This is a genomic window from Streptomyces sp. NPDC059718 (genome assembly GCF_042733315.1).
Taxonomy (GTDB): domain Bacteria; phylum Actinomycetota; class Actinomycetes; order Streptomycetales; family Streptomycetaceae; genus Actinacidiphila.
This window is the reverse complement of record NZ_JBHWGA010000002.1, coordinates 415,811-471,698: the sequence shown is the minus strand read 5'-3', so window position 1 is coordinate 471,698 and position 55,888 is coordinate 415,811. Positions and strand designations below refer to the sequence as shown.

51 protein-coding genes, 1 tRNA gene and 1 pseudogene (1 of these 53 only partly in view) are annotated in these 55,888 nt (G+C 71.4%); 19 read left to right on the top strand and 34 right to left on the bottom strand.

Annotation, left to right across the window (positions count from 1 at the left end):
• Positions 1–891 carry the 3' portion of an ABC transporter ATP-binding protein gene (locus ACFV3E_RS04665; protein WP_500533364.1) on the top strand. The gene continues 51 nt to the left of window position 1, outside the view, so the window shows 891 of its 942 coding nt (coding positions 52–942); its start codon lies off the left edge, out of view; its stop codon occupies positions 889–891.
• Positions 888–2,471, top strand: a complete 1,584-nt coding sequence (locus ACFV3E_RS04660) for an ABC transporter permease (RefSeq protein WP_500533363.1) — start codon at positions 888–890, stop codon at positions 2,469–2,471. Before ACFV3E_RS04665 ends, ACFV3E_RS04660 begins: the two co-directional genes overlap by 4 nt.
• 53 nt (positions 2,472–2,524) lie before the next feature.
• On the opposite strand, the gene ACFV3E_RS04655 is transcribed toward ACFV3E_RS04660, so the two are convergent.
• The 13 genes from ACFV3E_RS04655 to ACFV3E_RS04595 form a co-directional block, all read right to left on the bottom strand.
• Positions 2,525–3,742 (bottom strand): cytochrome P450, encoded by a 1,218-nt coding sequence (locus ACFV3E_RS04655; RefSeq protein ID WP_500533362.1) that lies wholly within the window; start codon positions 3,740–3,742, stop codon positions 2,525–2,527.
• 24 nt (positions 3,743–3,766) lie between these two features.
• On the bottom strand, positions 3,767–4,435 hold the full coding sequence (locus ACFV3E_RS04650) for a response regulator (RefSeq protein WP_500322588.1): 669 nt from the start codon (positions 4,433–4,435) through the stop codon (positions 3,767–3,769).
• Positions 4,432–5,724, bottom strand: coding sequence for a sensor histidine kinase (locus ACFV3E_RS04645; RefSeq protein ID WP_500368313.1), 1,293 nt, complete (start codon positions 5,722–5,724; stop codon positions 4,432–4,434). The genes ACFV3E_RS04650 and ACFV3E_RS04645 overlap by 4 nt, the downstream gene beginning before the upstream one ends.
• A 97-nt stretch (positions 5,725–5,821) precedes the next feature.
• Positions 5,822–6,766 carry an alpha/beta hydrolase family protein gene (locus ACFV3E_RS04640; RefSeq protein ID WP_500533361.1) on the bottom strand — a complete coding sequence of 315 codons (945 nt, stop codon included), beginning with the start codon at positions 6,764–6,766 and terminating at the stop codon, positions 5,822–5,824.
• Between the two features lie 3 nt (positions 6,767–6,769).
• A complete protein-coding gene (gene kynU / locus ACFV3E_RS04635) occupies positions 6,770–7,993 on the bottom strand; it encodes a kynureninase (protein ID WP_500533360.1) in 1,224 nt (407 codons plus the stop codon).
• Complete coding sequence (locus ACFV3E_RS04630) at positions 7,986–8,819, bottom strand: tryptophan 2,3-dioxygenase family protein (protein WP_500533359.1); 834 nt, start codon at positions 8,817–8,819, stop codon at positions 7,986–7,988. Before ACFV3E_RS04630 ends, kynU begins: the two co-directional genes overlap by 8 nt.
• Positions 8,820–9,025: 206 nt before the next feature.
• Positions 9,026–9,439: a DUF3151 domain-containing protein gene (locus tag ACFV3E_RS04625; protein WP_499512646.1), complete on the bottom strand. Its 414-nt coding sequence runs from the start codon at positions 9,437–9,439 to the stop codon at positions 9,026–9,028.
• A 74-nt stretch (positions 9,440–9,513) separates the two neighbouring features.
• Positions 9,514–10,536 carry a class II fructose-bisphosphate aldolase gene (fbaA, locus tag ACFV3E_RS04620; protein WP_500368305.1) on the bottom strand — a complete coding sequence of 341 codons (1,023 nt, stop codon included), beginning with the start codon at positions 10,534–10,536 and terminating at the stop codon, positions 9,514–9,516.
• A gap of 190 nt (positions 10,537–10,726) precedes the next feature.
• Positions 10,727–11,266, bottom strand: coding sequence for an orotate phosphoribosyltransferase (gene pyrE / locus ACFV3E_RS04615; RefSeq protein WP_500533358.1), 540 nt, complete (start codon positions 11,264–11,266; stop codon positions 10,727–10,729).
• A 10-nt stretch (positions 11,267–11,276) separates the two neighbouring features.
• Entirely contained in the window at positions 11,277–12,107 is an 831-nt protein-coding gene (locus ACFV3E_RS04610; protein WP_499512649.1) for an aldose epimerase family protein, read from the bottom strand.
• A 10-nt stretch (positions 12,108–12,117) separates the two neighbouring features.
• Positions 12,118–12,999 carry an SRPBCC domain-containing protein gene (locus tag ACFV3E_RS04605; RefSeq protein ID WP_500533357.1) on the bottom strand — a complete coding sequence of 294 codons (882 nt, stop codon included), beginning with the start codon at positions 12,997–12,999 and terminating at the stop codon, positions 12,118–12,120.
• 57 nt (positions 13,000–13,056) lie between these two features.
• Positions 13,057–14,625 (bottom strand): polyamine aminopropyltransferase, encoded by a 1,569-nt coding sequence (locus tag ACFV3E_RS04600; protein ID WP_500533356.1) that lies wholly within the window; start codon positions 14,623–14,625, stop codon positions 13,057–13,059.
• A 109-nt stretch (positions 14,626–14,734) separates the two neighbouring features.
• Positions 14,735–15,271 (bottom strand): DUF2617 family protein, encoded by a 537-nt coding sequence (locus ACFV3E_RS04595; RefSeq protein WP_500533355.1) that lies wholly within the window; start codon positions 15,269–15,271, stop codon positions 14,735–14,737.
• A gap of 675 nt (positions 15,272–15,946) precedes the next feature.
• On the opposite strand from ACFV3E_RS04595, the gene ACFV3E_RS04590 reads away from it, so the two are divergent.
• Positions 15,947–17,119 carry a pyridoxal phosphate-dependent aminotransferase gene (locus ACFV3E_RS04590; RefSeq protein ID WP_500533354.1) on the top strand — a complete coding sequence of 391 codons (1,173 nt, stop codon included), beginning with the start codon at positions 15,947–15,949 and terminating at the stop codon, positions 17,117–17,119.
• A 186-nt stretch (positions 17,120–17,305) separates the two neighbouring features.
• Here the strand turns inward: ACFV3E_RS04590 and ACFV3E_RS04585 are convergent, their stop codons facing one another.
• Both ACFV3E_RS04585 and clpB read right to left on the bottom strand, forming a co-directional pair.
• Positions 17,306–17,836 carry a type III secretion system chaperone family protein gene (locus ACFV3E_RS04585; RefSeq protein WP_499512661.1) on the bottom strand — a complete coding sequence of 177 codons (531 nt, stop codon included), beginning with the start codon at positions 17,834–17,836 and terminating at the stop codon, positions 17,306–17,308.
• A 104-nt stretch (positions 17,837–17,940) separates the two neighbouring features.
• On the bottom strand, positions 17,941–20,538 hold the full coding sequence (gene clpB / locus ACFV3E_RS04580) for an ATP-dependent chaperone ClpB (protein WP_500533353.1): 2,598 nt from the start codon (positions 20,536–20,538) through the stop codon (positions 17,941–17,943).
• 178 nt (positions 20,539–20,716) lie between these two features.
• On the opposite strand from clpB, the gene ACFV3E_RS04575 reads away from it, so the two are divergent.
• From ACFV3E_RS04575 to ACFV3E_RS04550, 6 genes are all read left to right on the top strand, one after another.
• Complete coding sequence (locus ACFV3E_RS04575) at positions 20,717–22,474, top strand: PA14 domain-containing protein (protein ID WP_500533352.1); 1,758 nt, start codon at positions 20,717–20,719, stop codon at positions 22,472–22,474.
• Between the two features lie 13 nt (positions 22,475–22,487).
• Positions 22,488–22,892, top strand: coding sequence for a pyridoxamine 5'-phosphate oxidase family protein (locus ACFV3E_RS04570; RefSeq protein WP_500533351.1), 405 nt, complete (start codon positions 22,488–22,490; stop codon positions 22,890–22,892).
• 115 nt (positions 22,893–23,007) lie between these two features.
• A complete protein-coding gene (locus ACFV3E_RS04565; RefSeq protein WP_500368284.1) occupies positions 23,008–24,603 on the top strand; it encodes an Hsp70 family protein in 1,596 nt (531 codons plus the stop codon).
• 22 nt (positions 24,604–24,625) lie between these two features.
• Complete coding sequence (locus ACFV3E_RS04560) at positions 24,626–25,765, top strand: tetratricopeptide repeat protein (protein ID WP_500533350.1); 1,140 nt, start codon at positions 24,626–24,628, stop codon at positions 25,763–25,765.
• Positions 25,762–26,424, top strand: a complete 663-nt coding sequence (gene grpE, locus ACFV3E_RS04555; protein WP_500533349.1) for a nucleotide exchange factor GrpE — start codon at positions 25,762–25,764, stop codon at positions 26,422–26,424. Before ACFV3E_RS04560 ends, grpE (ACFV3E_RS04555) begins: the two co-directional genes overlap by 4 nt.
• 69 nt (positions 26,425–26,493) lie before the next feature.
• On the top strand, positions 26,494–26,790 hold the full coding sequence (locus ACFV3E_RS04550; RefSeq protein WP_500533348.1) for an NIPSNAP family protein: 297 nt from the start codon (positions 26,494–26,496) through the stop codon (positions 26,788–26,790).
• Here ACFV3E_RS04550 and ACFV3E_RS04545 read toward each other — a convergent pair.
• Positions 26,748–27,215 (bottom strand): hypothetical protein, encoded by a 468-nt coding sequence (locus ACFV3E_RS04545; RefSeq protein ID WP_500533347.1) that lies wholly within the window; start codon positions 27,213–27,215, stop codon positions 26,748–26,750. The genes ACFV3E_RS04550 and ACFV3E_RS04545 overlap by 43 nt on opposite strands.
• 243 nt (positions 27,216–27,458) lie before the next feature.
• Here ACFV3E_RS04545 and ACFV3E_RS04540 point away from each other — a divergent pair, with 243 nt between their 5' ends.
• The 3 genes from ACFV3E_RS04540 to ACFV3E_RS04530 all read left to right on the top strand — a co-directional run bounded on the left by ACFV3E_RS04540 (position 27,459) and on the right by ACFV3E_RS04530 (position 31,247).
• Entirely contained in the window at positions 27,459–29,477 is a 2,019-nt protein-coding gene (locus ACFV3E_RS04540) for a fibronectin type III domain-containing protein (protein WP_500533346.1), read from the top strand.
• 73 nt (positions 29,478–29,550) lie between these two features.
• Positions 29,551–30,708: an ImmA/IrrE family metallo-endopeptidase gene (locus tag ACFV3E_RS04535; RefSeq protein WP_500533345.1), complete on the top strand. Its 1,158-nt coding sequence runs from the start codon at positions 29,551–29,553 to the stop codon at positions 30,706–30,708.
• Complete coding sequence (locus ACFV3E_RS04530) at positions 30,705–31,247, top strand: PIN domain-containing protein (protein WP_500533344.1); 543 nt, start codon at positions 30,705–30,707, stop codon at positions 31,245–31,247. Before ACFV3E_RS04535 ends, ACFV3E_RS04530 begins: the two co-directional genes overlap by 4 nt.
• A 19-nt stretch (positions 31,248–31,266) precedes the next feature.
• On the opposite strand, the gene ACFV3E_RS04525 is transcribed toward ACFV3E_RS04530, so the two are convergent.
• From ACFV3E_RS04525 to dnaK, 4 genes are read right to left on the bottom strand one after another with little or no spacing between them, the layout of a single operon-like run.
• Entirely contained in the window at positions 31,267–31,731 is a 465-nt protein-coding gene (locus ACFV3E_RS04525) for a heat shock protein transcriptional repressor HspR (protein ID WP_361789985.1), read from the bottom strand.
• Positions 31,732–31,735: 4 nt separating this feature from the next.
• Positions 31,736–32,917: a molecular chaperone DnaJ gene (dnaJ, locus tag ACFV3E_RS04520; RefSeq protein ID WP_500533343.1), complete on the bottom strand. Its 1,182-nt coding sequence runs from the start codon at positions 32,915–32,917 to the stop codon at positions 31,736–31,738.
• A gap of 33 nt (positions 32,918–32,950) precedes the next feature.
• Entirely contained in the window at positions 32,951–33,622 is a 672-nt protein-coding gene (gene grpE, locus ACFV3E_RS04515) for a nucleotide exchange factor GrpE (RefSeq protein WP_500533342.1), read from the bottom strand.
• On the bottom strand, positions 33,619–35,469 hold the full coding sequence (gene dnaK, locus ACFV3E_RS04510) for a molecular chaperone DnaK (protein ID WP_500533341.1): 1,851 nt from the start codon (positions 35,467–35,469) through the stop codon (positions 33,619–33,621). The genes grpE (ACFV3E_RS04515) and dnaK overlap by 4 nt, the downstream gene beginning before the upstream one ends.
• A 324-nt stretch (positions 35,470–35,793) precedes the next feature.
• Here dnaK and ACFV3E_RS04505 point away from each other — a divergent pair, with 324 nt between their 5' ends.
• Positions 35,794–38,061 (top strand): (Fe-S)-binding protein, encoded by a 2,268-nt coding sequence (locus ACFV3E_RS04505; protein WP_500533340.1) that lies wholly within the window; start codon positions 35,794–35,796, stop codon positions 38,059–38,061.
• A 100-nt stretch (positions 38,062–38,161) separates the two neighbouring features.
• Here ACFV3E_RS04505 and ACFV3E_RS04500 read toward each other — a convergent pair whose 3' ends face one another.
• Positions 38,162–38,971, bottom strand: coding sequence for a thioredoxin domain-containing protein (locus ACFV3E_RS04500; RefSeq protein ID WP_500533339.1), 810 nt, complete (start codon positions 38,969–38,971; stop codon positions 38,162–38,164).
• Between the two features lie 188 nt (positions 38,972–39,159).
• Between ACFV3E_RS04500 and ACFV3E_RS04495 the strand changes: the two genes are divergently transcribed.
• Together ACFV3E_RS04495 and ACFV3E_RS04490 are read left to right on the top strand one after the other, a co-directional pair.
• Positions 39,160–40,641 carry an FG-GAP-like repeat-containing protein gene (locus tag ACFV3E_RS04495; protein WP_500533338.1) on the top strand — a complete coding sequence of 494 codons (1,482 nt, stop codon included), beginning with the start codon at positions 39,160–39,162 and terminating at the stop codon, positions 40,639–40,641.
• 212 nt (positions 40,642–40,853) lie between these two features.
• Positions 40,854–41,714 (top strand): Yip1 family protein, encoded by an 861-nt coding sequence (locus ACFV3E_RS04490; protein ID WP_500368261.1) that lies wholly within the window; start codon positions 40,854–40,856, stop codon positions 41,712–41,714.
• Positions 41,715–41,843: 129 nt separating this feature from the next.
• On the opposite strand, the gene ACFV3E_RS04485 is transcribed toward ACFV3E_RS04490, so the two are convergent.
• Positions 41,844–42,356, bottom strand: a complete 513-nt coding sequence (locus ACFV3E_RS04485; protein ID WP_500368260.1) for a phosphoribosyltransferase — start codon at positions 42,354–42,356, stop codon at positions 41,844–41,846.
• Positions 42,357–42,360: 4 nt separating this feature from the next.
• Complete coding sequence (dcd, locus tag ACFV3E_RS04480; protein WP_500533337.1) at positions 42,361–42,936, bottom strand: dCTP deaminase; 576 nt, start codon at positions 42,934–42,936, stop codon at positions 42,361–42,363.
• 502 nt (positions 42,937–43,438) lie between these two features.
• Here dcd and ACFV3E_RS04475 point away from each other — a divergent pair.
• Positions 43,439–43,512, top strand: a tRNA-Gly gene (locus ACFV3E_RS04475).
• Positions 43,513–43,575: 63 nt separating this feature from the next.
• Here the strand turns inward: ACFV3E_RS04475 and ACFV3E_RS04470 are convergent.
• The 4 genes from ACFV3E_RS04470 to ACFV3E_RS04455 all read right to left on the bottom strand — a co-directional run bounded on the left by ACFV3E_RS04470 (position 43,576) and on the right by ACFV3E_RS04455 (position 47,480).
• On the bottom strand, positions 43,576–44,751 hold the full coding sequence (locus tag ACFV3E_RS04470) for a tyrosine-type recombinase/integrase (RefSeq protein ID WP_500533397.1): 1,176 nt from the start codon (positions 44,749–44,751) through the stop codon (positions 43,576–43,578).
• Positions 44,752–44,760: 9 nt separating this feature from the next.
• The gene (locus ACFV3E_RS04465) at positions 44,761–44,973 is read right to left on the bottom strand and encodes an excisionase family DNA-binding protein (RefSeq protein ID WP_500533336.1); all 213 of its coding nucleotides are present in this window, start codon (positions 44,971–44,973) and stop codon (positions 44,761–44,763) included.
• A gap of 288 nt (positions 44,974–45,261) precedes the next feature.
• Positions 45,262–46,401, bottom strand: a complete 1,140-nt coding sequence (locus tag ACFV3E_RS04460) for a DUF3631 domain-containing protein (RefSeq protein WP_500533335.1) — start codon at positions 46,399–46,401, stop codon at positions 45,262–45,264.
• 173 nt (positions 46,402–46,574) lie between these two features.
• Positions 46,575–47,480, bottom strand: a complete 906-nt coding sequence (locus ACFV3E_RS04455; RefSeq protein ID WP_500533334.1) for a bifunctional DNA primase/polymerase — start codon at positions 47,478–47,480, stop codon at positions 46,575–46,577.
• 204 nt (positions 47,481–47,684) lie between these two features.
• On the opposite strand from ACFV3E_RS04455, the gene ACFV3E_RS04450 reads away from it, so the two are divergent.
• The gene (locus ACFV3E_RS04450; RefSeq protein ID WP_500533333.1) at positions 47,685–48,605 is read left to right on the top strand and encodes an HNH endonuclease; all 921 of its coding nucleotides are present in this window, start codon (positions 47,685–47,687) and stop codon (positions 48,603–48,605) included.
• A 19-nt stretch (positions 48,606–48,624) separates the two neighbouring features.
• On the opposite strand, the gene ACFV3E_RS04445 is transcribed toward ACFV3E_RS04450, so the two are convergent.
• The 6 genes and pseudogenes from ACFV3E_RS04445 to ACFV3E_RS04420 form a co-directional block, all read right to left on the bottom strand.
• On the bottom strand, positions 48,625–49,089 hold the full coding sequence (locus ACFV3E_RS04445) for a hypothetical protein (RefSeq protein WP_500533332.1): 465 nt from the start codon (positions 49,087–49,089) through the stop codon (positions 48,625–48,627).
• Between the two features lie 204 nt (positions 49,090–49,293).
• A pseudogene (locus tag ACFV3E_RS04440) lies at positions 49,294–51,405 on the bottom strand (ATP-binding protein).
• A 95-nt stretch (positions 51,406–51,500) separates the two neighbouring features.
• The gene (locus ACFV3E_RS04435; RefSeq protein WP_500533331.1) at positions 51,501–51,728 is read right to left on the bottom strand and encodes a hypothetical protein; all 228 of its coding nucleotides are present in this window, start codon (positions 51,726–51,728) and stop codon (positions 51,501–51,503) included.
• Positions 51,729–51,746: 18 nt separating this feature from the next.
• The gene (locus tag ACFV3E_RS04430; protein ID WP_500533330.1) at positions 51,747–52,133 is read right to left on the bottom strand and encodes an RRQRL motif-containing zinc-binding protein; all 387 of its coding nucleotides are present in this window, start codon (positions 52,131–52,133) and stop codon (positions 51,747–51,749) included.
• Complete coding sequence (locus ACFV3E_RS04425; protein ID WP_500533329.1) at positions 52,133–53,029, bottom strand: DUF2637 domain-containing protein; 897 nt, start codon at positions 53,027–53,029, stop codon at positions 52,133–52,135. The genes ACFV3E_RS04430 and ACFV3E_RS04425 overlap by 1 nt, the downstream gene beginning before the upstream one ends.
• On the bottom strand, positions 53,026–53,289 hold the full coding sequence (locus ACFV3E_RS04420; RefSeq protein ID WP_500533328.1) for a DUF6284 family protein: 264 nt from the start codon (positions 53,287–53,289) through the stop codon (positions 53,026–53,028). Before ACFV3E_RS04420 ends, ACFV3E_RS04425 begins: the two co-directional genes overlap by 4 nt.
• A 485-nt stretch (positions 53,290–53,774) precedes the next feature.
• Here ACFV3E_RS04420 and ACFV3E_RS04415 point away from each other — a divergent pair, with 485 nt between their 5' ends.
• Positions 53,775–54,533 carry a GntR family transcriptional regulator gene (locus ACFV3E_RS04415; RefSeq protein WP_500533327.1) on the top strand — a complete coding sequence of 253 codons (759 nt, stop codon included), beginning with the start codon at positions 53,775–53,777 and terminating at the stop codon, positions 54,531–54,533.
• Positions 54,530–55,096: a P-loop nucleotide/nucleoside kinase family protein gene (locus ACFV3E_RS04410; RefSeq protein WP_500533326.1), complete on the top strand. Its 567-nt coding sequence runs from the start codon at positions 54,530–54,532 to the stop codon at positions 55,094–55,096. The genes ACFV3E_RS04415 and ACFV3E_RS04410 overlap by 4 nt, the downstream gene beginning before the upstream one ends.
• A 120-nt stretch (positions 55,097–55,216) precedes the next feature.
• Here ACFV3E_RS04410 and ACFV3E_RS04405 read toward each other — a convergent pair.
• Positions 55,217–55,888, bottom strand: a 672-nt coding sequence (locus ACFV3E_RS04405) for a hypothetical protein (protein ID WP_500533325.1), incomplete at its 5' end; no start/stop codon positions are given.

Below are 55,888 nucleotides of genomic sequence, written 5' to 3'. Positions count from 1 at the left end.
CACGCACTGGACGGCCTCGACCTGACCGTCGAGAAGGGTGAGGTGCACGGCTTCCTGGGGCCCAACGGCGCCGGCAAGTCCACCACCATCCGCATCCTGCTCGGCCTGCTGCGCGCGGACGGAGGGGCCGCCCAGCTGCTCGGCGGCGACCCGTGGCGCGACGCCGTCACCCTGCACCGGCGCCTGGCGTACGTCCCGGGTGACGTCACCCTCTGGCGCAACCTCAGCGGAGGCGAGGTCATCGACCTGCTGGGGCGGCTGCGCGGCGGGCTGGACGAGGCACGCAGGCGGCAACTGCTGGAGCGCTTCGAGCTGGACCCGACGAAGAAGGGCCGCGCGTACTCCAAGGGCAACCGGCAGAAGGTGGCGCTCGTCGCCGCGTTCGCCTCCGACGTGGACCTGCTGATACTCGACGAGCCCACCTCCGGCCTCGACCCGCTGATGGAGGAGGTCTTCCGCGACTGCGTCCGCGAGGAACGCGACCGCGGCCGGACGGTGCTGCTGTCCAGTCACATCCTCAGCGAGGTCGAGGCCCTGTGCGACCGGGTCAGCATCATCCGGGGCGGGCGCACGGTGGAGACCGGGAGCCTGACCGAACTGCGGCACCTCACCCGCACCTCGGTCACCGCGGAGCTGGCCGGCCGGCCGAACGGCCTCGGCCAACTGCCGGGCGTGCACGACCTCGACGTGCGCGGCAGCCACGTCCGGCTCCAGGTCGACACCGACAAGCTCGGCGCCGTGCTGAAGCAGCTGAGCGAGACGGGCGTGCGCAGCCTGACCAGCACGCCGCCCACGCTGGAGGAGCTGTTCCTGCGGCACTACGAAGACAGCCCGGCCGGCACCACCGGCACCACCGGCGCCGTCGCGGCCGACGCGGAGGCCCGACGATGAACGCGCTCACCGGGACGGGCACGCTCACCCGGCTCGCGCTGCGCAGGGACCGCGTCATGATCCCGGCGTGGGTCGTGCCGATCGCCCTGCTGGTCGCGTCGACCGCCTCGGCCTTCGGCGGCCTCTACGACACCCCGGCGGAACGCGCCGGGGTCGCGGCGAGCACGGCGGGCAACGGCTCGCTGCGCGCCCTGTACGGGCCGGTGTTCGACACGAGCATCGGCGGCCTGACGGCCTGGCGCATGATGGCCTTCGGCGCCGCGCTGGCCGGACTGATGGCGATGCTGCTGGTCGTCCGGCACACCAGGGAGGAAGAGGAGGCAGGCCGGCTGGAGCTGGTCGGGGCGGGCGCAGTCGGCCGACGGGCGCCGCTGGCCGCCGCCCTGGTCACCGGCTTCGGGGCCTCGCTGCTCCTCGGACTGCTCGTCACCGCGGCCCTGCTCGGGCAGGGCGCGCGGGGCGCGGTGGCCTTCGGGATCGCCTTCGCCGGCGCGGGATGCTCCTTCGCCGCGGTCGCGGCCGTCGCGGCGCAGCTGACGGAAAGCGCGCGTGCGGCGCGGGGCATCGCGGGCGCGGTCCTGGGCCTCGCCTTCCTGATACGTGCCGTCGGCGACGCCGGCAGCGGCACCCTGAGCTGGCTCTCGCCGCTGGGCTGGGCCGAGAACATACGCCCCTACGCGGACGAACGCTGGTGGGTGGCCGCCCTGTTCGCGGCCTGGGCCGCCGGTCTCGTCGCCGTCGCGTACGCCCTGGTGGCCCGGCGTGACATCGACGCCTCCCTGCTGCCGTCCCGCCCCGGCCCGGCCGCCGCCGGTCCCCGCCTGCGTTCCGCCCAGGCCCTGGCCTGGCGGCTGCAGCGCGGCTCCTTGTGGGGGTGGACGGCGGGCTTCGCCGTGGGCGGCGGCGCGCTCGGCGGCCTCGCCAACGGAGCGGCCGACCTCGTCCGGGACAACGAGCAGCTCGCCGACGTCATGCGTGACATGGGCGGCGCCTCCGGGCTGGTCGACTCCTACCTCGCCTCCATGACCGGGGTGATGGGGATGATCGCCGCGATCTACGCCGTCCAGGCCGTGCTCCGGCTCCAGGGCGAGGAGAGCTCCGGCCGCACCGAGCCCGTCCTCGCCACGGCCGTGGGCCGGGTGCGCTGGGCCGCGGGCCACGCGCTGCTCGCCTTCGCCGGTTCCGTGCTCCTCATGGCCGTCTCCGGCCTCACCATGGGAATCGGTTACGGGGCGACGGCCGGCGACACAGGCGGCCAGATGTGGCGGCTGGCGGGGGCGGGCCTGGTGCAGCTGCCCGCGGTCTGGTGCGTGGCCGCGGTGGCGCTGCTGCTGTACGGCGCGGCACCGAAGGCGGCGCGGGCGAGCTGGGGTGTGGCGTCGCTGACGCTCGCCATCGGGCTCTACGGACCCGCGCTGGGGCTCTCGCCCCGGGTGATGGACCTGTCCGTCTTCACGCACCTGCCGAAGGTGCCGTCGGCGGACGTCACCGTGACCCCGCTGGCGGTGCTCACCGTGCTGGCCCTCGCGCTCGCCGCCCTCGGGCTCGCGGCGCTGCGCCGCCGCGACATCACGGCCTGAGCCGCGGGACCCGGCCACCGGGCCGGGTCCCGCAGAGATCCGGAGGACAGGTCCTAACAGGTGACGCGCAGTTCGCGCAGACCGCGGATGACGTAGCCCTCGTTCCAGGCGGGCTCCGCCGCGAGCTCCAGCCGCGGGGCGCGGCGCAGCAGCGCCGTGAAGGACGCGGCGAGTTCGATGCGGGCCAGCGGCGCGCCGAGGCAGTAGTGGATGCCGGCGCCGAAGGTGATGTGCGGGTTGTCGGCGCGGGAGAGGTCCAGCCGGTCGGGGTCGGGGAAGCGCTCCGGGTCGCGGTTGGCGGAGCCGAAGAGCAGCGCCACCTCGCTGCCGCGCGGGATCACCGTGCCGCCCACCTCGATGTCGTCCAGCACCCAGCGCTCGAACATCTGCAGCGGGGTGTCGAAGCGCAGCAGCTCCTCGATCGCCGTCGGCAGCAGCTCCTCCGGTGCCGCGCTCAGCTCCGCCAGCTGCTCGGGGTGCCGGAAGAGCGTCCACCAGCCGTTGCCGGTGGTGTTGACGGTCGCCTCGTGGCCCGCGTTCAGCAGCAGCACGCAGGTGGAGACCATCTCCTGCTCGGTGAGCCGGTCGCCCTCGTCGTGCGCGGCGATCAGCGCGCTGATCAGGTCCTCGCCGGGCGCCTTGCGGCGTTCGGCGATCAGCTCGCGCAGGTAGGCGGAGAACTCCTCGCTCGCGCGGACCGCCCGGCGCGCGGCCTCCTCGGAGGGGTTGAGCTCGAACATCCCGACGATGTCGGCCGACCAGGGCCGCAGCAGGTGCCGGTCCGCGGCCGGTATCCCCAGCATCTCGGCGATGACGGCCACCGGCAGCGGTTCCGCGACCGTGGCGATGAGGTCGCCGCCGCCCTCCGCGACCAGCCGCTCCACCAGCTCCCCGGCGAGCCGCTGCACGGTCGGCGTGAGCCGCTCGACCGTGCGCGGGGTGAACGCCTTGGAGACCAGCCGCCGGATGCGGGTGTGGTCGGGGGCCTCCAGGTCGAGCAGGCCGTTGCCGTTGAGCGTGGTGAAGGGCTCGTGCTCCGGCGGCGGTGCGGTGCGGCCGAACTCCTCGTGGGTGAAGCGGTGCAGGTACGTCCGCCCGAGCCGCCGGTCCCGCAGCAGCGCGCTGACGTCCGCGAAGTGCGGGATGAGCCACTGCCGGCTCGGCTCGAACCAGTGGGCGCGCCCCTCCGCGCGCAGCCGGGCGTACGCGGGGTAGGGGTCGGCGACGAACTGCGGCGACCAGGGGTCGAAGGCGGTGGCAGTGCTGCTCATGTGCGGAGACTACCCTCCGCCCGTTCAGCCGCCCGGGGTGACCAACCGCGCCTCGTACGCGAAGACCGCCGCCTGGGTCCGGTCGCGCAGCCCGAGCTTCACCAGGACCCGGCTCACATGCGTCTTGACCGTCGACTCGGCGACCACCAGATGGTCGGCGATCTCCGCGTTCGACAGTCCCTGGGCGACCAGCACGAGCACCTCGGTCTCGCGCTCGGTGAGCTCCCCGACCCGGTCCTGGGCGGGCGGCCGGGGGGTGCCCAGCCGGTTGAACTCGGTGATCAGCCGCTTGGTGATCGCCGGGGCCAGCAGCGCGTCGCCGGCCGCCACGATCCGCACGCCGTCCGCGAGCTGACGGGCCGAGGCGTCCTTGAGCAGGAAGCCGGAGGCGCCCGCGCGCAGCGCCTGGTAGACGTACTCGTCCAGGTCGAAGGTGGTCAGCACGAGCACCTTCGCGTCGGCGTCCGCGGCGACGATCTCGCGGGTGGCCTCCAGGCCGTTGAGCTCGGGCATGCGGATGTCCATCAGCACGACGTCCGGCCGCAGCGCCGCCACCTGCTCGATCGCCTGCCGTCCGTCGACGGCCTCGCCGACGACCTCGATGTCGGGCTGGGCGCCCAGCAGCACCGAGAAGCCCTCGCGGACCATCATCTGGTCGTCCGCGATCAGCACCCGGATGGTGTTCCCGGTCATGCACGCTCCCCGGGGACCGGGATGAACACGGAGACCTCGTAGCCGCCGTCCTCGGTGGGCCCGTCGGTCATCTCGCCGCTCAGCATCGCCACCCGCTCCCGCATGCCGGCTATGCCGTGTCCCGCTCCAGGTGACGGTTTCACCAGGCCGCGCGGCGGGCCGTTGACGACGCGCAGCCCGAGCCCGCCGAGGACGTAACTGACCTCGACCCGGGCGGCGGCGCCCGGCGCGTGCCGCAGGCTGTTGCTCAGCGCCTCCTGGATGATCCGGTACGCCGACAGCTCCACTCCCTGCGGCAGCTCCCGCACCGCGCCGGTCACCGTCCGCTCCACCTCCAGCCCCGCCTCGCGCACGTTGGCCACGAGCCGGTCCAGGTCGGCGAGGGTCGGCTGCGGTGCGTCGGGGGCCTGGTAGTCCTCGGCACGTACGACCCCGAGGACGCGGCGCAGCTCGGTCAGGGCGATGACGGCGTTCTCGCGGATGATCGAGAAGCTCTTGGTCAGCTCCTCGGGCGGGTCCTCCACCCGGTACGGCGCGGCCTCCGCCTGGATGGCGATCACGGACATGTGGTGGGCGACGACGTCGTGCAGCTCACGGGCGATGGTCGTGCGCTCCTCCAGCAGCGTGCGCCGGGTCCGCTCGACCTCGGTCACGGCGACCTGGGCGGCGACCTCCTGCCGGGACTGGCGCAGCCCGCGCACCGCCGACACGACGGACAGCACGACGGCGGAGAGGAAGATCATGATGAACGGGTCCGACCCGTAGCCGCTCGACAGCCCCTGGAAGGCCAGCGCCAGAGCGGCGGTCAGCAGCCACATCTCGGCGGCCACCCGCGCCCGGGTGCGCGCCGCCACCACGCCCAGCACCGTCAGGTGCGAGACGAAGCCGGCGTCCGTCCACGGATACGTGGAGGACCAGCCGGAGCTGAACACCCCGGTGAGCACCGCGGCACCGACGGACAGCCACCACGCGCCGATCGGCCGGAACATCGTGGTGAGCAGGGGCACACCGGCGAGCAGCGCCAGCACGAAGCCGCCCGGCCCGCCCGCGCTCTCCGTCGAGACGAACATCAGGAAGACCGTGAAGCAGGTCAGCGCCGCGTGCGGCATCCAGCGCCCGTACCCCCGGAGCCTGCGCGGCACCACGGCGAGCAGCGGGTGCCCTTCCCGCAGCGGTGCCATCGGCCGGAAGGCGAAGCCGTCGGTGATCAGGTCGTGCCGCAGCCCGCTGAGGGCGCCGCGGGCCATGCGGAGCTCGGTCCGCAGCGAGGTCTGGCTTGTCTCGGTCACGCTCTCACGGTAGGCAATCCGCGTGTCGCCGTCGTCACCTGCGAAGACGATCTGGCGGCGTCATCCTCAAGGAGGACCTCCCGCAGGAGGACGCGCCTCACCAGGCGAGCTGGGCGATCTCCTCGACGACCACGGCCGCCGCGTCCGCCGCCGGGTCGATCACCGGGAAGTGGCCCACGCCCGCCAGCAGGGTCAGCTGGACCTCCTCCCCCGCCTTCGCCGATGCCGCCGCGAAGGCCTCCGCGACCTGCGGCGGTACGACCTCGTCACGGTCGCCGTGCACGACGGTCACGGGGATGCCGGTGGGCAGCAGCGCGGCCGGGTCGGTCTCCGCACGGCGCTCGGCGAGCAGTTCGGGCCCGCCCAGCAGTTCGGCGACCGCCCCGGAGCACACGTCGTGCTCCACGGCGGCCTCGAAGTCGGCGATGGGCGCGAGCGCCACCACCCCGCGCAGCGTGGGCGCGCCGGGGCGGTGCCAGCGCGACCCGGCCGGCAGCACGTGCCGGGCGGCCGCCCACAGCGCGAGGTGGCCGCCGGCCGAGTGACCGGTGAGCACGATCCGCCGGACGTCGACGGTGTCCTCGCCCAGGGCGGCCACGGCCAGCGCCGCGACGGCGTCGGTGGCGGCCGCCACGTCGTCGAAGGTGTCCGGCCAGCGGCCCGCGACCGTACCGCCGTTGCCCCGGCGGTACTCCACCGAGGCCACCGCGAAGCCGTGCCGGGCGAGCAGGTCCGCGAGCGGTGAGACGTGCGTCCTGTCGTACGGCGCCCGCCAGGCGCCGCCGTGCAGCAGCACGACCAGCGGCCCCGGCCGTGTGCCGCCCGCCCCGGGCCGCGGACGGTAGAAGTCCACGACCTGGTCCGGGTGGTCGCCGTAGGCGGCCGTGGCGTCCGGGGGGACGGGGGCGTGCGAGAACGCGGACGCCTCCTCGGCCGCGGTCCGCTCCGCGGGGTCCCGCGGAGCGGACCGGGCCCCCACCGCGTCGGCGCGGCCGTCGGTGCCTGCCGGAATGGTGTCGCTCGACGAGGTGGGATCGGACATGCGTTACCGCGTCCCTTCCAGGACCTGGGCCAGCACCCGCGCCGCCCGCTCGGCGTCCGCGAAGCGCGTGTACAGCGGGGTGAATCCGAAGCGGAGGATATCCGGCTCGCGGAAGTCGCCGACGACGCCCCTGGCGATCAGCTCCCCCATCACCGTGCCCGCGCCGGAGCAGCGCAGCGCGACCTGGCTGCCCCGCTCGGCGTGCGCGGCCGGGGTGACCGGCCGTACGGCGCCGTCCGGCACGTACGCCGCGACGCACTCCAGGAAGAAGTCGGTGAGGGCGAGGCTCTTGGCCCGCACGGCGTCCAGGGACACGCCGTCCCAGACGTCGAGGGCCGTGTCCAGCGCCAGCAGCGACAGGATCTCCGGGGTGCCGACCCGGCCGCGGACGCTGCCGTCGGCGGGCCGGTAGGCGGCCTCCATCGCGAACGGGTCGCGGTGGGAGTTCCAGCCGGGGAGCGGGGAGTCGAAGCGCGGCTGCAGGTCACGGCGGACGTACAGGTACGCGGGCGCGCCGGGGCCGCCGTTGAGGTACTTGTACGTGCAGCCGACGGCCAGGTCCACGCCGTGCTCGTCCAGGCCGACCGGCAGGGCCCCGGCCGTGTGGCACAGGTCCCAGACCACCAGGGCGCCGGCCGCGTGCACGGCGGCGGTGGTGGCCGGCAGGTCGTGCAGCCGGCCGGTGCGGTAGTCCACGTGGTTGACCAGCGCGACGGCGGTGCGCGGGCCCGCCGCGGCGGCGACCTCCGCGGCGTCGACCGCGCGGATCGCGCACCCGGTCATACGGGCGGCGGACTCCGCGATGTACCCGTCCGTAGGGAAGGTGGCGGCGTCGACCAGCACCTCGTCACGGGAGGGATCGGTCTGCCGGGCCATCCGGACGGCGCCGACCACGGCCTTGAAGACGTTGACGCTGGTGGAGTCGCCGGCCACGACCTGGCCGGGGGCGGCGCCTATGAGCGCGCCGATGCGGTCGCCGATCCGCTCCGGCGCCGTCCACCATCCGCTGTCGGTCCAGGAGCGGATGCGCAACTGCCCCCACTCGCGCGCGACCACGTCCGCCATCCGGTCCTGCACCCCGGCGGGCAGTGCGCCCAGCGAGTTGCCGTCCAGGTAGATCACGTCGTCCAGCACGAAACGGTCGCGGAGCTTGGCCAGCTCGTCGGCGGTGTCGAGGCGGGCGGCCCGCGCCGCCGGGGACTCGGTGGGCTTCATCGCGTCAGACATGGCTGCGGGCCGTCCAGAGCTCGGGGAACACGTTCTTGGTCGCGCGCTTCTCCAGCCAGGAGACCCCGGCGGAGCCTCCGGTGCCGGTCTTGGCGCCCATCGCGCGGCGGGTCGCCACCAGGTGGTCGTTGCGCCAGCGCCACACCAGCTCGGCCACCTCGGTCAGCGCCTCGCCCAGCCGGACGAGTTCGCCCTCCTGGTCACCGGAGTACACGGCCTGCCAGGCCCGCTCGACGGCCGGGTCGGCCTCGTAGCGCTGCGAGAGGTCGTCGCGCTGCGGGACCTCGTGGCCGCGGCGGGCCAGCAGCCGCAGCACCTCGTCGTAGAGGCTGGGTTCGTGCAGCGCCTTCTGCAGTTCGTCGTGCACCCGCGGCGCGCCGCGGTGCGGGACCAGCATCGACGCGGACTTCTCGCCGAGCAGGAACTCCATCCGCCGGTACATCGCCGACTGGAAGCCCGAGCCCTCGCCGAGGGCGGCGCGGTAGGCGTTGAACTGCGCCGGGGTGAGGTGGGCGATCGGCTCCCACGAGGCGTTGAGCGACTGCAGTTCGTAGGTGCTGCGCTTGAGCGCGGCCAGCGCGGTGGGCAGGTCGTCGGCCGCGAGCGCACGGGAGGCGGTCTCCCACTCGTGCACGATGACGGTGAACCACAGCTCCATGACCTGGGTGGTCACCAGGAAGACCATCTCGCCGGGGTCGTCGGAGCGGGGGTGCTGCAGATGGGTGAGGACGTCGGCCTGGACGTAGTCCTCGTAGGGGGTGGTCCCTTCGAAGTCCAGGTTCGGGGCCTCGGGGGCCGCCTGGGAAACGTCGGGGCGGTGGGACATCGGTGTCTCCGTGGATACGAGCTACCGGGTAGCGGTCTGTCCCGCGCGCCGTCGCGGCGGGACCCCGGTCCCCTCGGGCCCGCGCTCTACCGGCGCCGGGCCCAACGGGCATCATGCGTGGTCACAGCACGCTACGGCAAGACCTGCCCGGCGCGCGCGCCGGACAGGTCGGGGGTGGATGCCGTGGTCAGCGGCGGGGCGGTGGCTCAGCCGAGGGTGTCGGCGGCGGTCTGGGAGGAGTCCCGCAGGAAGGTGCTGCAGCGCTCGTACTCCTCCTGCTCGCCGATCGCCTGGGCGGCGCGCGCCAGGGCGTGCAGGGCCCGCAGGAAGCCGCGGTTGGGCTCGTGCTCCCAGGGCACCGGGCCGTGGCCCTTCCAGCCGTTGCGGCGCAGCGCGTCCAGGCCGCGGTGGTAACCGGTGCGGGCGTAGGCGTACGACTCGACGACCCGGCCGCCCTCGAAGGCGTCGTCCGCGAGCTGCGCCCAGGCCAGGGAGGACACCGGGTACTTGGCGGCGACCTCGGAGGGGGCCGCTCCCGAGGCGAGCAGCTCGCGCGGCTCGGGGTCGTCGGGCAGGTTCGTCGGGGGCGGTCCCCCGAGCAGGTTCTCGTGAATGGCCATGGGTTCCAGTATGGCCGGGGCCCGGCCCTCCGCGTGGAAGGGCCGGGCCCGGTGCGTACCGCCGTGCGGGGCGGTTACTTGAGCTTGGTGCCGGCGGAGCGCAGGTCCTGGCAGGCCTCGAGGACGCGGGCGGCCATGCCGGCCTCGGCCAGCTTGCCCCAGCTGCGCGGGTCGTAGGTCTTCTTGTCGCCGACCTCGCCGTCGATCTTCAGCACACCGTCGTAGTTGCGGAGCACGTGGTCCGCGACCGGGCGGGTGAAGGCATACTGCGTGTCGGTGTCGATGTTCATCTTGACCACGCCGTTCTCCAGCGCGGTGGCGATCTCCTCCTTGGTGGAGCCGGAGCCGCCGTGGAAGACGAAGTTGAACGGGTCCTGCTTGCCGAACTTCGCGGCCACGCCCTCCGCGAGCTCCTTCAGCAGCTCGGGACGGAGCACGACGTTGCCCGGCTTGTAGACGCCGTGGACGTTGCCGAAGGAGGCGGCGAGCAGGTACCGGCCCTTCTCGCCCAGGCCCAGCGCCTCGGCGGTGCGGATGGCGTCCTCGACCGTGGTGTACAGCTTGTCGTTGATCTCGTGGGTGACGCCGTCCTCCTCGCCGCCGGTGGGGGTGATCTCCACCTCGAGGATGATCTTCGCCTTGACGGCCTCGGCCAGCAGCTCCTGGGCGATGGCGAGGTTGTGGTCGAGGGTCTCGGCGGAGCCGTCCCACATGTGCGACTGGAACAGCGGGTTGCGGCCGGCCGCCACGCGCTCCTGGGAGACCGCCAGCAGCGGGCGCACGTAGCCGTCCAGCTTGTCCTTCGGGCAGTGGTCGGTGTGCAGCGCGATGTTGACGGGGTACTTCTCGGCGACGACGTGCGCGAACTCGGCCAGCGCCACCGAACCGGTGACCATGTCCTTCTTGTACTGGCCACCGAGGAACTCGGCGCCGCCCGTCGAGATCTGGACGATGCCGTCGCTCTCCGCCTCCGCGAAGCCGCGCAGCGCGGCGTGCAGGGTCTGGGTCGAGGTCACGTTGATGGCCGGGTAGGCGAACTTGCCGGCCTTCGCCCGGTCGAGCATCTCGTTGTAGATCTCGGGGGTTGCGATGGGCATCTGTCCGCTCCTTGTGATGTGCGGGTTGTTCGGTGAGTGACCCTGACCTGGGATCGACGTCATCGTCGCCCCCATCTTGGCAGACTTGCGCGAGAGCTCCACACACTGCGCAGCACGGACATACCTCAGGGGTGAAGGGTTTCACGTGAAACCCTTCACCCCTGATGGAAAGCGCAGGTCAGACGGCCAATCAGCCCAGGCCGAGATCGTCCAGACCGAAGGCGCGGACGTACGGGAGACCGGCCTCCGCGATGGCCCCGGCGGCGCCCCGCTCGACGATCACGGCGACGGCCACGACCTCGGCGCCGGCCTCGCGCGCGGCCTCCACCGCGGTCAGCGGCGAGCCGCCGGTGGTCGAGGTGTCCTCGACCACCAGCACCCGGCGGCCCTTGATCTCCGGCCCCTCGATGCGGCGCTGCATGCCGTGCGCCTTCTGCGCCTTGCGCACCACGAAGGCGTCCAGCCGGCGGCCGCGGGCCGCGGCGGCGTGCAGCATCGAGGTGGCGACCGGGTCGGCGCCGAGGGTGAGCCCGCCGACGGCGTCGAAGTCCAGGTCGGCGGTGGCGTCGAGCATCACCTGACCCACCAGCGGAGCGGCTTCGGCGTCCAGCGTGATCCGGCGCAGGTCGATGTAGTAGTCGGCCTCGAGACCCGAGGAGAGGGTCACCTTGCCGTGCACCACGGCCTTGTCCTTGATCTGCTGCAGCAGGGCATCACGCGCGTCGCTCATGGCCACGAGCCTAGCCCAGCGGCTCCCAGGCCCAGGTGGCGCGCATCTCCAGGGGGTCGATCGGGGTGACCAGACGCGGCGCGGTGTTCAGCCCGTTCGGGGGGCCCGACTGGGGCTCCACGCAGATGGCCGGGGGCTGTTCGTCGTAGACGACGACCCACTCGGCGGGGCTGGTGATCCGCAGCCGCAGCTCGCCCGGCCACGTCAGGGTGACGTCCACACCGTCCGGCATGCCGAAGCAGTCGTCCCAGGGGCGGGGCCCCGGCTCCACCCGGTGGCCGGTGGGCAGGTGGTCCTCGCCGCGCTCCTCCATCCAGCCGGGGGTGAAGTCGATCAGGGCGTCCTGCCCGCCCCGGCCGAGGTTGCGCAGGAACCAGGGGTGCCAGCCGGCCTGGGCCGGGAAGGAGTCGTCCGTGGTCTCCACGCTCATCGTCAGGTCCAGGCGGTCCTGCGACAGCTCGAAGCGCTGGCTGACCCGGCCCTTGTACGGCCAGGGCTCGGCCAGGTCGTAGTAGAAGCAGGCGCTGGTGCCGGTGGCGCCCGGGGCCTCCTGCCAGGCGACGTGCCGGCCGGTGCCGTGGATGGCGTGCGGGCCCGCGTCCCGCGGCATCTGGTGCAGCACCCCGCCGTTGCGGAACTGCCCGTCCCGAGTGCGGCCGCACCACGGGACCATCGGGAAGGACCCGAAGTTGGGGCCCTGCCGCAGCAGCTCGACGCCGCCGACGGTCAGCGAGCCGACACGGCAGCCGAGATCCGGAAGGATCGTCAGCCGCGCCGGTCCGGCTTCGAGTTGGACTGCGTGCTCGTCGTCTCGCCCGTCAGGGGTCTCATCCGTGGCCACGGCACAGACCCTACGGGAACGAGCGCCTGCGCCGCCGCAGCACCCGCCCCGCGACCACGGCCGAGAGCAGCAGCGCCGCCGCGGCCGGTGCGTAACGGCGCAGCGAGGCGGCCGCGGCGCCGCTCTGCGGTGCGGGCACCGGGGCGTAGCGGCCGCGCGGCGGGGCGTGGTCGACCTCCTCGGCGCTGCGGCCGATCAGGGTGCGGCGGGCGTGCGCGGCCTCCGCGGGCAGGTCGATCCCGGCCGGGTCCTCGGGGACCCTGGCCACCGCCTCCGCTCCGGGCAGCACCTCGCCGACGGCCTCCACGTCGTCCGCGTCCTCCGGCTCGGGGAGTTCCTCCAGCTCACGCAGCTCCTGCGCGTCGTGCCCGGCGAACTCGTCGAGCTGCGCGGGCAGGTCGTCGGCGAGGTCCTCGACACCGGCGTCCTCCGCGGCCGGTTCGGGCGCCCCGGCCGGGGCCTCCTCCTCCAGGTCGGAGGTGAGCGCGGCGACGAAACGGTCCAGCAGCCGGTGGCCGGCGGAGGTGACCGTCGCCTCCTCGTACTCGCCGAGCCGTCCGTCGGCCTGCACGGTGCCGGTGAAGGTCAGCAGGGCGCCGCCCGACACGGCGTCCACGCCGAGCTCCAGCGCCAGCTTGACCGTGCCCGCGCCGCGCGACTCCACCGCCTCGCCCTCGACGGCCAGCCCGCCGCCGCGCGGGACCAGTCGCAGCGAGCCGCGGTAGGTGATGGTCGAGCCGCCGATCCGGAGCCTCAGCCGGCCGGCGAGCCCCTCCTCGGCGCCGGCGTCCCGCTGGAGGCCGGGCACGCAGCGCGCCACGCGCTCCAGGTCGGCGAGGGACCGGCGAATGGTTTCGGCCGGAAACGGAACGAACACCTCATGCGGCTCCATGCCGCGAGCCTAATCCGCCGGGCGGCGCTTCGGTGCCGATTCACCGCCGGTTCGCCCTCACCCGGAGCGCGGATGCATCAGCGTCGACGGGGGCAGGTCCCGCAGCGGGGACCGCGCGGCCCGCCGGACCGCCGAGGCGAGCGCGGCGGGGGACAGCGACCGCAGCCGCGGCGCGTCCGCGGGGAGGCGCGGGACCGGGGCGCGCTGCCGGGCGGCGAGGACGAAGCCCCAGTCCTCGTCCCCGCGGCCGGTGTCGATCCAGTAGTCGGCGGTGCGCAGCCCGGACGCCCGTACCGTCGCGTCGACGGTCCAGAAGCCGCGCCGGGCGGCGCCGGGCGCTCCCGCGTGCACCGCGAGCCGCCCGCCCGGGGCGAGCGCGCGCCCGGCCAGCCCGTAGAACTCCTGCGAGTACAGCTTCGCGCTGCGCGAGATCCCCGGGTCGGGGAGGTCGGCGAGCACGACGTCGTACCCGCCCGGCGGTCGCGGCGGGCCCTCCTGCCGCAGCCAGTCGAAGACGTCCGCGGCGGCCACCTCGACCCGGGGGTCGCGGTAGGCGTGCCGGTTGAGGCGGGCCAGCGCGGGGTCGTCCCGCGCCAGGGCGACGAGCCGGGCGTCGGGGTCGACCAGGGTCACCGAGCCGACCCCCCGGTAGCGCAGCACCTCGCGCAGCGCGAGCCCGTCGCCGCCGCCGAGGATCAGCACCCGGCGGTGCCGGCCCGCCATGGCGGGGTGCACCAGCGCCTCGTGGTACCGGTACTCGTCCCGGCCGCGGACCCGCAGCCGGCCGTCGAGGAAGAGCTGCAACGGAGCCGAGGTGAGCACGACCTCCTGGACGGCGGTCTGCTCGGCGAGCCGCACGTCGCCGCCGTACACCGCCTGCCGGGCCGCCCGCTCGAACGGCCCGGCGGCCCAGGCCGCCCCCGCCAGCACCGCGAGGACCACGACGTTGGCGGCGATCAGCCGGACCCGGGCACGTGGCGTGACGTCACTGCGGAAGAGCCAGAGCACGATGGCGCCGCCCGCCACGGCGTTGACCGCGCCCGTGACGAGCGCCCCGGTCAGCTGGCCGTAACAGGGCAGCAGGAGGAAGGGGAAGGCCAGACCGCCGACCAGCGCCCCCACGTAGTCCGCGGCGAAGAGGTCGGCGACGGCACCGCCCGCGTCCTGCCGCCGGACCCGCTGGATCAGCGTCATCAGCAGCGGGATCTCGGCGCCGATGAGCACGCCGATGGCGAAGGCGAAGACCGCCATCGCGGGCCGGGACTGGCCGAACCAGGCGAAACTGGCGTACAGCGCCATCACCGAGAGTCCGCCGACCAGCGCCAGCACGATCTCGACGGCCGCGAAGCCGATCGCCGGCGCGCAGCTGAGCCGCTTGGCCAGCAGGGAGCCGACGCCCATGGCGAAGACCATCACGGACAGCACGATCGACGCCTGCGTCACGGAGTCGCCGACCAGGTACGAGGCGAGGGCGACCAGTTCGAGCTCGTACACCAGGCCGCAGGCGGCGCAGACGAAGACCGCGGCCAGGACCAGCGCCCGGGCCGCGGCCACCGGGACGGGGAGCCGCGGCAGGCAGGGGCGCGGGGCGGCCCGGACCGTACGGGAGGTGGACTGGTCGATCATGCTTGCACGCTATGTCAGGTATATGGCGGTCCACGTCACCCACAGGGGTGCAATCCGTGGCACTTGGCGGCGCGTTGACGCCGTGCCGGCCACAGGCGTACCACCGCGCTCACGGCTGCGCGCTGAGGGTCGAACGGGTCGCCACCAGGCGTCCTTCCTGGGGGTACGCGTGCCAGGTGCGCCACAGGACGCTGCCGCCGCGGTACTGCACGAGCATCGCGGTGAAGGCGTGCGGATCACCCGGGAACGTCCCCGCCAGGCCATTGGGGTGATCGGCCACCAGCGCGAGCAGCTCCTGCGCCCGCCCGGCGAAGCCCCCCCGGGAGAGCGTCTCGATCCGCGCCGCGAACTCGTAGTCCCAGCCGGCGATCCGCCGTGCCACACCGAACGGCAGCGGCGCGCTGGTGCCCGGCAGGCAGGCGACGGTCTCCGAGCAGCGGCCGCGGGCCGAGTCCAGGATGACCTGGTGGGAGGCGCCGAGCAGCCGCAGCTGGACCTGGACGCGGGGGGCCGCGGGCGCGCCGGAACCGGCGCCCGGTAGCTCGCGGTCGAGCACGGCGAGCGCCGGCAGCTCGTCCTTCCCCAGACACCAGGCCAGGTCGCCGGCGCGGGTGTCGGTGTAGGCGGTCTGAAGCATGGTGAGCATGAAGTCGGCTCCGCAGGCACATCGCGAGCAAGCGAGGGGAGGTCACGGGCATGGGAAGAGAGGACGCGCCGGCCCGCGCCTGTGGGGGAGAACGTCCGTCGGCTCGTGCCCACGAGGGGTCGGTGAATACGCAATCATGAATGGCGCGTCGCCTTCAGCGTTTTTACCCATCTCCACCCCCTTTACATCCGCAAGGGCCCGGACGGGTTCAGGTGTTCACTACAAATGCGCCCGACGGGTGAGTAACCCACCGGGCGCATATGCGATTCGGCACGGGCAATACGCAATTTCGTATCGTCAGCTTCCGCCGCCGCAGCCCCCGCCGCCGCCGCACGAGCTGCTCCCCCCGCCGCACGAGCTCCCACCGCCGCAGGAGTGGTGGCCGCCCCCGTGGTGGCCGTCGCCTCCTCCGTCGGAGGAGCCCGCGTCCCCCGCCCACCAGCCGCCCCCGGCGCCCCCGGCGGAGGAGCTGTACGAGCGCCGCCGGCCCTTCCGCCGGCCGCCCTTCCTCGCCGCCAGGACGACGAGCCCCACTATCGCGCCGAAGACGAGCAATACGACCAACGCGCCCATCGTTCCCACCCCCGCTTTCCGTGCTTTCCGTTGTGCGACGGTGATGCCCCCGCCGTCCGCGGCCGAAAGCAAAGTTGAGGAAGTCCAGAGGTTCGGCGGAGGATGGCGGGCATGACCTCCTCGCGACCCCCGCTCAACCGCGCACTCGCCGAGTTCGGGACCACGATCTTCGCCGAGATGTCCGCCCTCGCCGTCCGCACCGGTGCGATCAACCTCGGCCAGGGCTTCCCGGACACCGACGGCCCCGAGGAGGTGCGCGAGGCCGCCGTGCGCGCGCTGCGCGACGGCCGCGGCAACCAGTACCCGCCCGGGCCCGGCGTGCCCGAACTGCGCCGGGCCGTCGCCGAGCACCAGCTGCGCTTCCACGGGCTCGGCTTCGACCCCGACACCGAGGTGCTGGTCACCGCGGGCGCCACCGAGGCCATCGCGGCCGCCATGCTCGGGCTGCTGGAACCGGGCGACGAGGTGATCGCCTTCGAGCCCTTCTACGACTCGTACGCCGCCTGCATCGCCATGGCCGGCGGCCGCCGCGTCCCGCTCACCCTGCGCGCGCCGACCTTCCGCCCGGACCTGGACGCCCTGCGCGCGGCGGTCACCCCGCGGACCCGGCTGCTGCTGCTCAACAGCCCGCACAACCCGACCGGCATGGTCCTCACCCGGCAGGAGCTGGCGGCGATCGCGGAGCTGGCCGTCGAACGCGATCTGATCGTGGTCACCGACGAGGTCTACGAGCACCTGACGTACGGCACGGAGCACGTGCCGCTCGCGTCCTTCCCGGGGATGCGCGACCGCACGGTCACCATCTCGAGCGCGGGCAAGACGTTCTCGTTCACCGGCTGGAAGGTCGGCTGGGTGACCGCCGCCCCGGTCCTGGTCGACGCGGTGCGCGCGGCCAAGCAGTACCTGACGTACGTGAGCGCGGGGCCGTTCCAGTACGCCGTGGCCGAGGCGCTCCGGCTGCCGGACGCCTACTACCGGGACTTCCGCGAGGACCTGCGGCGCAAGCGGGACCTGCTCTCCGACGGCCTGGAGGCGGCCGGGTTCCGGGTCTTCCGCCCGGAGGGCACGTACTTCGTGACCACCGACATCCGGCCGCTCGACGAGAAGGACGGCCTGGCGTTCTGCCGGGCGCTGCCCGAGCGCTGCGGGGTGGTGGCGGTGCCGAACGTGATCTTCTACGACGACGCGGAGGAGGGCCGCAGCCTCGTGCGCTTCGCCTTCTGCAAGCGCGAGGACGTGCTGCGGGAGAGCGTGGAGCGGCTGCGCCGGCTCTGAGGCCGTGGGCGGGTCGGGGCCGTTCGGAGCCGGTCAGAGCCGGTCAGAGCCGGTCAGGGCGCGCCTCGGACCGGGACCGGAGCACGGCAGCCCGCCCGCGCACGCCCGCTCACCGGCGGTCGCGTGGCGGACGGGCTGCTGGAGGGGCTGCCCTCGTGCGGTCCGTGTACGCCCGTGCGGGCGCGCTCAGTCCTCGCCGTCGCCGTCGTCGTCCGTGGACTCCGCGTCCTTCTCCAGCCCGAGGGCCTCGAGGATCCACTTCTCGAACTCGATGGAGGCCCGGACCCAGCTGACGGTGCTGGAGACGAAGTGCTCCAGGCCGACGCCGAGGCCGATCAGCATCTGGGCCTCGCCGATCAGACGGACCGTGCCGTCGTCGTGCGTGTGGGTGTAGACCTTCGGCCACAGGGTGCGGCGGTTCCAGTCGTCGAGCGCCTCGTGCAGCTGAGGCTTGTCCTCGATGCTGTACGGCCGGTCGTAGAAGGTGCGGACCGCGAAGATCTGCTGGTCCTCCTCCCCGCGGAACATGAAGTAGGTGCGGAACTCCTCCCACGGCGCGGCGAGGTCGCCCTCCTCGTCGACGACGTACTTGAGCTCCATCTGCTCCAGCAGCTGCTTGACCAGATCCTGGTCAGGAATGACCACGTTCCCGGCAGGGCCGGGCTGGGGGTCCGGCTGGCCCCCGAAATTCGGAATCGAGGACGGGTCGATGCTCACCTTGCAGTTCCCTTCGTACGGATACACCCATCCTCCCTCACCGCGGGCCGCGCCGTGCAAGCGCGGCCCGCCGTGCCCCGTTCGCGTGCCGTTCCCGGGGTGCCTCAGAGGGTCTTGCCGGTGGTCGCGCCCACCAGCAGCCGGTCGCCGACCCGCTCGACCCGCACCGTCTCACCGTCCCTGACCTCGCCGGCCAGGATCTCCCTGGCCAGCTGGTCGCCGATGGCGGTCTGCACCAGCCGGCGCAGCGGACGGGCGCCGTAGGCGGGGTCGTTGCCCTCCTCGGCGAGCCAGTCCAGGGCCTCCTCGGTGACGTCGAGGGCGATCCGCCGGTCGCGCAGCCGGGCCGCCAGGCGGTCGGTCTGCAGGCGGGCGATGCGGCGCAGCTCGTCCTTGTTCAGGGCGCTGAAGACCACGATGTCGTCGAGCCGGTTGAGGAACTCGGGCTTGAACGACGCCCGCACCGTCTCCAGCACGCTCTCCCTCTTCTGCTCGTCGCCGAGCACCGGGTCGACCAGGTACTGGCTGCCGAGGTTGGAGGTGAGGATGAGGATGGTGTTGCGGAAGTCGACCGTACGGCCCTGGCCGTCGGTGAGCCGGCCGTCGTCGAGCACCTGGAGCAGGACGTCGAAGACCTCGGGGTGGGCCTTCTCCACCTCGTCCAGCAGCACCACGGAGTACGGGCGGCGGCGCACCGCCTCGGTCAGCTGACCGCCCTCCTCGTAGCCGACGTAGCCGGGAGGGGCTCCGACCAGGCGGGCGACGGAGTGCTTCTCGCCGTACTCGCTCATGTCGATGCGGACCATGGCCCGCTCGTCGTCGAAGAGGAAGTCCGCCAGTGCCTTGGCCAGCTCGGTCTTGCCGACACCGGTCGGGCCGAGGAAGAGGAAGGAACCGGTCGGGCGGTCGGGGTCGGCGATGCCGGAGCGGGAGCGGCGCACCGCGTCGGACACCGAGCGCACGGCCTCGCCCTGGCCGATCAGGCGCTTGCCGAGCTCCTCCTCCATGCGCAGCAGCTTCTGCGTCTCGCCCTCCATCAGGCGGCCGGCCGGGATGCCGGTCCAGGCGGCGACCACGTCGGCGACGTCGTCCGGGCCGACCTCCTCCTTGACCATGGTGCCCCGCTTGGCCACCTCCTCGGCCTCGGTGGCCTCGGCGAGCTCCGCCTCCAGCTTCGGCTTCTCGCCGTACAGCAGCTTGGACGCGGCCTCGAAGTCGCCGTCGCGCTGGGCGCGCTCGATCCGGGTGGTCAGGTCGTCCAGACGCTCCTTGAGCTCACCGACCCGGTTCAGGCCCTCCTTCTCCTTCTGCCAGCGGGCGGTGAGGCCGCGCAGTTCCTCGTCCTTGTCGGCGAGGTCCTTGCGCAGCTTCTCCAGACGCTGCTTGGAGGCCTCGTCGGTCTCCTTCTCCAGCGCCATCTCCTCCATGCGGAGGCGGTCGACGGAGCGCTGCAGCTCGTCGATCTCGACCGGCGAGGAGTCGATCTCCATGCGCAGCCGCGAGGCGGCCTCGTCGACCAGGTCGATGGCCTTGTCGGGCAGGAAGCGGGCGGTGATGTAGCGGTCGGACAGCGTCGCGGCCGCGACCAGGGCGGCATCGGCGATCTGCACCTTGTGGTGCGCCTCGTAGCGTCCCTTGAGACCGCGCAGGATCGCGATGGTGTCCTCGACGCTGGGCTCGGCCACCAGCACCTGCTGGAAGCGGCGCTCCAGGGCCGGGTCCTTCTCGATCCGCTCGCGGTACTCGTCGAGGGTGGTCGCGCCGACCATGCGCAGCTCGCCGCGGGCCAGCATCGGCTTGAGCATGTTGCCCGCGTCCATCGCGGAGTCCCCGCCGGCGCCCGCGCCGACGACGGTGTGCAGCTCGTCGATGAAGGTGATGATCCGGCCGTCGCTGGCCTTGATCTCCGCCAGCACGGCCTTCAGCCGCTCCTCGAACTCGCCGCGGTACTTGGCGCCCGCGACCATCGCGCCCAGGTCCAGGGCGACCAGCCGCTTGTTGCGCAGGCTCTCGGGCACGTCGCCCTTGACGATGCGCTGGGCCAGGCCCTCGACGACGGCCGTCTTGCCGACGCCGGGCTCGCCGATGAGCACCGGGTTGTTCTTGGTGCGCCGGGAGAGCACCTGCACCACGCGCCGGATCTCGTTGTCCCGGCCGATCACCGGGTCGAGCTTGCCCTCGCGGGCCGCCGCGGTGAAGTCCGTGCCGTACTTCTCCAGCGCCTTGTACGTGCCCTCGGGGTCGGGTGTCGTCACGCGCTGACCTCCCCTGATCTGCTCGAAGGCGTCCTGCAGCCTGCTGCCGGTCGCACCGTACTCCTTCAGCAGCCCACCGGCCGCTCCGCCCTTGAGGGCGATGCCGATGAGCAGGTGCTCGGTGGACACGTACGCGTCCCCGAGTTCCTTCGCCCGCCCCGCCGCGTCGGCGATCACGGCGAGCAGTTCGCGGTTCGCCTGCGGCGGCGCCACCGTGCTGCCCTGCACGCTGGGCAGTCCGCCCAGCAGCCGCTCGGCGCCGGAGCGCACCGCGGCGGCGTCCGCGCCGGTGGCCGCGAGGACGTCCAGCACGCTGTCGTTCTCCGGCTGCTCCAGCAGCGCCAGCAGCAGGTGCACGGGGGTCAGGTCCGCATGCCCGGCCGAGACCGCCTTGGTGTTGGCGGCGTTCAGGGCCTCGCGGCTCTTGTTGGTCAGCTCGGCGTCCACGTCCGCGTACTCCTCCTTCTGGGTCCTTCCGGAACCACTTCGGACCTGCCTACTCCAGCGTGAGACAAGTTGAGTCTATTCCACTCAATTCTGTGAATGCCAGCGACGGGCACAGAAAGCCTTTGCAGTTCTCCGTATCTCTGCCAAGATCAACCCCCAGGGGAGGGGATCCACTGACATGTCCATACGCCATTCCGCGGCCGCAGTCGCCGCAACCGCCCTCGTATGGGGCACCACCGCCGGCACCGTCCCGGCCCACGCCACCACCGCCGTCACCTGCGGCACCAACGTGTGGAAGGCGACCTACTACGCCAACACGGCCTTCAAGGGCACCCCCAAGAAGACCGTCTGCGACACGAAGATCAGCGAGAACTACGGCTCGGGCGATCCGGCCGGCGTCTCACTGCCCAAGGACAACTTCGGCGTCCGCTGGTCGGTGACCAGGAACTTCGGATCGGGCGGCCCGTTCAGCTTCACCACCACCGCGCAGGACGGCGTCCGCGTCTACCTCGACGGCAACCGCAAGATCAGCCTCTGGAAGGACGTGAGCAAGACCCAGAAGAAGACGGTCAACCTCACCGTCCCCAAGGGCAAGCACACCATCCGCGTCGACTTCGCCGCCTTCAGGGGCAAGGCCAACGTGACGTTCGGCTACGCGCCCCGCACGTCGGCCTCCGTCGACAAGGTCAAGCCGCTGGCCCCGGCCGGCCTGCGCGCCACGTACTCCGGCAGCACGGCCAAGGCCGGCCTGACCTGGTCCCAGAACGCCGAGATGGACCTGGCCGGCTACCGCGTCTACCGCCGGCTCGCGACTGCGACCGCCTGGACCAGGATCAGCGGCACCGCCCTGCTGACCTCGCCCCGATTCACCGACACCCCGCCGCCCACGGGTGCGAGGTACGTCTACAAGGTCACGGCCGTCGACAAGGCGGGCCACGCCTCTGCCGACTCCGCCCTGGTCGCGGTCACCAGCACCGACAGGACCGCTCCGGCCGTACCGACCGGGGTCGCCGCGACGTACTCCGAGTCCACCGGTGCCGTCAAGGTGACCTGGGCCGCCGTCAAGGACGGCGACCTGCGGTCCTACCGCGTGTACCGCCGCACCGGCGCCGACGGCGCCTGGGTCCGGCTCGACCCGAACAGCGCCCCGTCCACCGAGCTGTACCTGAACGACCAGTGGCCCGGCGGCACGGCCGGGACGTACACCTACGCGGTCACCTCGGTCGACGCCTCCGGCAACGAGTCCGCCAGGGCCCAGGCGCCCTCGGTCACCCTGACCGCGGTCTCCGGCCCGCCGGCCGCCGTCACCGGCCTCACCGGCACGGCCGAGAAGTACGGCATCGAGCTCGACTGGGACGACAGCACGGCGGCCGACCTCGACCACTACGAGGTCCACACCGGCTCCTGGGAGATGAACGCCTACACCGGCCGGCCGTACTTCCAGAAGGACACCACGGCCGTGGTCCCCGCGGGCACCACGCACTACCGCCTGGTCAAGGCGCTCGGCAGCCAGCCCGTGAGCTTCCTGGTCGTGGCCGTCGACACCTCGGGCAACGCGACCGTGGACACCGTGGCCGCCACCTTGGACGTCACGCCGATCAACATGGTGGACACCCCCTACCCGGCGCCGGGCACCCTCGCGCTGCGGATGGACAGCATCTCGGTGACGGCCACCGGCGGGGTGCTCCTGGACTGGTACTGCTCGAACGCCGCCGTGTGCGACCGGATCACCGGCTACAACGTGTACGACTTCGACTACACCACCCGCTCCTACGTGAAGCTCAACGCCGCACCCCTGCCCACCCTGCCGTCGAGCTGGACCGACACCGCGCCGGCCACGGGCACGACCCACGTCTACCAGGTGACCGCCGTCCTCGACGACGGGACGGAGTCCTTCCCGACGTGGGGCTCCGTCGCCCTGGCGCCGACCGGGTGACATCCTTCCCGGTATGACCGTCAACCCGCGCGACCCCGACCCCGGCTACCTCGCCTTCTGGCGGGAGTACCTGATGAGCACGCTCACGACCCACCGGCCCGACGGCTCCCCGCACGTCGTGCCGGTGGGGGTGACGTACGACCCCGGGGCGGGGCTCGCGCGGGTGATCACCAACAAGGCGAGCCGGAAGGTCGCCAACGTCCTGGCGGCCGGGCCGGAGGGGGCCCGGGTCGCGGTCTGCCAGGTCGACAAGGGGCGGTGGGCGACGCTCGAGGGCGTGGCCCGGATCAGCACCGACCCGGACGCCGTCGCCGACGCGGTACGGCGCTACGCCGAGCGCTACGGCCGCACCCCCGCCCCCAACCCGGACCGGGTCGTCGTCGAGATCGAGCTGACCCGCGCCATGGGCCGCGCCTGACGCTCGCCCGGGCCCCCGCGGCCCTGTCGATCCCGCCCCGAAACACCCCTGCATGCTGCATGATTGACGCTCCGGCAGATTCGGATGGCGTACGGCTACGGGGAGGTGCCCGGCTGTGGCACGGGTTGTGGGAATCGATCTGGGCACGACGTACTCCGCTGTCGCGGTGGCGGACCGTACCGGCACCGCGTCCATCGTCCGCAACCGCGAGGGCGAGAACATCACCCCGTCCGTGGTGATGTTCCAGGGCGACGTCGTCGTCGTCGGCTCGCAGGCCAAACGCTCCGCGGCCACCGCCCCGGACCACGTGGTGCAGTTCGTCAAGCGCTACATGGGCGAGCCCACCCCCGTCTACACCTCGGAGTCCGGCACCCCCTTCCGCCCCGAGGAGATCTCCGCGCTGATCCTCAAGCGGCTCAAGGAGGACGCCGAGATGATGCTCGGCGAGCCCGTCGAGCGCGCCGTGATCACCGTCCCCGCCTACTTCGACGACGCCCGCCGCAAGGCCACCCAGGACGCCGGCCGGATCGCCGGCCTCGAGGTGCTGCGGATCGTCAACGAGCCGACCGCGGCCGCCCTCGCGTACGGGCTCGACCAGGACGAGGACGAGCGGGTCGGCACCGTCCTCGTCTACGACCTCGGCGGCGGCACCTTCGACGTCACCGTCATGAAGGTCGAGGACGGCGAGTACGACGTCATCGCCACCGACGGGGACCGCAACCTCGGCGGCTTCGACTGGGACGGGGCGCTGATGGAGCACCTCAACGGCGCCTTCATGGCGGCCGGCGGCCCCGACCTCACCGACGACACCGCCACCCTCGCCGAACTGCGCGACAAGGCGGAGATCGCCAAGCGCACCCTGTCCAACGCCCCGCAGGCCGTCGTCATGCTCTCCGCCGGCGGGCGGCACGAGCAGATCCGCGTCACCCGCGAGAAGTTCGACGAGCTCACCGCCGAACTGCTGGACCGCACCCGCATCCTCACCGAGGGCGTCCTGGAGGAGTCCGCACTCACCTGGGACGACGTCGACAAGGTGCTGCTCGTCGGCGGTTCCACGCGGATGCCGCAGGTCCCGGCCCTGGTGGAGCGGCTGTCCGGGCGGACCGCGGAACGCGGCGTCAGCCAGGACGAGGTGGTCGCCCTGGGGGCCGCGCTGATCGCCCTGGACGCCGAGGTCCGCGCCGAACAGGCCGCCGAGCGCAAGAAGTACATCGGCAGCGGCGCCCACGTGGAGTCCGCCCCGGGCGACGGCCTGGCCCGGCTCACCAAGGGCAGGGTGAAGTCCATCAAGGACGTCACCTCGCAGTCGCTCGGCATGGTCGCCGTCCACGACGACGCCCCCCGCTCACCGGAGTACAACGCGGTGATCATCCCGCACAACACCACGGTCCCCGCGAAGGAGAGCGACACCTTCTACACGGTCCGGGAGCGCCAGACCGCGCTGCGGGTGCAGGTCACCGAGGGCGAGGGCGAGGACCTGGACTACGTCAAGGTCGTCGGCGAGAGCACCCTCAAGATCCCGCCGTACCCCAAGGGCGCGCCCTTCGAGGTGTACTACGCCTACGACGTGGACGGCATCATCCACGTCGAGGTCAAGGACCTGACCTCGGGCGAGTGGCTCGGCGAGTTCGAGGTCGAGCGCCCGGACAACCTGGGCACCGAGGAGCTCGAGGAACTCAGCGACCGCGTGTCCCGCACCGCGGCCCTCTGACCGGAGCGGGAGCCGACGCCCCATGACCACGACGGACGTGCCCGACTACTACGCCGAGTTCGGGATCGGCACCGCCGACAGCGCCGAGGAGATCGGCAGGAAACTCGACCGCGAGCACCGCAGCTGGGCGGGGAAGGCGAGCAAGGCCCCCACCGCCGACAAGCGCCGCGAGGCCGAGGACAAGGTGCGGCACGTGCTCGAGGCCCGCAAGGCGCTCACCGACCCCTCCGCCCGCGCCCTGTACGACCAGCGGCTGGCCCGGTCCCGGAAGAAGGGGCCGGGGCCCCGGGAGCCGGAGGCCGTGCAGCCGACCCTCGGCGGCACCGTGCGCGACTGGGTGGGCAACGCCGAACGGAACATCGAGGACGGCGACCTGCAGGCCGCCGAGTACGAGCTCCGCCAGGCCGTGCACCACGACGACCGCAACGCCTACGCCTGGCGGCTGCTGGGCGCCGTCCACCAGGACCTCGGCGCGTACCAGGACGCCCTGCAGGAGCACCGCAGGGCGCTGCAGCTGAACCCGGACGACGCCGCGAACCACTTCCAGATCGGCAACGTCCACACCGCGCTCGGCGACCACCACACGGCCCTGACCTGGTACATGAAGGCCGACGAGCTGGCGCCGGGCGACCTCGGGACCGAACTCGCCGTCGGCGACGGCCTGTACGCCTCCTCGCGCTTCGACGAGGCGCTGACCTGGTACGAGAAGGCCCTGGCGCACAGTCCCGGCCACACCGGGCTGCGCAACCAGGTCAGCCGCATCTGGTCGCTGCGTGCCGAGGGCTCGATGATCACCCACCCGGTCACCCGGAGGCTGGTCGTCGCCTCCGAGGAGGCCGCCCGGCGCATCCTGCACTGCGTCGACCAGGGCCTGGCCGTGCGCCCGGCCGATCCGGACCTGCTGGGGCGGCTGGAGTTCTACCGGGGGCTCGCCGCCGAGTCCCTGGGCAAGACCTGGCGGTGGCACAAGAGCATGCTCTGGGTCCTCGTCCCGGCCGTCGTGGTGCCGCTCACACCGGCCAGGCCCTACGCCTGGTTCGTGGCGCTCGCCGCCCTCGCGCTCATCGCGTGGATCGGCTTCAGACCGCGCTGGTGGCACACCCGCGCGTCCCTCCCCCGGCACCTCCTCAACCCGCCGCAGCAGTACTGGAGCCGCGCATGAGCACCCCGCCACCGCTGCCTCCGCAGCCTCCGCAGGTCCCGCCCGTACCGGCCGTGCCGGTGGTGCCGCCACCGCCACCCCTGCCGGAGGTGCCCCCTCAGCCCCCCGCGCCGCCACAGATGCCGCAGGTGCCGCAGGAGGGCGCCGCTCCGGGCCCCGCCCCGCAGACCGCGGAGGAGCCCGCGCCCGACCCCCTGTCGGTGGTGGCCGACGCCGTCGACGGCCTGCGCGAGGAAATGGCCGCGCTCGGCGACCAGTTCCGCCGCCGGCTGCTCAACGACCGTGAGGGACGGCGCGGTCTGGACGAACTGCGCGCCGAGCTCGACCACACCCGCAGGGCCGCCGAGGGCCGGCTGGTGCAACCGCTCCTGTACGACCTCGTCCTCCTCCTGGACCGCATCGACCGCCACCTAGGCGTCGACGGCGGCTTCGGCGACTCGGTCGGGGCGGAGCTGCTCACCCTCCTGGAGAAGTACGGCATGACCCGCATCCCGGTCACCGCCGGGCGCTTCGACCCCGCCCTCCAGGAGGCCGTGGGCACCGTCCCCGCGCCCCGGCCGGAGCTCGCCGGCGACGTCGCGGAGGTCGTACGGCACGGCTACCGCATGGGGGACCGCGTCGTACGCCCCCAGCAGGTCCGCGTGCACGCGCCCGCGTGACCGAAGGAAGCCAAGGAAGCCAAGGAAGCCAAGGAACCCAAGGACCCGAGGAACCCAGGGAGCCCCGGATTGCCCAGGACCACACAGCTGCGGACGTACACCATCAAGCCGGAGATGCTCGACGCCTGGCTCGGCCTGTGGCACACCGAGATCGTGCCGCTGCGCCGGGCCCACGGCTTCGAGATCGGCCTGGCCTGGGTGGACCGCGAGCGCAGCCAGTTCGTCTGGCTGATCGCCTACGACGGCGAGGACGGCTTCGCCGCGGCCAACGCCCGCTACTGGGACAGCCCCGAACGCGTACGGATGCCGCTGCAGCCCGAGGACTACCTCGTCGGCAGCGAGGTCCATGAGGTCGAACCGGCCTGAGCCGCCGCCCACATCGCGGCCGCCACCCACACCGGCAGCCATGCGGCGGCCACCAGCGCGCCCGCCCCGGCCGCCGCACCCACCACGCCGCCCATCTCGCGGCGCCGGGCCCACACGGACCCGGCGCCGCCCACCACCAGCAGCGCGGCCACCACCGGGACCGGCACCAGCCCCGCGTACCGCGGCACGCCCACGTCCCCGTACGCCGCCACGCCCACGCTCACCAGGGCCAGCGCCATCAGCCCGGCGACCCACCACGGCCCCTCGCGCCGAGCCGCCAGCCGCAGCCCGGCCCACATCGCCACCGTCGCCAGCCCCACGTCCAGCCCCTCGGCGCCCCAGTTCGCCCCGAGCGGCACCGCACCGGCCACCATCCCCACGGCCAGCCCCACCACGATCCCGGCTCCGACACCTCTGTGCGGCATACGGACCGTCTTCCCCACCACGCGCCCCACACGCCCGCCCCGCCCCCCACGGCCACCCCTTCGGCGGAGGCCGCCGCGGCCATCGGGTCCACCGCCGGCGCACCGTCCGTTCCCCCGCGCGACACCCCCCGTTCGCCGCCGCGGGCGCAATCCGGCCCGGCACGACACGGCCTGATCACAAGCGCCCCGGGCCCCTGGGCGCAGACGTTCGACGCTGTCAGGATCTCCACCCGGGAGGGATCTTTGACCAAGTCCACACGCGCCCGCGCCACCGCGCTCGCGTTCGCCACGACCGCCGCGGGCCTCGCCCTGCCCGCCGGCGCCGCGCACGCGGCCACCACCTGCTCCACCGGGGTGTGGGCCGCGTCGTACTACGCCAACACCACCTTCAAGGGCACCCCGAAGAGGACCGCCTGCGACACCTCGATCAACGAGAACTACGGCACCGGCGACCCCGCCGGCGTCACCCTGCCGAAGGACAACTTCGGCGTCCGCTGGAGCCTGACCCGCGACTTCGGCTCCGGCGGCCCCTTCACGTTCACCGCCGCCACCCGCGACGGCATCCGCGTCTACCTCGACGGCACCCGCAAGATCGACCTCTGGAAGGACGTCTCCACCACCCGGACCAAGACGCTCAACCTCACGGTCCCCAAGGGCAGGCACACCCTCCGCGTCGACTTCGCCGCCTTCAAGGGCAGCGCCAACGTCAAGTTCACGTACGCGCCGCGCACGTCGGCGTCGGTGGACAGGACGAAGCCGCTGGCGCCCACCGGCGTGAAGGGTGCGGTCGGCTGCGCGACCTGTCTGCCGGTCCGGATCAGCTGGACGAAGAACGCCGAGATGGACCTCGCCGGGTACCGGGTCTACCGTCGCCCGACCGGAACGTCGGCCTGGACCTCGGTGAGCGGCAGCACCCTCGTCACCGCCACGGCGCGCACCGACACGCCTCCCGCCAGGAACGGCGAGCTCTTCGACTACGCCGTGACGGCGGTGGACAGGGCTGGCAACACGTCGGCCATGTCGGTGCTTTCGCGGGTCGCGGCAGGGGACGTCACCGCCCCTGCGACTCCCGCCGGGGTCACCGCCACCGGCGGGGACGCAGGGATCACCGTCACCTGGCAACCGGTGCCCGGGGCCGTGCGTTACGCCGTGAAACGCACGTTGGACCATCAGCAAGAAACGCATCTGGGCACCTCCGCGTCGACGACGTTCGTCGACACCAAGGTGGCCAGGACCGAGGACTGGACGTACTACGTCGCGGCCGTCGATGCGGCAGGCAACACCTCCGCGTACACCCTGAATCCCGACGCCCCCACGACCCGCCGGCCACCGGCCGCGCCCGTCACGGTCACCGCGACACCAACGGTGGGCGGGGCCGAGCTCACGTGGTTCGTCCCGGCCGACGGCGGCAACTACTTCGACTTCGAAGTGCACCACTCCACGTCGCTCCCCGTGGACACGTCGGACACCCCCGCACGGTGCTACGTCACACGGACCCGCCTGGCCGACGGACGGACCCAGTACCGGTGCGCCAACTCCGGGCTCCCCCGCGGCGCGACCTACCACTACGCGATCATCGGAATCGATCAGACCGGCCGTCGCTCCGTGGCCTCCTCACCCGTCACGGTCACCACGCTCACGCGCGACTACGTGCCGCCCGCCGCCGTCACCGGCCTGACCGCATCGGCCACGGAGTCCGGCATCCTGCTGCACTGGGACATGAGCACCGAGCCGGACATCGACGAGTACGCGGTCTACCGCGGGAAGATGGTGGACGACGGCGGCCGTCAGGTCTGCTCAGCCGAGGTGCTCGAGGAGCTGGACTGGGACCGCCCGGGCTTCGCCGACACCCAACTGCCCGACGGCGAGGAGCTCTGCTACTTCGTCGACGCCGTGGACCGGTACGGCAACTCCGGCTACCAGTCGACCGGCGAGGCCCCCACCGTCACGGTCACCGAGCCCGACCTCAGGCCGGCGGTCGACACCCCCTCGGGGTCTCCGGTGCAGCTCAACGCGTTCGACTCCGGAACGACCGTGGGGCTGGTGTGGGGACAGGTCGCGGACGCCGTCGGTTACCTGGTCTACCGCTGGGACCGCGGCACCGGCCGGTACGAGGCACTCACCCCTGAGCCGGTGACCGGCAGCGCCTGGACCGACACCGCCGCACCACCCGCCACCACCTCCTTCTACTGGGTGCGCGCGGTGTACGCGGACGGTTCGGAGTCCGCACCCGGCGGGGACTACGCGATCCTCTCGCCGTGACGTCGTAGGACAGCCGGACGGCAGGACACGGGCGGGCCTTGCGATTATCGCAAGGCCCGCCTACGCTTTTCCCATGGACCCGTATGTCATCGAACGTGTGCGCACCGTGATGGACGCGGCCGCGATGACCAAGGCCGCGTTCGCCCGGTCGGTCGGGCTCACGCCCGACAAGCTGTCGAAGTCGCTGAGCGGCGTGCGCCGTTTCACCTCGCTCGACCTGGCGTTGATCGCCGAGGCGGGCGGCACGAGCGTGGACTGGCTGCTGACCGGCAACGAGCCGCTGCGCCCCGCGCTCGCGGCCCGTACGCGGGGCGACACCACCGCCGACCCGGTGGGGGCGCAGGAGGTCGCAGCGCGGTTCGCCGACGCCTACGAGGTGCTGGAGCTGCTGGGCCGCACAAGGGAGTTGCCCGCCGTGCCGGAGGTGGACGCGGCGCCGGAGCGGTACGCGGCGCAGGGCGAGCGGCTGGCGGCCGAGGTGCTGGAGCTGCTGCCGGCCGCGGGGACGGGCACGGACGAGCTGATCGCGGCGATGGAGGACCGCTTCGGGGTGGACGTCGCCATCACCGGGCTTCCCCAGGGTGTGGACGGCCTGGCGTGGCAGGCCGACTCCTTCCGCCTCGTCCTGCTCGCGCCCACCGACCTGTGGACGCGGCAGCGCTTCACCCTGGCCCACGAGCTCTGCCACATCCTCGCCAGGGACGCGCGGAGCGTGGTCGTGGAGTCCCGGGTCGCGCCCGGCCGGCAGAAGGACCTGGCCGAAGTAAGGGCCAACGTCTTCGCGTCGCATCTACTCATGCCCACAAGGGAGTTGACGCAGGCCGCGACGGCGGAGGGCGGGCTCTCGGACGCCGGCTTCGAGCGGCTCGTCGTGCGCTTCCGGGTGTCGCCGAGCGCGCTGGCGGCCCGGCTGCACCAGCTGGGACTCATCGACGCTGCACGCCGCAAACAGCTGCGCGCCCTCACCACGGAGGCCTGCCACCTGCTCGCGGGCGCCGGCGACGACTACCAGAAGCAGGCCTCGCGGGCCTCGGCGGAGCGCTTCCCGCCCCGTGTCGCCTCGGAGTTGTACAAGGCCTACCTGGCGGGGGAGACGACCCTGCGTCCGCTGGCCGCGCTGCTGGACACCGACGTGGAGCGGCTGCACGACCTCCTCGCGCCCGAACCGCCCCCGGGCAACGGCATCGAACAACAGGACGCGGAAGAAGGGGATCCGGTCTTCCAGCCATGACCACGTGGTGGTTCCCCGACAACACCGTCCTGTGCAACTTCGCGGCCGTCGACCGGCTGCTCCTGCTGGAGAAGGTGCTGGACGGCCGCGGCCGCTGGACCCAGGCCGTGGCCTGGGAGGCGGGCCGTTCCGCGCGGTTCCTGCCGCGGCTGGCCGGACTGGCGGAGGCCGGGTGGCTCGGCGAGCCCGTGGAGATCAGCGACGGCGCCGAGCTGCGGGAGGTCGACCGACTGCGCCGGGCGGTCTTCGGCGGCTCGTCCCACCTGCCGACCAAGCACCTCGGCGAGGCCGAGACGTGCGTACTGATCACCCGGCGCCGTGAGTTCCGGGGCTCGGTCTGGATCACCGACGACCGCTCGGCCCGCGACTTCGCGCGCCGGCGGGGCATCACCACCAAGGAGACCTTCGACCTCGTACGGGAGGCGTGTGCCGGAGGGCTCGTCCCCGCGGCGGAGGGCCACCGGCTGCTGGAGGCGATGGTCGCCTCGGGGCGCCATCTGCACCGCGTCTCGCGCGGCCCCGCCGACCTGCAGGCCTAGCGGGCCGGGCGGCGGCCGGTCACTCCGGCCGCTTGGGCCGCCACACCACCAGCGCGGAGGTCTGCTGGACGTCCTGGTAGGGCACCAGGTCACGCCGGTACGAGGCGTGGACGGCGGCCTCACGCTGCTGCATGGCGGCCGCCGCGCCCTCCAGGGCCGCGGAGAGCTCGGCGACCCGCGACTGCAGGGCCGCCACCTGGTTCTCCAGTTCGATGATGCGCTTGATGCCGGCCAGGTTGATGCCCTCGTCCTGGGAGAGGCGCTGGACCTCGCGCAGGAGTTCGATGTCACGAGCCGAATAACGGCGGCCGCGCCCGGCCGTGCGGTCGGGCGAGACCAGGCCGAGGCGGTCGTACTGGCGCAGGGTCTGCGGGTGCAGCCCGGAGAGCTGGGCCGCCACCGAGATGACGTAGACGGGGGACTCGTCGGTCAGCTCGTACGGGTTGCGGCCCCGACCGCCACGCATGCCGCCGCTCGTGTTCATCGGCTCAGGCTCCCTTCGCGGCATCGAACAGCTCTGCCCGCGGGTCCTCGTCCGCGGTCGCCTCCCGGTAGGCCTCCAGGGCGTCCAGCGCCTTGCCCTCGGTGGTCGCCGGGACCGCGACCTCGATCGTGACCAGCAGGTCCCCGCGGGTGCCGTCCTTGCGGACCGCGCCCTTGCCGCGGGCCCGCAGCGTACGCCCGTTGGGCGTGCCGGGGGGCAGCTTGAGGGTCACGGCGGGACCGCCGAGCGTCGGCACCTTGATCTCCCCGCCCAGCGCCGCCTCCACGAAGGTGACGGGCACGGTGACGGTGAGGTTGTCGGCCTTGCGTCCGAACACCGGGTGCGCGTCGACGTGCACGGTGACGTACAGGTCGCCGCCCGGGCCGCCGCGCTCGCCCGGCGCGCCCTTGCCGCGCAGCCGGATGCGCTGCCCGTCGGTGACACCCGCCGGGATGCGCACCTGCATGGTGCGCGCCGAACGGGCCCGGCCGCTGCCGCTGCAGACCTCGCAGGGGTCCTGCGCGATCAGGCCGCGGCCCTTGCAGTCCGTGCACGGGTCGGTGAGCGAGAAGCTGCCGCTGCCGCCGCGCGAGACCTGGCCGGTGCCGACGCAGGTCGGGCACACCCGGGGCGTGCCGTTCTTGTCGCCGGTGCCGGAGCAGGCCTTGCAGGGGGCCTGGCTGGTCATCTTCAGCGGCACGGTGGCGCCGTCCACCGCCTCGGTGAACTTCAGCGTCACCTCGGTCTCGATGTCCTGGCCGCGTCGCGGCTGCGTACGGGTCGTACCGGCGCCGCGGTTGAACAGACCGCCGAACACGTCCCCGAGGCCGCCGCCGAAGCCGCCGCCCTGGGTGGTGGTGGTGCCGCCGGGGCCGCCACCGAAGAGGTCACCGAGGTCGAAGCCGAACCCGCCCGGGCCGGCCGGGCCGGTACGGAAGCCGCCGTTGCCGAAGAGGGCGCGGCCCTCGTCGTACTCCTTGCGGCGCTTGGGGTCCGACAGGACGTCGTTGGCCTCGGAGATCTCCTTGAAGCGCTCCTCGGCCTTGGCGTCGCCCTTGTTGGCGTCCGGGTGGAACTCGCGGGCGAGCTTCCGGTACGCCTTCTTGATCTCCGCCTCGGTGGCGTCCTTCGGAACGCCGAGGACCTTGTAGAGATCCTTCTCGAACAAATCCCTGCTGATGCTCATCCCCGGCGTCCCTCCTTCCGTGCGCTACCCACGTCAGCCCTGTTCGGGGCCACCGTTCTCCTCGTCCGCCGTGTCGTCGCCCTTCTGCGTGCCCTGCGAGCCCGGCTGGGGCTCGGCGACGGCCACCCGCGCGGGGCGGATGGTGCGTTCACCGATGCGATACCCGGGCTGCAGGATCTGCACGCAGGTCGTCTGCGTGACGTCCGGCGAGTAACTGTGCATCAGGGCCTCGTGCACCAGCGGGTCGAAGGGCTCGCCCTCCTTGCCGAACTGCTGCAGCCCCATCTTGGCGACGACCGTCTCCAGGGACTCGCCGACCGACTTGAACCCGCCGACCAGCTCCTTGTGGTCCCGGGCGCGGCCGATGTCGTCGAGCACCGGGAGCAGCTCGGTCAGCAGGTTCGCGATCGCGATCTCGCGGACCGCGATCCGGTCCCGCTCCACCCGGCGGCGGTAGTTCTGGTACTCCGCCTGGAGCCGCTGGAGGTCCGCCGTGCGCTCACCGAGCGCCGTACGCACCTGGTCCAGCTGCGCCTGCAGAGCGACGTTGGCGTTCGCGTCCCCGGCCGGGGCCGCCGGGCCCGCCTGGTCGGCGGACCCGGCGCCGGGCCCCGCCTCGCCGGGGGACTCCCCCGGCGAGGTGGAACCGGCCTCGGCAGAGGGGACGACAGGCTCCTCCTCGAAGCCCGGGGTCTCCTCCGTCACGCGGCACCGTCCTTCTTGTCCTCGTCGACGATCTCGGCGTCGACGACGTCGTCGTCGGCCTGGGCGCGGTCCCCGCCCGCGGCACCGGCGGCACCGGTCGCGCCGCCCTCGGCCTGGGCGTTGGCGTACAGCGCCTGGCCCAGCTTCTGCGAGGTGGCGGCGACCTTCTCGGTGGCCTCGCGGATGGCGGCGGAGTCCTCGCCCTTCAGGCTCTCCTTCAGGTCCGCGACGGCGGCCTCGACCTCGGTCTTGACGTCACCGGGGACCTTGTCCTCGTTGTCCTTGAGGAACTTCTCGGTCTGGTAGACCAGCTGCTCGGCCTGGTTGCGGGTCTCGGCGGACTCGCGGCGCTTGTGGTCCTCCTCCGCGTACTGCTCGGCCTCGCGCATCATGCGGTCGATGTCGTCCTTCGGCAGCGCGGAGCCACCGGTGACGGTCATGCGCTGCTCCTTGCCGGTACCGAGGTCCTTGGCGGAGACGTGCATGATGCCGTTGGCGTCGATGTCGAAGGCGACCTCGATCTGCGGGATGCCGCGCGGGGCCGGCGGCAGACCGGTCAGCTCGAACATGCCGAGCTTCTTGTTGTACGCCGCGATCTCGCGCTCGCCCTGGTAGACCTGGATCTGCACCGACGGCTGGTTGTCCTCGGCCGTGGTGAAGATCTCCGAGCGCTTGGTCGGGATCGTGGTGTTGCGCTCGATCAGCTTGGTCATGATGCCGCCCTTGGTCTCGATGCCGAGGGACAGCGGGGTGACGTCGAGGAGCAGGACGTCCTTGACCTCGCCCTTGAGGACACCGGCCTGGAGGGCGGCGCCGATGGCGACGACCTCGTCCGGGTTGACACCCTTGTTGGCGTCCTGACCGCCGGTCAGCTCCTTGACGAGCTCGGCGACGGCGGGCATGCGGGTCGAGCCGCCGACGAGGACGACGTGGTCGATCTCGGAGAGCTGGATGCCCGCGTCCTTGATCACGTTGTGGAACGGGATCTTGCAGCGCTCCAGCAGGTCCGTGGACAGCTGCTGGAACTGGGCGCGGGTGAGCTTCTCGTCCAGGTGCAGCGGGCCCTCGGCGGAGGCCGTGATGTAGGGCAGGTTGATCGAGGTCTCGGTGGACGAGGACAGCTCGATCTTCGCCTTCTCGGCGGCCTCGCGCAGACGCTGCAGCGCCATCTTGTCCTTGGACAGGTCCACGCCGTGACCCGAGGCGAACTGCTTCACCAGGTAGTCGACGATGCGCTGGTCCCAGTCGTCACCACCGAGGTGGTTGTCGCCGTTGGTGGCCTTCACCTCGACGACGCCGTCGCCGATCTCCAGCAGCGAGACGTCGAAGGTGCCGCCACCGAGGTCGAAGACGAGGATGGTCTGGTCGTCCTTGTCCAGGCCGTACGCCAGGGCGGCGGCCGTGGGCTCGTTGACGATGCGCAGGACGTTCAGACCCGCGATCTCGCCGGCCTCCTTGGTGGCCTGCCGCTCGGAGTCGTTGAAGTACGCCGGGACCGTGATGACCGCGTCGGTGACCTTCTCGCCGAGGTAGGCCTCGGCGTCCCGCTTCAGCTTCTGCAGGATGAAGGCGCTCATCTGCTGCGGGTTGAAGTCCTTGCCGTCCAGGTTGATCTTCCAGTCGGTGCCCATGTGGCGCTTGACCGACCGGACGGTCCTGTCGACGTTGGTCACGGCCTGGCGCTTGGCGACCTCGCCGACGAGCACCTCGCCGTTCTTGGCGAAGGCGACGACGGACGGCGTGGTCCTGGCACCCTCGGCGTTGGTGATGACGGTGGGCTCGCCGCCTTCGAGAACGCTGACGACGGAGTTAGTCGTGCCCAGGTCGATGCCGACCGCACGTGCCATGGTGGAATCCTCCAGCTGCCTACTTGAGTGGAACTGGCTCAAGGGTGCCTCACAGCTCTCGCCCTGTCAACAGACCTGAGTCGTGGCGACTCAACTTATGGGCCAGCCCTCCGCGCACGGACGGCCACGACGAGCTACCGCGCGGCCGCCGGACCGCTCCCGCGTCAAGGGAAGGCACGCCTCAGCGACACAGATCACCGGCGGCACGGCTGCGCACGTGCGCCGATACTGGGTAGTCTCAGGAGAACCGAATAAGTTACTGCTTAGTAGGCAGCCGGGCGTCAGCCCCGAGCCTCCGCTCTCGCAGGTCCGAGGAGCCCCCTCATGCAACTCGCCGCGATCATCGTGTCGCTGGTACTCGCCGTGGTCGGCGTTGCGCTGTTCAGCCGCGCCATCGCCCAGATCTACCGGTTCGTACGACTGGGCCAGGACGTCCCCGCGGACACCCGCACGGACGACTGGCGCGCACGCACCGTCACGGTGGTCCGGGAGTTCCTCGGCCACACCCGGATGAACCGCTGGGGCGTCGTCGGCGTCGCCCACTGGTTCGTCGCCGTCGGCTTCTTCTCCCTCGTGCTCACCCTGGTGAACGCCTTCGGCCAGCTCTTCCAGGCCGACTGGATGCTGCCGGTCATCGGCCACTGGCTGCCGTACGAGGTGTTCGTCGAGTTCATCGGCCTGATGACCACGCTCGGCATCCTCACGCTCATCGTGATCCGCCAGCTGTCCCGGCCGGGCCGGGCGGGCCGCAAGTCCCGCTTCGCGGGCTCCAACACCGGCCAGGCCTACTTCGTCGAGTCCGTCATCCTCATCATCGGCCTCGCGATCATGACGCTGCGCGGCCTGGAGGGCGCCCTGGCGGAGGTGCACGGCTACGAGGCCGCCTACTTCGCCTCGTACCCGCTGGTCGCGGCCTTCAAGGGGCTGAGCGTCGGCACGCTGCAGAACCTGGTCTACCTGACCGCGATGATCAAGATCGGGACCTCCTTCATCTGGATGATCACGGTCGCCCTCAAGACCGACATGGGCGTCGCCTGGCACCGCTTCCTGGCCTTCCCCAACATCTGGTTCAAGCGGAACGCCGACGGCGCCGTGGCGCTCGGCGCCCTGCTGCCCATGGCCTCCGGCGGCAAGCCGATCGACTTCGAGGACCCGGGCGAGGACGACGTCTTCGGCGTCAGCCAGGTGGAGCAGTTCTCCTGGAAGGGCATCCTCGACTTCTCCACCTGCACCGAGTGCGGCCGCTGCCAGTCGCAGTGCCCCGCCTGGAACACCGGCAAGCCGCTCTCCCCGAAGCTGCTGATCATGTCGCTGCGCGACCACGCGCACGCCAAGGCGCCGTACCTGCTCGCCGGCGGCGGCAAGACCATGGAGGGCGAGGAGAAGGCCTCCGAGGAGCAGCTGAAGGACGTCCCCGCGGCGGCCCTCGCGGAGGCCGAGCGCCCGCTGATCGGCACCGCCGAGGAGAACGGCGTCATCGACCCGGACGTCCTGTGGTCCTGCACCACCTGCGGCGCCTGCGTCGAGCAGTGCCCGGTGGACATCGAGCACATCGACCACATCGTCGACATGCGCCGCTACCAGGTCATGATCGAGTCCTCGTTCCCGTCCGAGGCGGGCACGATGCTCAAGAACCTGGAGAAGAAGGGCAACCCCTGGGGCCTGCCCAAGAAGCAGCGGCTCGCCTGGGTCAAGGAGGTCGACTTCGAGGTCCCCGTCGTGGGCGAGGACATCGAGGACCTCACCGAGGTGGAGTACCTGTACTGGGTGGGCTGCGCCGGCTCCCTGGAGGACCGTGCCAAGAAGACCACCAAGGCCTTCGCCGAGCTGCTGAACATCGCGGGCGTCAAGTTCGCGATCATGGGCGGCGAGGAGAACTGCACCGGTGACTCCGCCCGCCGCCTGGGCAACGAGTTCCTCTTCCAGCAGCTCGGCGCCGAGAACGTCGCCATGCTGAACATGGCCTTCGGCGAGGACGACGAGGACGAGTCGACCAGGAAGCCGAAGGCGCAGAAGAAGATCGTCGCCACCTGCCCGCACTGCTTCAACACCCTGGCGAACGAGTACCCGCAGCTCGGCGGCGAGTACGAGGTCATCCACCACACCCAGCTGCTGCAGCACCTGGTCGACGAGGGCAAGCTCGTCCCCGTCACCCCGGTCGAGGGCATCATCACCTACCACGACCCCTGCTACCTCGGCCGCCACAACAAGGTCTACACGCCGCCGCGCGAGATCATCGCCAAGGTGCCGGGCCTGCGGAACGAGGAGATGCACCGCCACAAGGAGCGCGGCTTCTGCTGCGGCGCCGGCGGCGCCCGCATGTGGATGGAGGAGCGGATCGGCAAGCGCATCAACAACGAGCGCGTGGACGAGGCGCTGTCCCTCAACCCGGACATCGTCTCCACCGCCTGCCCGTTCTGCCTGGTGATGCTCTCCGACTCCGTCAACGGCAGGAAGAACGAGGGCAAGGCCAAGGAGTCGCTGCAGGTCGTCGACGTCTCTCAGCTGCTGCTGGACTCGGTCAGGACCCCGCTCGACCCCGACGGCGAGCCGGAGACGGCGAGCGAGCCGCAGCCGGAGCCCGCGAAGTAGCACGTGAAACAGCCCGGTCCGCGGACGGACCTGGGAACGCCGGTGGGCGCGTACGGATCCCGTACGCGCCCACCGGCGTTCTGCGTGCTCCTCGGCGCCCTCAGCCGCCGATGCCCGACTGCCGCAGCAGCTCGGCGAAGGAGGCGGGGTCGAACAGCTTCTGCAGGTCGGCCTGGGACACCGCCGTGCCGTCGATCTTCACGTACGGGGTACCCGTGGCACCGCTCTTGACGAAGGCCTCCTCGGAGGCGGTCACGAAGTCCCCGTACGACTGCTTGCGCACCGCCGTGTCGAAGGCCGCGCCGCGCAGCCCCTCCACCCGGCCCGCGAGCTCCAGCAGGTACGCGTCGGTGAACCCGTCCACCTGCTCCTGCGGCTGGTTGGCGTAGAGCAGCTCGTGGTAGGTCGCGAAGGCCCCGGTACCCGCCTCGACGGACGCGCGCAGGGCGCCCGCGGCCTTCTTCGAACCGCTGCCCTTGAGGTTCTCGTCCAGGAACGAGGCCAGGGTGTACTGCAGTTTGATCTCACCGGCCTTCGCCAGTGCCGCCAGTTGCGGCCCGGCGGCCGTCTCGAACGCCTTGCAGATCGGGCAGCGCGGGTCCTCGTAGATGTGGACGGTCCTCGGCGCCGCCGGGTCGCCCACCGTGATCGTCGTCCCGTCCGCCTCCAGACGGGCCGGCAGCGCGGCCAGCACCGCGGGGTCCGGCTTCACCGGCACGCCGCCCACGGCGGAGGAGGCGGCGGGGGAGCTCGCCGCGGCCGGCGCGTCCGGCGAACCGGAGTCGGTCGTCAGCAGCCCGCACCCCGTCACCGCGAGGGTCAGCAACCCCGCGACCGCCGCGCCCACCGCGGCACGCCCTGAGGTGCGCGCGGTCCCGCGCGCGGCATTCCGTACGGCCCTGACAACCATCGGCACTTCCCGTCCCTTCGGATCCGTTCGCCCCGAACGGTAGGGCTTCACCGGCCCGTATGCCCAACCGCGCGACCGGTCCGCCGGCATCCCCCCGCGCGGGTGTTCGCCCCGGGTGCACCCGGACACAACCTTCCGTCCACCCGGCCCGTCACACAGTCACCTGTTCCGCACCGATGGGAGCCGCCGTGCGCGTTCACGTCCTCGCCCTCGCCCTCACCGCGACGGCGGCCTGCCTCACCCTGCCCTCCCAGACGGCCGTGGCCGCCGCGCCCGCCAAGCCGTACGACTTCAACGGCGACGGCTACCCCGACCTGGCGATCGGCGTGCCGGGAGGGACCGCAGGCGGCAGGACGGCCGCCGGATACGTCGCCGTCGTCCCCGGGTCGGCCGGCGGCGCGCGAACGTCCGCCCGCTACACCGTCAGCCAGTCCACCGCGGGCATCCCCGGCTCCTCCGAGACCGGCGACCGCTTCGGGGCCCGCCTGGCCAGCGGCGACCTCGACAGGAACGGTTACGCGGACCTGATCGTCGTCGCGCCGGGCGAGAACGCGTCCGTCCTGGAGGACACCGGCCGCATCACCATCCTGTGGGGCGGCTCCTCCGGCTTCACGCGCGGCACGTCCCTGCCCGGGTCGGGCGCCTACAAGGGCACGGGCTTCGCCGGCCTCGCCGCGGCGGACGTCAACGGCGACGGGCGGCTCGACATCGTCACCGGCAACAGGGGCGACGAGAGCGGCGGCCTCTCCGTGGCCCTCGGCCCGTTCGCCCCCGGCCGGGCACCGGCCGCCCTCACCACCGTCACCGACGACGGCATCCCGCACTTCGTCGGGCGCATCCGCCTCGCGGTCGGCGACATCGACGGCGACGGCAGGACGGACGCGGCCGTGGCGTACAACGGCCTCGACGGCGGCGGCACCGCCTATCTGCGCGGCACCGCGGCCGGCCTCGTCCGGGCGCCGTCCTGGTACGGCGAGACCACGGGCGAGGCCCTGGCGGTCGGCGACTTCGACGGGGACGGCCGCGCGGACATCGCCGTCGGCGGCGCGGGCTTCGGCATCCACGACACCGGGGAACCGTGGGTGCCGGAGCACCCGCTGCCCTCCCGTACCGGCGGCATCGTCCGCGTCCTGTACGGCAGCGCCCAGGGCCCGGCCGCCACGCGGCCCCCGGTGGACCTCGCCCAGGGCACCGCGGGCGTACCCGGCGGCGACGAGGCAGGCGACCGCTTCGGGTCGGCCCTGACGGCGGCGGACCTCACCGGCGACGGCCGCGCGGACCTCGCGGTCGGCGTGCCAGGCGAGGACGTCGGCACGGTGGCCGACGCGGGCAGCGTGACCGTCCTGCCCGGCTCCCCCTCCGGCCTGACCGCCACCGGGGCCCGGACCCTCCACCAGGACTCGGCGGGTGTGCCCGGGGGCAACGAGCGCGGCGACGGCTTCGGCGGCACCTCCGGATGGGGGCTCCTGCTGCGCGACCTGAACCGCGACGGCCGCGCCGACCTCTCCGTCGCCGCCCCCGGCGAGGACGCGGGCAGCGGCCGCGTGTGGACCTTCCGCGGCACCGCCTCCGGCATCACCGCCACCGGTTCGGCCACCTTCACCGCGGCCGGTCTCGGGCTGCCCCGGCCGACCGGCGGCCTGGCCTTCGGGGCGACGCTCTGCTCCTGACGCCGGTGCGCGGCGCCGGCGTCCCACACGTCACGCGCGGACCGGGCCGACGTCGTCGACCCCGGCCCGGTCACGACGTCAACGGCGACGGCGAGGCCGACCTGACCCGCCGCCACCCACAGCGGGAACGGCTCTGTCACAGCTTGGCAGCAATGCCCCTCCGGGGGCGGGGGGCACCGCTCTCCGTCCCCGCGACCGGGTACGTTCGAAGCGTGGCTGGATTCAGGAACGGACGCGGACGGGACGGGGACGTGCAGCACCCGCATCAGCAGTACGGCGGCTACCCGCAGCAGAACACCTCGCCGGGCGGGCAGCAGCCCCACCACGGCTTCACGCCGGCCGCCGACGGTGAGCCCGAGTACTTCGGCTCCGCGGCGCCGGCGCCCTCGTACGACAACAACCCCGGGCACACCCGCGCCTTCTCCATCGGCGACGCGCCCGACACCTACGACCCCTACGAAGCGCAGTCCCCGCAGCACCCGGACCAGGTGTCCACCTACCGCGCGGGCCACACCATGGCGCCCCCGGCCGGCCCCCGGCTCGGCTGGAAGCAGTTGCTGAGCGGGATCGTCATGCGCCCGTCCGCCACCTTCTGGCAGATGCGCGACTACCAGGTGTGGGGCCCCGCCCTGATCGTCACCTTCCTCTACGGGCTGCTCGCCGTCTTCGGCTTCGACAGCGCCCGCGAGGACGTGCTCGACGCCACCCTCTCCAACAGCGTCCCCTGGGTGGTGTGCACGGCCATCGCCGTCATCCTGAGCGGCCTGATGCTCGGCGCCGTCACCAACGCCCTCGCCCGCCAGCTCGGCGGCGACGGCGCCTGGGCGCCCACCATCGGTCTGGCCATGCTCGTCACCTCGCTGACCGACGCCCCGCGACTGGTCTTCGCCGTCTTCCTGGGCAGCGCCAACAGCTTCGTCCAGTTCCTCGGCTGGGCCACCTGGATCGGCTGCGCCGCCCTGCTGACCTCCATGGTCTCCAAGTCCCACGACCTCCCGTGGCCCAAGGCCCTGGGCGCGGCGTCGATCCAGCTGATCGCGCTGCTGGTGCTCTTCAAGCTCCCGGTGATCTGAGGCCCGCCCGCCGCCCGGCACGCGGAACCACAGGTAAGGGGCGCCACTCCTGGAGTGACGCCCCTTACGCATGCCGTGCCGACTGCCTCAGTCGTCTGCCATGGACTCCGGCCGTGGCACGGCCGTGGATCAGAGCGCGTCCCTCGACGGGGTGATCGGCTCCCCCGCCCCGCGCACCGGAGGCAGGACGCTCCAGGGGAAGTTGATCCAGTCATCGGTGCGCTTCCAGACGTAGTCGCACTTCACGAGCGACTGCGACTTCTCGTAGATCACCGCGCTGCGTACCTCGGCGACGTGGTCGGCGCAGAAGTCCCGGACGAGCTTGAGCGTCTTGCCCGTGTCGGCGACGTCGTCCGCGATCAGCACCTTCTTGTCGGAGAAGTCGATCGCGTTCGGCACCGGGGCCAGCATCACCGGCATCTCCAGCGTCGTCCCGACCCCGGTGTAGAACTCGACGTTCACCAGATGGATGTTCTTGCAGTCGAGCGCGTACGCGAGGCCGCCCGCCACGAACACCCCGCCGCGGGCGATCGACAGCACGAGGTCCGGCTCGAAGCCGTCGTCGGCGATCGTCTGCGCCAGGTCCCGCACCGCCTGCCCGAAGGCCTCGTACGTCAGGTTCTCCCGCGCCGGCCCGCTCATGCGCTCAGACCTGCGTCCGGTGGAAGTTGAGGTAGGAGCGCGACGGCGTCGGCCCCCGCTGCCCCTGGTACCGCGAGCCGTACTTGTCCGAGCCGTACGGGAACTCCGCCGACGAGGTCAGGCGGAAGAGGCACAGCTGCCCGATCTTCATGCCCGGCCAGAGCTTGATCGGCAGCGTGGCGACGTTCGACAGCTCCAGCGTCACGTGCCCCGAGAAACCGGGGTCGATGAAGCCCGCCGTCGAGTGCGTCAGGAGCCCCAGCCGGCCGAGGCTCGACTTGCCCTCCAGGCGCGAGGCGATGTCGTCCGGCAGGGAGATCACCTCGTACGTCGAGGCCAGCACGAACTCCCCGGGGTGGAGGATGAACGCGTCGTCCCCCTCCGGCTCCACCAGCCGCGTCAGGTCCGGCTGCTCGACGGCCGGGTCGATGTGCGGGTACCGGTGGTTCTCGAACACCCGGAAGAAGCGGTCCAGCCGGACGTCGATGCTCGACGGCTGCACCATCGACGGGTCGTACGGGTCGATCCCGACCCGCCCGTTGTCGATCTCGGTCCGGATGTCCTTGTCAGAGAGAAGCACGCAAGCAGGTTACGCGGGGACCGGGCTCCGGGCCGAATCGAGCCGACCCGGCCCGGAGCCCCGCGTCACGTCCGACCTGCGCGGTCCGGACCTCCGCGGCTACTTGCCGCTGTCAGCCGCCACGGGGACGGCGCTCCGCAGCCGCGCACACCGCGGACACCTGATCAAGCGCCCGGGGCCGAGCCTTCCGGCGCCCAGGTTCTGCATCGGGAACGTGGCGGTGCTGAAAACGTGCCCTTCGGCACAACGAACGACGGTGCGATCCATCGCTCCCCTTCTCCCCGGTACCTCAACGACGAAAGCCACATTAGGGGATGAACCCACCCCCGCCTCACGCGGCACTCCGCCCACTTGGGCACCCCGGGTCCCCCTCACCGTACGCCCCCCCCGCGCCTCCCCGCGCACGCCATTCCGGGGGCAACACGAAAGCCCCGGAGGTATGCGTCCGGGGCCGGGCATGGGGTACAGTGTGCGAGGTCAGATGCCTCAACAGGTGTCTTACGCGGGTGTAGTTTAATGGTAGAACATGAGCTTCCCAAGCTCAGAGCGCGAGTTCGATTCTCGTCACCCGCTCCAAAGAGAAAGGCCCAGGCCAGGGACACAGTCCCCAACCTGGGCCGTTGTGTTGTCTAGACCGATTCAGGCGCCGCGCACCACCTCTGCACCACCTGGCCCCTCTTCCGGCTGGTCGGCGTCCTTGTCGCGCGCGGCCCGCACCATCTTGTCCAGCCCGCTCGCGACCTCCTTCTGTCGCTCGCGATCCGAATGCTGGTAGATCAGCGCCGCCCGCTCCGTCGACTGGCCGGCCCGCACCATCGTGTCCTTGAGCGTCGCCCCGGAGCGGGTCGACAGGGTGTGCCCGGTGTGGCGGAGGTCGTAAAACCGGAAGCCGTCCGGCATTGCCACGACCGCCCGCGCACGGCGCCACTTCCGCCCGAAGGACGACCGCCGAAACGGCGCACCCTTCTCCCCCACGAACAGGAGACCTTCCGGGCCCTTCTCGGCGTACCAGTCGAGGTGCCGGCGGAGCTCCGTGCGGAGGAACGCCGGCAGCACGACGTACCGCTTCCCTGCCTCGGACTTCGTCGGGCCCTCTGCGCGCTCCCCGGTGCTCAGTTCCGGCGCGGCTTTGCGGACGCGGATCGTCATCGTGTCGATGTCGACGTCCTTACGGCGTAGCTCTGCCTGTTCCTCCGGGCGCAGGGGCCCGTACGCACCGAGGTAGACCATCAGGCGCCACCGCGGGCCGACAGCGTCAGCGAGCGCGTCCACTTGGGGCACAGTGGCGATCTCTCGTTCTTCCGCCACTTCCTTTCCGGCGCCTCTGATCCGGCAGGGGTTACGACGGATCAGTTCGTCATCGGTGGCCGTCTCCATGATGGCCTTGAGTAGCCGGTACGACTTGGCAACAGTGGTCGCTGCGCCCGTGGTGGCGAGCCGTTCTGTACGCCACTCACGCACGCGCGGCGGCGTGATCTCGTCCAGGTCGTATTCCTCGAACGTGGGCAAGACGTGCAGACGGAGCAGGCGTTCATACAGCTCCTCGGTCAACGGCGCGACCCCGCGTTCCTTGACCCATTTGAGTGCGTACTCCTCGAAGTTGACCGCGCCCGCGTCAGGGTCACGCCAATCCTTGCGGCTGATGTCGGCCTCTACCTGCGACAGCCAAATCTCCGCGTCGGTCTTCGTCTCGAAGGTGTCCGGCGCTCTGCGCCGCAGCCCCGTCGGGTCAACGTAGGAGGCGGTCCAGCGGCCGGAGCGGTACATCCGCACCGCTCCGAAGCGCCGCATGGCTTTGCCTTTCTTCGGTCCCATCTTCGCCACTTACGCGGCCCTCCTTTGGTGACGTCGGCGGGGCTGAATGGACTGGACCGTGTGCGCTTCCACGTACGCCGTCAGCGCGCTTTCGGGGATGCGGACATGGCGCCCGACCTTGACGAATGTGATTCGCCGTTCGGCGATCAAGCGGCGGGGAAACCGCTCGGTAGTGCCGAGCACTTCAGCCACCTCGGAGACCGACAGGAATCGCTCACGCAAGACGCTCACCTCGCTTCGGGTTCGGGACTGACTGGGCTACCAAGTGGGACTGACGCCTGACCATCCGGCCCTGTGCCGTGCGTGCTGCGGCGGCCGTACGGCACTTCTCCTCCGTACGCAGTCATCAGGGTTCGCGGCCCCCTTCTGGAAAGTCCGCTACTTCCGCTACCGCCGCTACCTCGCAGGTCAGGAGCCTGTTCGGGGGTAGCGGAAGGGGTAGCGGTAGCGGATAGAGCAGGGTCCGGTAGCGGGAAGCGAGGGTGCTTCCCGCTACCGGATCGGTGCAGGTCAACCCGTGTTTTCGCACCCAGGTAGCGGAGGTAGCGGACTTTCCGGGGGTGGGGGGCAGTAGCGCTGCCACGCGTCGTGCAAATCGGTGGCGTAGTAGCCCTTGAGGACACCTCCACCGGTCTTGATGTTGCGGGAGGCGACCGCTTCGCCGTCGGCGGTGACGTACTCGCTGAGCATCCGGGAGAGCCGGCGGGAGTCGAGCGGGCGCCCGTTGAGGTCGGCCCATGGGGCGTCGTCCAGGGCGTTGAGCCGGTCCAGGATGGCCACGGTGGGCAGGCGGTCGATGCCGCTGAGGACGTGGTCGCGCAGGTCGGTCAGCAGCCGCACGCCGATGCTGCCCTTGTCGTTGCTGCGGGAGGCTTTGACCAGGGTCAGGCATGCTTCCCGAGCTCGCCGGGGCCAGTGCCCGCCGACGGCGTCGGCGATGGCGATCAGGGGTTCCCAGACGTCTGCGGGTCGGTCGGTGATGCCGTCGGGCATCTCCGGGAACGCGTCGGTGACCTGTTCTTGTACGGTCTCGGCCCACTTGGCGAGGCGGTCGCGCAGGGCGTTGCCCTCGCGGACGTGGATGCGGGTGCGGAAGGGTTCGGCCTTCTCGTTCCTCGCGCGGCGGCGCATGCGGATGATGACGGATCGGGTCAGGATCGTGTCGGGAAGCGAACCAAGTCCCGCCACGGCCACGGCGCAGAATGACGGGAAGCCCTGCACCTGTTGGTTGGAGCCGTCGCCTACGCATCGGTACATGACCCGTCCGCGGGTGTGGCCGGCGTTGATGAACCCGCGAAGCTGCTCGTTCTCTCCGGCCTTGGGGCCGAAGATGGTGTCGATCTCATCGAACAGGATCGTGGGCCGGCCGCCGTCGATGCCGGACACCGACCGGAACAGGGCCGATGCGGAGGCGTCCACGGCCGCCATGGCGCGGGGCACGAGCGATTCGACCACTTCCAGCGCCCGGGACTTTCCCGATCCCGGTTCTGGGGACAGGAATGCCAGCCGGGGTGTGGAGTCGAACGCGTCCAGCAGGTGCGCATGGGCGTCCCACAGTGTCACCGCGACGTAGGCGGCTTCCGTCGGGAAGACGTTGAAGCGGCGGTGGAAGGCTTCCACCTCGTTCAGCAGTGCTGCGCCGTCGGTCATGGGGGCTGTCCTCCGGTCGGTTTGCTGCTGCGGGTCAGGGAGAAGAGCTGACAGGACGCCCTCACGGGCGACGACTTTCGGCGCACCACCCGCTGCGGCGGCATCGGCCGGCGTGGCGGGGCCGGGGCCGTCGGTGGCGGGGATGCTCTTCAGTGAGGGGCCGGTGGGGGTGGTCATGCCGGCTCCCGGCGTCGCGGGTTGTGGGCGATGGACCAGTTGAGGGCGCTGCGGAGGGTGGAGCGGCACTGTGCCGCCGGCAGTCCGGCCGTCTCGCCCGCTTCCTGAAGAGCCTGCTCAACCACATGCCGGGGGAGGTCGCCCCACGCGACGAACCGCCCCACGGCGCGGGCGGCCCGGAACAACGCCGCCTCACGCGCGCCCTGTTGGGCACTGGCGACGTTCCACATCTCGTTGGTGAGTGCTATGTCAGCGTATCGACGTGATTGTCCCGCCACGGCCATCGAGGGGGCCTGTGCGGGCTTGGGGGCCGGTTCCAGGATGCTTTGCAGCCATCGGGGCAGTGAGACGGCCACAGGGCCGCCTACGGCCTCATACGGTCCCGTGGGGACGATGGAGCCGGCGGCGACGACGTATCCGCCCCATGCGCGGGTGTCCACCAACGGCCCCACGGTGCCTGCGGTGTTGGTCAGCCGGCCGTCGGCGGGCGCGGTGAAGTACAGGTGCTCTCCACCGCTTGCAGTCCGCACCCTGCGCGTCGTGGGGACGGCCTGCCCGGCGCGCTCGCAGAGCGCCTGAAAGGTCGCCGCGCCGTCAGGCGCGTCCGCACTGCTGTTGTCCTTGGGCACGTCCAGGTCGACCACCAGCAGCCCGGAGGGGCCCGTGGCGATACCGACGTTGAACGGCCCGTGCGACCAGGTCGCGCGGATACGCTGCGGGTCGGTGGTGGCGCGCTGCTCCCACTTGCGATGCCCCGCCGCGCAGGACCCCGTGCGGGGGCAGGTTGTTTCCCCATGCAGGGCCGGCCGCTTGCTGCCGGGGCGGAGCGGGAACACCGCCCACCCACGTTCGGCCGCGGATAACGCTGCCGAGAGCAGCGCGGATCGTGCGTCTTGGGTCATCCTGGGTTTCTCCAGTCTCTTCGGATGTGCTGGGTGCCGGGGCGACCGCGGATCTTTGGCGAGATGGAGCGGTCGTCCCGGGAAAAGCGACTTCAGCAGTGCTGATGAGAGGCGTGGGCTTGTCAGTGCCGCGGGTTACGGTGCTGGGATTTAGCTGGCTTGATGAGCCCAGGGGCGGGCGATCGCGCGGGGAGGCGCACCGAGATGACTGCGTGGTTGGCATTGGTGACGGGGGCGGATCGGGCGCGCTCCGGTGAGCTGTATGACGACGTGCTCGGGGTGCACTACAGCTGGGACAGCACGGTCCCGAATCACGGCACCGTGGCTGTGGGGGACGTCATCGTGATGTGGAATGGCGACACGCTGTTGGGCGTCTCGGTCCTGGAAAAGATCGACTCGAAGATGGGCGTGAAGGACATCCATCGGTGTCCGCAGTGCGGGGACACGGAGATCGGTCCGCGTAAGACCAAGAAGCCCACGTACCGCTGCGACAACTGCAAGTTTGAGTTTGACGAGACGGTCAGGGAGCCGCGCGAGGTCAGTCAGTACCGCGGCACCTACGAGGCTGGCTGGGTCAGCATGGAAGGTGCCCTGTCTGGCCCGGAGCTACGGCAGTTGTGCGTCCATCCCAAGTCGCAGAACAGCTTTCGGCGCCTGCACTGGGACGACGTACGGGCAGCGCTCGCCCGGCGGGGCGAGGCCACCCCGTTGGGTGTCGTGGACAACACGGAGAAGTTCATCGCCGGCGGCCACGGCACGGCCACCGTGCGGGTACGCAAGGGGCAGGCCAGCTTCCGTAAGCAGCTGCTCGACGCCTATGGCGAACAGTGCGTCTTCAGCGGGCCGACTCCCGCTGTCGTGCTGGAGGCGGCGCACCTGTACAGCTACGCGGCCACGGGTGACCACAATGGCGGCGGGTTCCTGCTGCGTCGGGATCTGCATCGGCTCTTTGATCACGGGTTGATCGCTGTCAATCCGAAAACGCTGCTACTCGACGTCGCCGAGGATCTTAAGGCGTACCCGCTGTACAAGGCTCTGCACGGGCAGCGGCTCCTGGTGGCCAAGGTGACGCCCAAGCAGGGCAAGTGGCTGACGGCGCATTGGGAGATGCACCGCCAGGCGTAGGCCGCGGCCCCTCGCTGCTCTACCCGTGGAAGTGGTTGCGCTTGAACACGGCCTTGCGGATGTTCACGGTCGTCCCGCGGTCGCCCTTGTCGCTGCGGAGGACCTGCGCGGCGATCCATCCGCCGAAGATGACCGCGGCCAGGATAATCAGCTGGTGGACTAGCGCGGCGAGTGCGGCGATGAACGTCGTCAGCAGCACCAGCCCGCCACACACGGCGGCGAAGCCGACACCCCCGAGTGCGATGTTCACCGCGGTCCGGGAGACGACCGGCCGAGCCTGCTCCGGGATCGGGGCGGGGCTGTGCGGGGTGAGGGTGTAGCCGGTGATGACGCGGCCGTCGGGCAGGACGACGCTTGCCACGGTGGTGTTCGGCTCTATGGGCACGAGCGGCGCCACGTAGGGCTGGACGGGGACGAACGGAGCCGGCTGGTGGATGGTCACGGCCTGCTCGACGGGCGCGTGACCGGACGTCTCGGGGAACATGCGGAATCCCTTCTCGGCGTGGCGCAGGGAGGCTGAGGCACCCCCTGGTGGGGTGCCTCTGGAGGGGGTGTTGGGGGTGCTGACCTGGGGTCCTCCCTGACTCCCTGATGGATCATTCGTCCTGGTCAGGGGCAGGGAGGCGGGTCAGGGAGGGGTTCAGGGAGTTCTCCCTGTCTCCCTGACCCGCCCGGGGGTCGGCTCCCTCTACTTCTCGGCGGAAGCGGAACCGTCGGTGTCGCGGTTAGCGAGGACGCGGGCGAGGCGGTCGCGGCCGATGACCATGCGGCCGTCGGACTTGTACGGCTCGGCTCCGGTGCCGTCCAGGACGCGCTTGAGGTCGATGAACGACCAGCCGCCGTAGGCGTCCGCGTTCAGTGCCGTCAGCCGCTTGAGAACGTCCTGCGTGAGCACCCGCGGTGCGTCCCCGAGGACGCCGGCGATGTCGGCGAGCGGGTCACGGTCCTGCCCGCGCTCGATGACGTGCAGGGTCGTCACGCCGTCGCGCAGGGCCTTGGCCCGGGTCGCGATCGTCTCGGCGTCCTCGGTGCTGATGTAGTGCGTCCGCACCGTGATGGACGACTGTCCCTTGGGGATCTCGATCCCGTCGGAGGCAACGACCAGGGTTCCCTTGTCCAGCCCCGGGCGCAGCAGGTTCGGGGCGGCACCGCCGTCAACGGCCTTGTCCCCCAGCGCCATCCGCGCCTGCGACTCCGTACCGAGCGCGAGCGACGCGCGGGTGTGGGCACCCTCGCGGACCAGCTTGGGGAGGTTCTGGTCGGTGGGGTCCTACGTGCCCTGCCACAGCAGCACGTTCACCGCACGACCCTGGTTGTGGATCTTCCGAGCGGCCATGAAGTACCGGCTGTTGGAGGAAGAGCCGCCGTAGGGGCGCTTGTCCTCGTCCTTGACCGGGCACATGAACGCGACCTGCGCCTCGTCCACGATGACGATGAGCGGCGGGAACGCGGTGCCGGGAGGGGCCTGGATACGGCGGTTCATCTCCTCGACCGCGTCCTCGACCATCTCGGTGACCTGGATGACGTGGTCATCGGTCGGGCCCTGGATCAGCCGGGAGGCGAGCCCGTCGAACATGGCCCAGTCCCCGACACCCTTGAGGTCGCCCATCCAGAACTCCACCGACCGGTCCAGGGCCAGCCACAGCGCGAGCGCCCGCAGGGCCGCGGTCTTGCCCTGGTTGGACAGGCCTGTGATGAGCAGGTGCCGCTGATACACACTCAGGGCCGCCGCGTCGCCGCGCAGGTCCTGGCCCCACGGGGCCCGGCCCTTGGCGTAGTCGGCCCGCAGCGTCTCATCCGTCGTGAGCGGGGACGGGCCGATCGGCTCATCCAGCGCCCCGGAGTCGGCGATCCACAGCCGCACGGTGCGGGCCGCGGTGGGGATGGTGATGAACACCTCGTGCTCGTGCCGGGTCAGGTTCTCGGCGAGCTTGCGGCGCCGGTTCTGCACCTCGATCGTGGAGACGCCGGAGGGGAGGGTGACGTCGACCTCGACGCCGCATCCGGCGATCCGGATCGGCCCGAGCATGGAGGCGCCGGCGTCGCCCATCTCCTTGATGGCGTTCCGCAGCGCGGGCACTCCGAGGTCGCGCAGGGCCTTGACCACGATGGACGGGGTGATCGGCTCCCCCTCGCCCGACCGGACGTTGTCGGGCATGGTCCACTGCGGGGCGGCCTGCTGGTGGCGCCCAACGGCCCACAGGGCGAGCAGGGTGAGGAACGGGCCAATGTGGACCAGCGGGCCCCACACCACCTGGACGATGGTGATGATCAGGTTGATGAACTTGATCACGGCCATGATCGGGGTGACGACGTCGGTGACGTCCTTGGTCGCGATCGCCATCACGATGCCGAGGGCGATCAGGCCACCGATACCGACGCCGGTCCCGACCGCGATGCCCTTGGCTGCGGCGATGGGCGAGTAGAGCAGGTCCATGCGCCGGCGGTGCCGGGCGGCGCGGAAGCGCTGCCCGCGCTCCTCCCACTGCATCGCCTCATCGAACTGCCCCGCGGCCTCCGCAGCGCGCAGCATCCGCTCATAGCGGGCCGCGGTGCGGCCCTCCCACGTGCGGCGGACCACGATCCGCGTCCCGCCCAGCACGTACATGCCGTGCCGGATCACCGCACGCGCCACAGTCTTCGTGCGCTCATGCGTCGCAGCCGTCTTCACGGCGCGCCCGGACCGGACCCAACGCCGCGTGACTTGCGGGTGTTCGGGGGCCGGTATGGGCTTGGGGTCGACCGCGGGCGCGGTGTCGGTGGAGTTGTCTTTGAACAGTCGTACGACGTTGTCACTCATGCTTCGGGGTCTCCAGACTGCCCCGCTCCCGGGGCACACAAAGGAAGGCCCGGGACAGTCCTTCTGTCCCGGGCGGTGCGCTTCGGGTGGTGCGGTCAGGCGGGGCGGGGCAGGGCGCGGCACTGGGCGGAGTGCTCCTGGGCCCACTTCTGGGTGGTGTGGACGGTGTGGGGCAGGGTGTCGGCGTCGCAGCCTCCGCAGGCGGCCACGTAGTAGTCACCGGACTTGGTGACGTCGACCGTGGCGCCGAACAGGGTCGGGTAGCGGTAGAGCACGCCCGCCGGCCACGGAGCGGACAGCAGAGCGGAAAGGTTGCTGGTCACGTGGTTCTCCTCGCGGGGTCAGGCGGTGCGCGGCTGGTCGGGGTAGGCGCAGGTCACGCACATGCCGAGCGACGTCGGGATGCAGTAACCGGCATCGGCCCGGCAGGCGGGGCAGGTGCGTCGGGCGGTCATCGCCGCGGCGAGCGCGGCCCGCTTGCCCGGGGTCATCGGCCGTACTGGCTTGGCGCGGTCGACGCGGTACAGGTAGGCGACCAGCACCCCGGACTTCCGCCGGCGGGCCTGTCGCATGAGCTGAGCTGCAACCGGCTGCCCACCCGGACGCAGGCCCCGGGCCCGCAGTTGCCGGCGGGTGGCGTAGCCATCGGGCGCGAGGCGCCACGGGAAGGTCGGTATCCCCCACGTGGCGCCGGACGGGTCGTAGCACTTCCCGAACGCCGGCGACATCAGACCGCCACCGCGGCGGTGTCATCCTGACGAGAATCGGTAACGGCATTGCCGGCGTCGACCCGCTCCGCCCGAAGCGTTTCCCGCAGCACACGCGCCTTGGCCGGCGACGTGCGCACCGCGCGGCGGATGCCCTCCGCCGTCAGGTCCTCGATCGCCCAACCCTCGGTCGCCTCGCGTGCCTCGATCAGCAACTCATCGGCCGTCCGCACCGGTCGGGGCGAACGGGCCACCTCGGGGACCCGACCGGTCGCCCCACGGGGCCGGGTTGACTCCGCAGCCGCCACCGCGACCGGGCCCGACTCGATCGAGCCGACCGGCTCCACCACGGTGGGCGCGGTCGGGGCGGGAAGCTCAACCACGACCGGCGCCGGAGCGGGCGCGGGCGGGGTCGACTCTTCCAGGTCAGCCGTAGACCGATTCCTCTGGGTCTCAGTCGATTCCTCCGCATTCGCGTGCGGAGTCGACTGGTGGTGCAGCACCTTGGCCACCAGATCGGAGCCGAAGTAGATCGACCCGACCGGAAGCGATGTCGCGAGCAGGACCAGGGCCCAGTTCGCGGGGTCCCAGTCGGCCAGTCGACCCCAGTCGACCGACCCGCCGTGCAGCTCCGGCACCAGTCCGTGCACGTAGTTCAGCAGCAGCGAAGCGACCGTGTAGGTCGCCAGGACCCGCAGCGCGAAGCGGCGGTCCCGATCGGTCAGGACCAGGGTGGCAATCAGGGCCAGGGCCATCAGGCCGTCGACCACGAACGGATACAGCGTCGCCGCCGTACTGTCGGCGCCGATGGTCTCGGCAACGTCGCGCAGCGCGTTCCAGGAGACCCGGAAGGCCATGCCGACGACGCCGACCAGGGCCAGCACCAGGGCGGCCCGTCCCTTGCGCTTGAGGTTCACGCGGCACCGCCCGTCCGACCCGCGGGGCCGTTGGCCAGCGCCCGCCGGGCGGCGAGCACGCGCCGGCGGGCCCGACGCAGCCGACGGGCGTCCACCTCGGTGGGCGTGCGGTCGAGCGTGATGATCTGCGCGTCCAGCAACTCCACCTCAGCGGAGATGAGCGGGAGCTCCCGCTCGATCGCGGACAGCTCAGCGTCCGACGGCTCAACGTCGGACAGGGTGCCGGTAACAACCGGCTGACGTGCAGCGATGTACGCCATGGGTCGTGTTCTCCCTAGTAGAAGGAACGGCCCGAACAGCACCCCCGGAGTGCCAGCTCCGGGGGTGCGCGCCGTTGCGTTGATCAGCCACGCCAGATGCGCGGCACGGTCGCTGGAGCGCCCGGAGTGCCCCGGGCGAGATTTGATCTCGCGCCCTTCACGGCTGGATGCCGGGGCGAAGTGCCTGTCTCCTTCGGGCGTCCGCGCCCGTGTCAGGTAGCGCGGTATGGGCCCGTTGTAGGCGTATGGAGACGGAGACCTTGCGGTCTAAGCCGTCCGGAGTGACAAGGGTCCGGTCCGCCCTCGGCCCGCTCTGTCCCGGGCCCCTTGACCTCGTGGGCCCTATAGCAGGGCGCGAAGAGGTCCGGCACTCGCTGGTCAGTCATCGACCAGCGGGCACATCCCTAAGGTTCCCTAGGGTTCCCTGCGGTGTCAAGCGGTAAGCTAGGGAACCTCAGGGAACTGGCGATTAGGAGCGAGGCAACATGGCAGGCCAGGCCGACAATCGGGCGCCGTACGCAAAGATTGCCGCCCACTACATGGAGCTGATCACCTCTGGTGAGCTACAGCCAGGAACGCTCTTGCCGAGCATCAAGAACCTCTCGGAAGAGTGGAAGGTGAGCACCGCGACAGTTGAGAAGGCCCTGCGCAAGTTGCGTGCCGAGGGGCTTGTCCGAGGCATCCACGGCATCGGCACCGAAGTCTTGGACCAGCCGGCTCCGATGTCTTCGGGGTCCCAGCGGCAAGACCGGGGGCGCCGCACCGGGTCGAGTTGGGGGGCAGGCGAGAGGTCCGATTCGCATCAGGCGGCCGTGGTGCCCGCGCCTGCCGATGTGGCACTAGCGCTGGACGTTGAACGTGGCTCGGACGTGGTGCGGCGTAGCAGGGTGTACAGGGACCGACACGGCATTGTGGCCCACAGCACGTCGTGGATTCCCGCTCGGTACGGAAAACTAATCCCCCAACTGACAGCAAGTGAGCGCCTGACGGGCGGCACTTCGCTTCAGCTCATTGCCCAGGCTACTGGCCACCCGATCAGCCACCGCATCGACACAGCCTCCGCGCAACGACTGACGCCGGAGTATGCACGGCTCCTGGAGTTGGACCCTGACAAGCTGGCATCCGAACCGGTGGTCGTGATGACAGCGAAGTTCGTCGACAGCGAGGGCAACACCGTCGAGTACGGAGTGGACCTCGGCGGGCCTGGCCGGACATGGCGCACAGAGTCGGAGGTCACATCGTGACGGTCGCTGAGGGCGCGCACGCAGTGCCCTCCCGCCCGCCGTTCTGTGTCCTGATGGCCGGACTCCCTGGCTCGGGCAAGACCACCCTTTCGCGCGTGCTCACCGCCCGTGGGTTCGTACGACTGTGTCCAGACGAAGAAATGTACCGCCGACATGGGGTCTACGGAGTGGACTTCCCCCGAGGGACCTTCCCTGTACTCGAGCAACCGGTCCTCGAAGACGTCACGGTCGACCTCCGGGAACGACTCAAGGCGGGGGATGATGTAGTCGTTGATCACGGATTCTGGACACCAGAGGACCGCGCCAAATGGCACGCCATCGCCGCTGGCGTTGGCGCGACCGTTGTGCTCGTTTATCTCGCTGCCACTCATGACGAGTTGTGGGCGAGGATCAGCAAGAGGAACGAGTTCCATGCGGACGACCCCAACTCGATTTACTTCTCCGAGAGTGACCTGCAGCGCTATCGCCGCCGTTTCATCCTGCCTACGGCCGAGGAACCACACGTGCTGTATGACGGCGACCCAACGGCCGTGATCGCATCGTTGGAAGCATCAGGCCTCTGACGTTGACAGGCACGCGCAGGTTTTCCGTATGGTGCTGGTGGACGGCTTTGAGCACGATCGTGTTCCTGGACGACTTGACAGTGTGGCGGCACCGACGCCGCCACACTGCCGAATCTTCGGTCAGGAGGGTGGAGTCGTCTCCTCCTCGTCATCCGGCTGCTGCGGATTCCAGTTGGCCCAAGCCTTCTTAGACACAAGGTAAACGGCCGCCACAACACCCATTACCGTCGAGGTGTCCTCGGCAAGTTCCTTCACAACGTCACTCGTGATCATGGCTTGCAACAGGGCGCACAGGGCGATGAACGCCACGGCACCCGCAAAGATCTTTTGTTGATCTTCCCAGCGTCGCCCGATGCCTTCAGCCTCGGCGAAGCTGCGGGCAGGTTCCTGGAGGAGGCTGAGAGCTTCGTCCGGAGCGTTCACGTCGTCGATGGAAATGACGTCCAGAACTCGAAGTCGCTCAAAAAGGGCGGGAAGCGTAGACATCTGCTGAGCAAGCACACTCCATTGCGTGCTCGGGATGATATCGAGGGCAGGGATGATGCTGGCGAACGGTATCGCCAGGCGCTCCGCGTCCAGGAACGGCATGTTCTCCAGAGCAGGGATGATGCTGGCGAACGGTATCGCCAGGCGCTCCGCGTCCAGGAACGGCATGTTCTCCAGAGCAGGGATCAAGCCCTCGAACGGCCTCGCCAAGCGCTCCGCGTCCAGGAACGGCATGTTCTCCAGAGCAGGGATCAAGCCCTCGATCGGCCTCGCCAAGCGCTCCAGATCTAGACCGGGCATGCTCGC

Excerpts from the sequence above, each read along its gene's own strand:
- ACFV3E_RS04485 (WP_500368260.1), bottom strand. The coding sequence starts at position 42,356 with ATGAGCGGGCCGGCGCGGGAGAACCTGACGTACGAGGCCTTCGGGCAG.
- ACFV3E_RS04590 (WP_500533354.1), top strand. The coding sequence starts at position 15,947 with ATGGCGGGCATGACCTCCTCGCGACCCCCGCTCAACCGCGCACTCGCC.
- ACFV3E_RS04630 (WP_500533359.1), bottom strand. The coding sequence starts at position 8,819 with ATGTCCCACCGCCCCGACGTTTCCCAGGCGGCCCCCGAGGCCCCGAAC.
- ACFV3E_RS04560 (WP_500533350.1), top strand. The coding sequence starts at position 24,626 with ATGACCACGACGGACGTGCCCGACTACTACGCCGAGTTCGGGATCGGC.
- ACFV3E_RS04545 (WP_500533347.1), bottom strand. The coding sequence starts at position 27,215 with ATGCCGCACAGAGGTGTCGGAGCCGGGATCGTGGTGGGGCTGGCCGTG.
- ACFV3E_RS04640 (WP_500533361.1), bottom strand. The coding sequence starts at position 6,766 with ATGTCCGATCCCACCTCGTCGAGCGACACCATTCCGGCAGGCACCGAC.
- grpE (WP_500533349.1), top strand. The coding sequence starts at position 25,762 with ATGAGCACCCCGCCACCGCTGCCTCCGCAGCCTCCGCAGGTCCCGCCC.
- ACFV3E_RS04570 (WP_500533351.1), top strand. The coding sequence starts at position 22,488 with ATGACCGTCAACCCGCGCGACCCCGACCCCGGCTACCTCGCCTTCTGG.
- ACFV3E_RS04415 (WP_500533327.1), top strand. The coding sequence starts at position 53,775 with ATGGCAGGCCAGGCCGACAATCGGGCGCCGTACGCAAAGATTGCCGCC.
- fbaA (WP_500368305.1), bottom strand. The coding sequence starts at position 10,536 with ATGCCCATCGCAACCCCCGAGATCTACAACGAGATGCTCGACCGGGCG.
- kynU (WP_500533360.1), bottom strand. The coding sequence starts at position 7,993 with ATGTCTGACGCGATGAAGCCCACCGAGTCCCCGGCGGCGCGGGCCGCC.
- ACFV3E_RS04525 (WP_361789985.1), bottom strand. The coding sequence starts at position 31,731 with ATGAACACGAGCGGCGGCATGCGTGGCGGTCGGGGCCGCAACCCGTAC.
- ACFV3E_RS04420 (WP_500533328.1), bottom strand. The coding sequence starts at position 53,289 with ATGGCGTACATCGCTGCACGTCAGCCGGTTGTTACCGGCACCCTGTCC.
- ACFV3E_RS04460 (WP_500533335.1), bottom strand. The coding sequence starts at position 46,401 with ATGACCGACGGCGCAGCACTGCTGAACGAGGTGGAAGCCTTCCACCGC.
- dnaJ (WP_500533343.1), bottom strand. The coding sequence starts at position 32,917 with ATGAGCATCAGCAGGGATTTGTTCGAGAAGGATCTCTACAAGGTCCTC.
- ACFV3E_RS04470 (WP_500533397.1), bottom strand. The coding sequence starts at position 44,751 with ATGGGACCGAAGAAAGGCAAAGCCATGCGGCGCTTCGGAGCGGTGCGG.
- ACFV3E_RS04650 (WP_500322588.1), bottom strand. The coding sequence starts at position 4,435 with ATGACCGGGAACACCATCCGGGTGCTGATCGCGGACGACCAGATGATG.
- ACFV3E_RS04625 (WP_499512646.1), bottom strand. The coding sequence starts at position 9,439 with ATGGCCATTCACGAGAACCTGCTCGGGGGACCGCCCCCGACGAACCTG.
- ACFV3E_RS04530 (WP_500533344.1), top strand. The coding sequence starts at position 30,705 with ATGACCACGTGGTGGTTCCCCGACAACACCGTCCTGTGCAACTTCGCG.
- pyrE (WP_500533358.1), bottom strand. The coding sequence starts at position 11,266 with ATGAGCGACGCGCGTGATGCCCTGCTGCAGCAGATCAAGGACAAGGCC.
- ACFV3E_RS04660 (WP_500533363.1), top strand. The coding sequence starts at position 888 with ATGAACGCGCTCACCGGGACGGGCACGCTCACCCGGCTCGCGCTGCGC.
- ACFV3E_RS04455 (WP_500533334.1), bottom strand. The coding sequence starts at position 47,480 with ATGACCCAAGACGCACGATCCGCGCTGCTCTCGGCAGCGTTATCCGCG.
- ACFV3E_RS04600 (WP_500533356.1), bottom strand. The coding sequence starts at position 14,625 with ATGATCGACCAGTCCACCTCCCGTACGGTCCGGGCCGCCCCGCGCCCC.
- ACFV3E_RS04655 (WP_500533362.1), bottom strand. The coding sequence starts at position 3,742 with ATGAGCAGCACTGCCACCGCCTTCGACCCCTGGTCGCCGCAGTTCGTC.
- dnaK (WP_500533341.1), bottom strand. The coding sequence starts at position 35,469 with ATGGCACGTGCGGTCGGCATCGACCTGGGCACGACTAACTCCGTCGTC.
- ACFV3E_RS04605 (WP_500533357.1), bottom strand. The coding sequence starts at position 12,999 with ATGGAGCCGCATGAGGTGTTCGTTCCGTTTCCGGCCGAAACCATTCGC.
- ACFV3E_RS04500 (WP_500533339.1), bottom strand. The coding sequence starts at position 38,971 with ATGGTTGTCAGGGCCGTACGGAATGCCGCGCGCGGGACCGCGCGCACC.
- ACFV3E_RS04575 (WP_500533352.1), top strand. The coding sequence starts at position 20,717 with ATGTCCATACGCCATTCCGCGGCCGCAGTCGCCGCAACCGCCCTCGTA.
- ACFV3E_RS04430 (WP_500533330.1), bottom strand. The coding sequence starts at position 52,133 with ATGTCGCCGGCGTTCGGGAAGTGCTACGACCCGTCCGGCGCCACGTGG.
- ACFV3E_RS04535 (WP_500533345.1), top strand. The coding sequence starts at position 29,551 with ATGGACCCGTATGTCATCGAACGTGTGCGCACCGTGATGGACGCGGCC.
- ACFV3E_RS04445 (WP_500533332.1), bottom strand. The coding sequence starts at position 49,089 with ATGTTCCCCGAGACGTCCGGTCACGCGCCCGTCGAGCAGGCCGTGACC.
- ACFV3E_RS04450 (WP_500533333.1), top strand. The coding sequence starts at position 47,685 with ATGACTGCGTGGTTGGCATTGGTGACGGGGGCGGATCGGGCGCGCTCC.
- ACFV3E_RS04595 (WP_500533355.1), bottom strand. The coding sequence starts at position 15,271 with ATGCTCACCATGCTTCAGACCGCCTACACCGACACCCGCGCCGGCGAC.
- ACFV3E_RS04505 (WP_500533340.1), top strand. The coding sequence starts at position 35,794 with ATGCAACTCGCCGCGATCATCGTGTCGCTGGTACTCGCCGTGGTCGGC.